The sequence below is a fragment of the Aneurinibacillus sp. REN35 genome (genome assembly GCF_041379945.2).
Taxonomy (GTDB): domain Bacteria; phylum Bacillota; class Bacilli; order Aneurinibacillales; family Aneurinibacillaceae; genus Aneurinibacillus.
Genome location: NZ_JBFTXJ020000016.1, coordinates 1 through 57671, shown reverse-complemented (window position 1 = coordinate 57671; position 57671 = coordinate 1). Strand labels below are relative to the sequence as shown.

General features: G+C 34.6%; 52 protein-coding genes (1 of these 52 running past the window's edge). 48 read left to right on the top strand and 4 right to left on the bottom strand.

From position 1 onward, the window contains the following. Both AB3351_RS20815 and AB3351_RS20810 read left to right on the top strand, forming a co-directional pair. A protein-coding gene (locus AB3351_RS20815) for a TatD family hydrolase (RefSeq protein ID WP_062686411.1) crosses the window boundary here: on the top strand, positions 1-276 show its 3' end. 480 nt of this gene lie to the left of the window's left edge; the window shows 276 of its 756 coding nt (coding positions 481-756); its start codon lies off the left edge, out of view; the stop codon is at positions 274-276. A gap of 25 nt (positions 277-301) precedes the next feature. Then, entirely contained in the window at positions 302-1111 is an 810-nt protein-coding gene (locus tag AB3351_RS20810) for a hypothetical protein (protein WP_062686410.1), read from the top strand. A gap of 64 nt (positions 1112-1175) precedes the next feature. Here the strand turns inward: AB3351_RS20810 and AB3351_RS20805 are convergent, their stop codons facing one another. After that, positions 1176-1379, bottom strand: coding sequence for a hypothetical protein (locus AB3351_RS20805; protein WP_139109148.1), 204 nt, complete (start codon positions 1377-1379; stop codon positions 1176-1178). An 896-nt stretch (positions 1380-2275) separates the two neighbouring features. Here AB3351_RS20805 and AB3351_RS20800 point away from each other — a divergent pair. The 31 genes from AB3351_RS20800 to merA all read left to right on the top strand — a co-directional run bounded on the left by AB3351_RS20800 (position 2276) and on the right by merA (position 26705). Further along, entirely contained in the window at positions 2276-3970 is a 1695-nt protein-coding gene (locus AB3351_RS20800) for a DEAD/DEAH box helicase family protein (RefSeq protein ID WP_062686408.1), read from the top strand. 1135 nt (positions 3971-5105) lie between these two features. Then, positions 5106-5399, top strand: coding sequence for a hypothetical protein (locus tag AB3351_RS20795; protein WP_062686407.1), 294 nt, complete (start codon positions 5106-5108; stop codon positions 5397-5399). 24 nt (positions 5400-5423) lie between these two features. Next, a complete protein-coding gene (locus AB3351_RS20790; RefSeq protein ID WP_062686406.1) occupies positions 5424-5825 on the top strand; it encodes a four helix bundle protein in 402 nt (133 codons plus the stop codon). Between the two features lie 472 nt (positions 5826-6297). Further along, complete coding sequence (locus AB3351_RS20785) at positions 6298-6606, top strand: hypothetical protein (protein ID WP_062686405.1); 309 nt, start codon at positions 6298-6300, stop codon at positions 6604-6606. Further along, a complete protein-coding gene (locus tag AB3351_RS20780; RefSeq protein ID WP_062686404.1) occupies positions 6597-6857 on the top strand; it encodes a hypothetical protein in 261 nt (86 codons plus the stop codon). The genes AB3351_RS20785 and AB3351_RS20780 overlap by 10 nt, the downstream gene beginning before the upstream one ends. A 36-nt stretch (positions 6858-6893) precedes the next feature. Beyond that, entirely contained in the window at positions 6894-7196 is a 303-nt protein-coding gene (locus AB3351_RS20775; protein WP_371149057.1) for a hypothetical protein, read from the top strand. A 78-nt stretch (positions 7197-7274) separates the two neighbouring features. Further along, a complete protein-coding gene (locus tag AB3351_RS20770; RefSeq protein WP_062686402.1) occupies positions 7275-8021 on the top strand; it encodes a hypothetical protein in 747 nt (248 codons plus the stop codon). 91 nt (positions 8022-8112) lie between these two features. Continuing rightward, positions 8113-9018 (top strand): hypothetical protein, encoded by a 906-nt coding sequence (locus AB3351_RS20765; protein ID WP_062686401.1) that lies wholly within the window; start codon positions 8113-8115, stop codon positions 9016-9018. Between the two features lie 100 nt (positions 9019-9118). Further along, the gene (locus AB3351_RS20760) at positions 9119-9574 is read left to right on the top strand and encodes a hypothetical protein (protein WP_169187616.1); all 456 of its coding nucleotides are present in this window, start codon (positions 9119-9121) and stop codon (positions 9572-9574) included. Between the two features lie 280 nt (positions 9575-9854). After that, positions 9855-10028 (top strand): hypothetical protein, encoded by a 174-nt coding sequence (locus AB3351_RS20755; RefSeq protein ID WP_156413436.1) that lies wholly within the window; start codon positions 9855-9857, stop codon positions 10026-10028. Beyond that, positions 10025-10315 (top strand): DUF2442 domain-containing protein, encoded by a 291-nt coding sequence (locus AB3351_RS20750; RefSeq protein ID WP_062686399.1) that lies wholly within the window; start codon positions 10025-10027, stop codon positions 10313-10315. Before AB3351_RS20755 ends, AB3351_RS20750 begins: the two co-directional genes overlap by 4 nt. Continuing rightward, the gene (locus AB3351_RS20745; protein WP_062686398.1) at positions 10302-10736 is read left to right on the top strand and encodes a hypothetical protein; all 435 of its coding nucleotides are present in this window, start codon (positions 10302-10304) and stop codon (positions 10734-10736) included. Before AB3351_RS20750 ends, AB3351_RS20745 begins: the two co-directional genes overlap by 14 nt. 27 nt (positions 10737-10763) lie before the next feature. Continuing rightward, positions 10764-11306 carry a hypothetical protein gene (locus AB3351_RS20740; protein ID WP_062686397.1) on the top strand — a complete coding sequence of 181 codons (543 nt, stop codon included), beginning with the start codon at positions 10764-10766 and terminating at the stop codon, positions 11304-11306. A gap of 39 nt (positions 11307-11345) precedes the next feature. Beyond that, the gene (locus AB3351_RS20735) at positions 11346-11528 is read left to right on the top strand and encodes a hypothetical protein (RefSeq protein WP_062686396.1); all 183 of its coding nucleotides are present in this window, start codon (positions 11346-11348) and stop codon (positions 11526-11528) included. A gap of 101 nt (positions 11529-11629) precedes the next feature. After that, a complete protein-coding gene (locus AB3351_RS20730; RefSeq protein WP_062686395.1) occupies positions 11630-11902 on the top strand; it encodes a hypothetical protein in 273 nt (90 codons plus the stop codon). 817 nt (positions 11903-12719) lie between these two features. Continuing rightward, positions 12720-13529: a recombinase family protein gene (locus AB3351_RS20725; RefSeq protein ID WP_052126233.1), complete on the top strand. Its 810-nt coding sequence runs from the start codon at positions 12720-12722 to the stop codon at positions 13527-13529. Then, a complete protein-coding gene (locus tag AB3351_RS20720) occupies positions 13519-14364 on the top strand; it encodes a heteromeric transposase endonuclease subunit TnsA (protein ID WP_036178215.1) in 846 nt (281 codons plus the stop codon). The genes AB3351_RS20725 and AB3351_RS20720 overlap by 11 nt, the downstream gene beginning before the upstream one ends. Then, the gene (locus AB3351_RS20715) at positions 14348-16534 is read left to right on the top strand and encodes a Mu transposase C-terminal domain-containing protein (protein ID WP_044394554.1); all 2187 of its coding nucleotides are present in this window, start codon (positions 14348-14350) and stop codon (positions 16532-16534) included. The genes AB3351_RS20720 and AB3351_RS20715 overlap by 17 nt, the downstream gene beginning before the upstream one ends. Continuing rightward, positions 16518-18182, top strand: coding sequence for an ATP-binding protein (locus tag AB3351_RS20710; protein ID WP_044394555.1), 1665 nt, complete (start codon positions 16518-16520; stop codon positions 18180-18182). The genes AB3351_RS20715 and AB3351_RS20710 overlap by 17 nt, the downstream gene beginning before the upstream one ends. A gap of 5 nt (positions 18183-18187) precedes the next feature. Next, positions 18188-20062 (top strand): TnsD family Tn7-like transposition protein, encoded by a 1875-nt coding sequence (locus AB3351_RS20705; RefSeq protein WP_044394556.1) that lies wholly within the window; start codon positions 18188-18190, stop codon positions 20060-20062. 210 nt (positions 20063-20272) lie between these two features. Then, positions 20273-20395, top strand: a complete 123-nt coding sequence (locus AB3351_RS20700) for a hypothetical protein (protein WP_255475359.1) — start codon at positions 20273-20275, stop codon at positions 20393-20395. Positions 20396-20526: 131 nt separating this feature from the next. Next, positions 20527-20739: a hypothetical protein gene (locus tag AB3351_RS20695; protein ID WP_044394557.1), complete on the top strand. Its 213-nt coding sequence runs from the start codon at positions 20527-20529 to the stop codon at positions 20737-20739. A gap of 36 nt (positions 20740-20775) precedes the next feature. Then, positions 20776-21018 (top strand): hypothetical protein, encoded by a 243-nt coding sequence (locus AB3351_RS20690; protein WP_044394558.1) that lies wholly within the window; start codon positions 20776-20778, stop codon positions 21016-21018. Between the two features lie 201 nt (positions 21019-21219). Further along, positions 21220-21411 carry a hypothetical protein gene (locus AB3351_RS20685; protein ID WP_044394561.1) on the top strand — a complete coding sequence of 64 codons (192 nt, stop codon included), beginning with the start codon at positions 21220-21222 and terminating at the stop codon, positions 21409-21411. 188 nt (positions 21412-21599) lie between these two features. Next, positions 21600-21836 (top strand): hypothetical protein, encoded by a 237-nt coding sequence (locus AB3351_RS20680; protein ID WP_044394562.1) that lies wholly within the window; start codon positions 21600-21602, stop codon positions 21834-21836. Between the two features lie 322 nt (positions 21837-22158). Beyond that, entirely contained in the window at positions 22159-23295 is a 1137-nt protein-coding gene (locus tag AB3351_RS20675) for a hypothetical protein (RefSeq protein ID WP_371149056.1), read from the top strand. Positions 23296-23434: 139 nt separating this feature from the next. Then, complete coding sequence (locus AB3351_RS20670) at positions 23435-23761, top strand: YnfA family protein (RefSeq protein WP_044394563.1); 327 nt, start codon at positions 23435-23437, stop codon at positions 23759-23761. 112 nt (positions 23762-23873) lie between these two features. Next, on the top strand, positions 23874-24272 hold the full coding sequence (gene merR / locus AB3351_RS20665; protein ID WP_044394564.1) for an Hg(II)-responsive transcriptional regulator: 399 nt from the start codon (positions 23874-23876) through the stop codon (positions 24270-24272). 16 nt (positions 24273-24288) lie between these two features. Further along, positions 24289-24519, top strand: coding sequence for a mercury resistance system transport protein MerF (gene merF, locus AB3351_RS20660; protein ID WP_044394565.1), 231 nt, complete (start codon positions 24289-24291; stop codon positions 24517-24519). 19 nt (positions 24520-24538) lie between these two features. Next, positions 24539-24841, top strand: a complete 303-nt coding sequence (gene merT / locus AB3351_RS20655) for a mercuric transport protein MerT (RefSeq protein WP_044394566.1) — start codon at positions 24539-24541, stop codon at positions 24839-24841. A gap of 223 nt (positions 24842-25064) precedes the next feature. Next, positions 25065-26705 carry a mercury(II) reductase gene (gene merA, locus AB3351_RS20650; protein ID WP_044394567.1) on the top strand — a complete coding sequence of 547 codons (1641 nt, stop codon included), beginning with the start codon at positions 25065-25067 and terminating at the stop codon, positions 26703-26705. A gap of 85 nt (positions 26706-26790) precedes the next feature. Here merA and AB3351_RS20645 read toward each other — a convergent pair whose 3' ends face one another. Then, positions 26791-27432, bottom strand: coding sequence for a class I SAM-dependent methyltransferase (locus AB3351_RS20645; RefSeq protein ID WP_044394568.1), 642 nt, complete (start codon positions 27430-27432; stop codon positions 26791-26793). Between the two features lie 193 nt (positions 27433-27625). Here AB3351_RS20645 and AB3351_RS20640 point away from each other — a divergent pair, with 193 nt between their 5' ends. Both AB3351_RS20640 and AB3351_RS20635 read left to right on the top strand, forming a co-directional pair. After that, positions 27626-27994: an ArsR/SmtB family transcription factor gene (locus tag AB3351_RS20640; RefSeq protein ID WP_044394569.1), complete on the top strand. Its 369-nt coding sequence runs from the start codon at positions 27626-27628 to the stop codon at positions 27992-27994. Beyond that, entirely contained in the window at positions 27987-30101 is a 2115-nt protein-coding gene (locus AB3351_RS20635; RefSeq protein ID WP_044394570.1) for a heavy metal translocating P-type ATPase, read from the top strand. The genes AB3351_RS20640 and AB3351_RS20635 overlap by 8 nt, the downstream gene beginning before the upstream one ends. 954 nt (positions 30102-31055) lie before the next feature. Here AB3351_RS20635 and istB read toward each other — a convergent pair. Further along, a complete protein-coding gene (gene istB, locus AB3351_RS20630; protein ID WP_371149055.1) occupies positions 31056-31784 on the bottom strand; it encodes an IS21-like element helper ATPase IstB in 729 nt (242 codons plus the stop codon). Then, entirely contained in the window at positions 31781-33202 is a 1422-nt protein-coding gene (gene istA, locus AB3351_RS20625) for an IS21 family transposase (protein ID WP_371149054.1), read from the bottom strand. Before istA ends, istB begins: the two co-directional genes overlap by 4 nt. 124 nt (positions 33203-33326) lie before the next feature. Between istA and AB3351_RS20620 the strand changes: the two genes are divergently transcribed. The 13 genes from AB3351_RS20620 to AB3351_RS20560 all read left to right on the top strand — a co-directional run bounded on the left by AB3351_RS20620 (position 33327) and on the right by AB3351_RS20560 (position 57334). Beyond that, on the top strand, positions 33327-34139 hold the full coding sequence (locus AB3351_RS20620; RefSeq protein ID WP_371149053.1) for a TnsA endonuclease N-terminal domain-containing protein: 813 nt from the start codon (positions 33327-33329) through the stop codon (positions 34137-34139). Next, positions 34136-35902, top strand: coding sequence for a Mu transposase C-terminal domain-containing protein (locus AB3351_RS20615; RefSeq protein ID WP_371149052.1), 1767 nt, complete (start codon positions 34136-34138; stop codon positions 35900-35902). Before AB3351_RS20620 ends, AB3351_RS20615 begins: the two co-directional genes overlap by 4 nt. Before the next feature lie 102 nt (positions 35903-36004). Further along, on the top strand, positions 36005-36295 hold the full coding sequence (locus AB3351_RS20610) for a hypothetical protein (RefSeq protein WP_371149051.1): 291 nt from the start codon (positions 36005-36007) through the stop codon (positions 36293-36295). Next, complete coding sequence (locus AB3351_RS20605; RefSeq protein ID WP_371149050.1) at positions 36273-37964, top strand: ATP-binding protein; 1692 nt, start codon at positions 36273-36275, stop codon at positions 37962-37964. Before AB3351_RS20610 ends, AB3351_RS20605 begins: the two co-directional genes overlap by 23 nt. Before the next feature lie 12 nt (positions 37965-37976). Then, on the top strand, positions 37977-39830 hold the full coding sequence (locus tag AB3351_RS20600) for a TnsD family transposase (protein ID WP_371149049.1): 1854 nt from the start codon (positions 37977-37979) through the stop codon (positions 39828-39830). Between the two features lie 75 nt (positions 39831-39905). After that, a complete protein-coding gene (locus AB3351_RS20595; RefSeq protein ID WP_371149048.1) occupies positions 39906-41453 on the top strand; it encodes a TnsD family Tn7-like transposition protein in 1548 nt (515 codons plus the stop codon). 149 nt (positions 41454-41602) lie between these two features. Beyond that, positions 41603-42817, top strand: a complete 1215-nt coding sequence (gene avs1a / locus AB3351_RS20590; RefSeq protein ID WP_371149047.1) for an AVAST type 1 anti-phage system MBL fold metallo-hydrolase Avs1a — start codon at positions 41603-41605, stop codon at positions 42815-42817. An 18-nt stretch (positions 42818-42835) separates the two neighbouring features. After that, on the top strand, positions 42836-48658 hold the full coding sequence (locus AB3351_RS20585; protein ID WP_371149046.1) for a S1 family peptidase: 5823 nt from the start codon (positions 42836-42838) through the stop codon (positions 48656-48658). Positions 48659-48671: 13 nt separating this feature from the next. After that, positions 48672-48938, top strand: a complete 267-nt coding sequence (avs1c, locus tag AB3351_RS20580; RefSeq protein WP_371149045.1) for an AVAST type 1 anti-phage system protein Avs1c — start codon at positions 48672-48674, stop codon at positions 48936-48938. Positions 48939-49167: 229 nt separating this feature from the next. After that, positions 49168-50328: a Wadjet anti-phage system protein JetD domain-containing protein gene (locus AB3351_RS20575; RefSeq protein ID WP_371149044.1), complete on the top strand. Its 1161-nt coding sequence runs from the start codon at positions 49168-49170 to the stop codon at positions 50326-50328. Then, entirely contained in the window at positions 50328-51848 is a 1521-nt protein-coding gene (locus tag AB3351_RS20570) for a hypothetical protein (RefSeq protein WP_371149043.1), read from the top strand. The genes AB3351_RS20575 and AB3351_RS20570 overlap by 1 nt, the downstream gene beginning before the upstream one ends. Then, positions 51829-52590, top strand: a complete 762-nt coding sequence (locus AB3351_RS20565) for a DUF6063 family protein (RefSeq protein ID WP_371149042.1) — start codon at positions 51829-51831, stop codon at positions 52588-52590. The genes AB3351_RS20570 and AB3351_RS20565 overlap by 20 nt, the downstream gene beginning before the upstream one ends. Before the next feature lie 181 nt (positions 52591-52771). Further along, on the top strand, positions 52772-57334 hold the full coding sequence (locus AB3351_RS20560; protein ID WP_371149041.1) for a coiled-coil domain-containing protein: 4563 nt from the start codon (positions 52772-52774) through the stop codon (positions 57332-57334). Positions 57335-57671 lie beyond the last annotated feature (337 nt).

Genomic DNA, 57671 nt, shown 5'->3' with positions numbered 1-57671 from the left:
AGAAATGGGTATTACTTATCCGTAAACTATTCAATGCTTACCTCAATAAAGGGTCTAAACATCATAAAAGCTGTACCTTTGGATAAGTTGCTTATTGAAACTGATGCTCCTTTTGGAAAATCTGATATAAAAGGAAAATCATATAACTTACCTGTAATCTACGAGGAGTTTGAAGAAAAGCTCCAGATAAAAAACTTTAGCTCTATTGTATTAAGTAATTTAAAAAGACTGTTAATTGAGCAAAAACAGTATGGATTAAGAAATGATTTCAAATAAGGATATTTGAAAGTGGTGAACAGTAATGGATGATTCATTTAAGCATTTACGAAAATGGCAAAAGATGATGAATCAAATAAATAGGAATCAAGAAATGATAAATCGTATGACCAGAGCCAGTGAGTTAGCCAATAAAATGGCGAATAGTAGTGTTGTTGCAAGTTATATGGAACATGCAAGTGCGTTTGAAAAAGCAAATACAATGTCAAGTGCACTAATGAATAGTGATGCATTTGCTATTTATAAGCAGTCCAATATCTTAGAATTGATGAACAGTGGTGTGGTTGCTCATTTAATAAATTATCCTATGCACACAATGGCTAATATTCCACGTCATGACTTTTCTCAAATGGCAAGTGCTGTAGCAGGTTTGAGCAACCAAGGTTTAGCTTTCTCAAGTGCTTCCCAATTTGCTCCCTTTTTTAATCAAATATCTTCTGCAATCAACAGTTCCTTTGTGGAAAATCTAAGTGAATATATTCATGATACAGAGGATGATGTAGAAGAAATAGAGGAACTACATGAAGAAGATATTCAAGTGAAAATTAAGCGGCCACACTTTTTCGATATGGCTCTTAAAATCAATATTATTGTAAATGTTACAGATGCCGAAGCTCAAAGTGGAAATTTAAATGAAGAAGAAGTAAGCACTTGGAAAAAGGTTCTATTACCAGTTCTGACGGTTCTTGGTCAACTATTTCTTGCTTGGGCAATGAGTGATACCCCTTTGCGTGAAACAAATATTTACAAAAGCGTTGAGACTATCGTTCATTATGTAGAAACACTTGATATAAATTTTGATGACGTTGAACAGCCTAATTCGGAAGTTCAATAATCAACAGTGATAGGATTGGGGCTTTAGTTGTCTATTTCAATTTTGAAAAGAGACAGATGAAGCCCTAAGCCCCTCCCTGAACCAGTTTATTCTCCTTCAATGGATTGAGCATAATGACCCCACCCTTTTTCGTTTCCCATTCAATAAAATCAACTATTATCTCTTTATCTCCCTCTGAATAAAAAACGTCTTCTTCGATTTCCACCACTTTAGTCACCTTATTCTTCCTGGCATGATAGGAAGCCATCATTTCCAATTCAATTTTCATTCCAGCTTTCAATCCCTTGCTTTTACGAGCATTAGCTACCTCTCCTTCCTTGAATTTTATCTAACCCTTTCACCACATTTATTATAGCAAGTTTTTTTCCTTGATACTGCCTTTTCCTGGTTTGATAGCGTCTAACTCAGAGTGAGAGCTAATCAAAAGTGGTTTGAAATGAAACTTTATTTGCGGAAATGAGGGGAGAAAAGCAAGAAATGAAAGTGAGGTTGTTTTTCGACTTTTAAACATATCAATCCCTTGTAGCTGTAAGGAAAAACAGACTTCATAACTTTCGGAATACATAAACCTATATAGTCCAAAAAAATATCTGCAATTTTTTATTGAACATTGCACAAATGGGTCAATTAGAAATGTCAAAGGACTATTCTAAAAACCCCGATTTATTTTGAAGAATCTAAGGTGTAATTGTAAAAAAAGATAACTTTTATCAACAGCCAAGCTGTAAAGGAAAGAACTAAATCTATCATTCTTATGAAAACAGAGATGGAAAAAATCATCATCTAACGAAACCTCAAATCCTTTTTGGGGGAACACATCATCTATTAAAATTGTCGTCACTACAATGTAAAGGATAACTTTTACATTTGAATCGCCAGTATGCGATTAAGTTATTATATCTAAGTTCTATAGAAACTAAAAACAGTTTAGAAGAACATCTATCTACCTTTAAACAAAATATATTATTACGTGAAGACCAGTTGTAACCGAAAATCCCCAAATACCAAAAATTTCAATTTGAGGTTAAACATCTCTTTTTAAAGTAATGAAATAGCTGTCGTTTTGTGAAATATTAGGTAAAACAGGGTAGAGCAGATAATCTATATAATGCCTCTTGTTTATTTGATTTAATAAAATCAAATTTAATCAAGGAGGCAAAGTGAATGAATAAATCAACTTATGATTTTGAACAACTAAGACAACAAATTACCAATAAGGAATTATGGAGAAGGGACCAATTCATAGTTTATCCGTTTGAAGCTGGTAGTGGAAAGTCAAGAGAGTCGCAAAGGTTTTTAGGTGAAATGACCAAGCAAAATGATTACCGAGCTTTATATGTACAACGATTTGTAAAAGACAATCAACTTGAGGCAACAGTTGCTCGTATCAACGAATTTGCTGGAAAGGAAGTTGCTGTTGGGATTACTGGCGAAGATAACAAGTCTAAAAGGAAATTAAAAAAGGTTATGGAAGCACAAATACTTGTCTGCAGTCATTCAATGTATAAACAATTTTGTCGGGGATTGCACCCAGAATTAATTGACAATCGGCAAATTTTAGTTATTGATGAACGAATGGATTTAGTAGAGAGAATAAGCATTTCCATTGAAGATATCGGCAACCTTTGGGGAAGTTTTGACCTGTATAAACAAGGCAAATTGATGGAAGAATTAGCGGGAATTTTAAAAGAAAAGTTTTATCATTATTCACCATTAATTGGCTCTGTGAGTAAGCAGGAAATGTTTTCGATTGGTTTTAAGGTTGATTGCTTCTTAAAATATCAAACCGCACTCAATGAACTGATTGGCGTGGTTACAGACAAGAATCATAAGATGTTACTGTTAAAGGTGAAGAATCTTATAAAAAATGGTGGACTGTTTTTTGAAAATCAGTTTCACACGTTCGAGGCAATAAGCTACCTAATGCTGGAAAATAACGTTGTGTTAGATGCGAACGGAAACTTCGATGAAACTTATTCAATATTTAAAGAGCTATTCTCCATCCAAAACCAGCCCTCAATATTTGATTATTCCCAAACAAACTTCCATCATTTTGAAGTCAAAACAGGGAAAGGGAACTTAGACAAATACATAAGTTTTTTCCAGGAATCCCTTGAAAGAGTTGAATTTAGCAATGGCAGTCAGATTTTATTCGTAACCGAAAAAGATAGTGTGGACAGAGTTAAGGATGCCTTGTTGCTGAAATTCGCTCAAATGGGTGATAGTTTGGAAGAAATAGAGGAGTTTCTTAATGTAAAAATAGAGGTGGAGTATTTTGGCAATATTATAGGCCGCAATGATTTCAGGGGTTTTGATAAGGTAGTAATACTTAAAACCCCGAATTATTCATATATTGACTATTCAATGCAGTTTGTATATTTGCAAAAGTTAAGTGGAAAAGCAGTCGGGGATATTCGAGTATTTGAACATGAAGAAGTGGAAGCGATTAGAAAATCGGTAGTAGCTGGGGAGATTTATCAAGCGATTAAAAGGATTAATAGAGATTTATCAAAACGTGCCGACATTTATCTTTTTTGCAGTAATAAAGAAGCGGTAGATATTGTATTAAATCAATTGCAAAATGTGCAATACGTAAGCCAAAAATTGACCGTAGAAAGCAAACAGAAGAAATCTGATAGAAAGCCGAAGGAACAATCCACATTTGATAAGAAGGTATTGTTAGTTCAGGAAGCTCTTGTGGCTAATGCAAAGATAGCATGTAGCATCAGGAAGAAGGAGCTTAGAGAACAAGTAGGTATTCTGGATAAACACTTATTTGCAAAAATATTAAAAACGCTGGATTCCTTTTTACAAGCAAATCATATCGAAAACCAAGGTCAAAAGCTCATTTTTAAATAATAACCAATTACTGGATGTCTTTACAGGCATCCTTTTTCTGTTAACTCATAAATAGTTATATTGCACATTCGTTTGCTGAAGAGCCAGGGGGAATATCATTAGCATCCATTAAACTATAGGTATCTTTATGCAATGAACAGATGGTAGGGAAAATTGTTTATAGATATTCCAGTCACATCTGTGATTATAGTACACCTTATTAATGCAAACACTGGATGGTATAAAATAAAACCCCAACTTTTACATAAAGCCAAATGGATAAAGAAAAACAACAACTTTAAAAAGTCAGAAGTGCTATTATCCATTTGCTTTGTATCATACAGTTCCTTTGCATAAGCATATGGTATTGATGTTATACCAAAATCTATTGAATGTTTTGGCTATAGTTGTTTGTTATTGGTTGTTTTATTTGTACTATGGCATTTTGAATAGATGGCTTCGGTTCTTTTGGTAACAAAAGAGCTATTTTAGCTAACCTATTATTCATTGACAAGATGAAAATGCTAATGTTGGATATCCGTCTATTGTGCAAATGAAATAATACATTATATTGATTGTTTTGTTTAGTTCTAAGATATTCTGGATTGTTAATGTATCAGCTTTGATGTAGTACCTTTTTGAAAATAGTCTTTTGACATTTTAATAGATAAGCGAAGGCTTTTATGTAAAAGTTCATTGTTTTTATTAAAGACCTTAGATTTTTTGAAAGAATAGGATTATTTTTGTGCTATTGGCACATTGTATTGTAATGGCAATGAATATTTCATCTTCACCTTTATGTAGGAATATCAATTATGTGGAATATCTCAAAAGTTGTTTTTTAGTTAATCTCCTTTATACAAGAAGACAGCATACACAACTTTTTTCGTTAGAGCATTTGGACATAATTCAATCCAAGTTCTTCATCATACGAATGTGCAAAACAACATTCCACTACTTTAATCAAATAAAGGACTTGAGATACAATTTATTCCAGTAAAATAGCGTTTGAACCATATTTTTATAGGAACGGTGTTTTTGAAAATGGAGAACAATAGTAGAACCTCATAGAACCATTTTTGCCCCTAAAAAAACTTGTAAATTGATAAACTGGTATTACATAAGAGGTAATTGATAGAAAGGAGAAGACGATATAGTGACCACCGAACAAATTAAAATAGCCATCGACCAACTGGAAAGAACGCTGTTTCTCCATTCATTACAACCACTGGCGATTGAAGAGCTGGAGCAAATGCAGGAAAAAGTAAACGAGTTAAAAGAATCCTTATTAGAAACGTGCTTTTTAGATATTAGCGTTGCTGAACTGGAAGAAATGCGATTTAAGTTAGCGGAAATTAGATACAGCATAATTATCGCAACAAAGGAGTATTTGCATTTAAACACAGTAGACGATATTAGAAGCCTCGAAAACTTATATAGAACTGCTTAATAGAAAAGAAGGAGGAGAGAAAAAGTGAAAAAGGATATGAACGGACAGGACATTTTCGCAAGGGACTTCAAACAATTAGATGTTTGGAACAAGGCAGTGTCATTAACGGAAAAAATCTACTCGCTGACAAAGAGTTTTCCGCAACACGAACAATACGGTCTAAGGTCGCAAATCGAGAGGTCATCGGTGTCGATTTCAAGTAATCTCGCTGAGGGACAAGGTTATGCAGGTCTCTTTCCTAATCAGATGTTGCACTTCTACGCAATTGCGAACGGTTCTGCATACGAGGTAAGAGCACAAATTGAGCTAATTTATCGGGTCGGTTATGTGAGTTTAGAAATCTACCATCAGTTGGAAAAGGAAATTTGCGAGATTATAAAGATGCTTATTGCTTTAATTAAAAAGGTCAAGAGAGAAATTGCTTAATATAAAGTTGTTAAAATTTTGTCCTCATACGTTAATTCAATGAGCCTTCCTCTAAAGAGTTCCACCAGCATATAAATTGGTAAGACAATAGTCGATAAGAAAGTTATTGACATATAATAAATATGAGTGTAAATTAGGAACATAGGCAACGCCAAATGTTTTGTTGCCTAAAGAAGATTTTTTGAAACTAACTTATACATTTTTATTAATGTATTATTATCTGATGACGGTAAGAGGCCGTATTTATTTCTTGTAATTTCATATAGGTTTTTTGACTATATCCAAAAGGATTTTTTCCCTATGGTTGTGTCTACCTATGTGTTCTTGCAAAAAATAAATACGGTCTTTTTGTCGTTCCTTGAAAATTTGATAGCGAAAACACGTTTGTATTGTCACTTACCGAGTGATACGGAGTTGGTGATGCACTTTTATTACCACATATCAAATTATAGAAAAATTGGAGGGAATTGTGATGTGTAACTTAGATGAAGGAAAAGGTATATCTGTTTATTTGGAAAAACCATTGATTGAACAAATTAAAGACCTTAAATGTTTTAATCAACAAACCTATTTGGATTTCAATAAGGAATCCAACCTGAAGTTTGGTGTAGAAGAAAAACTATATACTATCTTGCGTTACGCCAATGATTTTACAGAAATGGCTAAAAGAGAAGTTGAGGGATTATTTACTGCAGAAGAAGCATTGCTACTTTTCGTTTGTTTAGTAAATGAAGAATATGCCTGGATTGGGGAAAGCCAGGGAGGGAACTCATGCTTTTGATTTACCAAAAGAGTGATTTTCTTAGGGGATTTTATAAAACCTTTCCGATGGAAACAATTGAGCAAATATCGAAAAAGGCTGAGTCTCTTACATCCGCTCAACTAATGGGACTAAAGGCAATGGCGGTGGAATTATGTCATAAAAGCAATGGTAGGTCTTTACGTTTTAGTAGTACGGATATTGATAGATATTTCAGAACTGCTGTCGGTTCGGACCTAAATGAAAAGTGGTATGAAATCGTAGTTTACTAAAAAATATTGGAAAACCTTAAAGAAGAACTTCAAGATTTGTTGTTAGGAAAGGGAGAAAAAGCAACGGTAAAAGAAGCTATCCATGATATTTATTCACAAATGGAAATTCCAGATATAAGAGTGAAATTAGGAGCTGATAGACTTTTTGATGTCGTGGAAGTTTTAAATTCAAAATACAAATTAAATGGTTTCTTTAGTCTGGGAAAGGAAGAAACTAAATTCATTCTTTTTGTCTATGGAGACGAATATGGACTTACAGAAGTTAGATATTCAGTAGAGGAGGCATTTGTGTTAGATGTCGTGGATGAAGCTCACATGTTGGCTTTCCTAAACAAGTGAAGCGATAAAAATGAATAGATTCAATTAAAAGTAAAATAAGGCTTATGTAAATAAATATGTTCAAGGAGGAAAACTTTAATGAATCAAACATGTGTTAAATCGAATCAGATTGGTGAAGGGATTATTAAAGGTAACTTGCTTCCTGTTAGCGGTCATTCTTGGGTCAGTAGCAATACATCCGATATAGGAAGATATAAGAATCGGGATGGCTATGGGTTGTCAGGATTCTATTTCAGAGACTTTAAGAATATGAGACATGCTATTTCTTTAGACAATGGACATTTTCAAACAAAATACAGATTTCCAATTGTTGATATACCATTTTCCAGCCCTATGCATCGATGGGACAATTTATATTTTTGTGGTGGGTATGGTGCTACTTTACCAGATGGACAACAGTTTGATACTAACGAAAGGCTAATTGAGTACGTCTTAAAGAAGCAAAAACCAATGGGATTTATTGTTGTAGAAAAATCTAAGATAGACAGATTTATTCAAATGGTAGAAGGAAATCTGGATTATAAGATTATGCCTCATTTCAGAGAGGATTATGTGGAGTTGGGATTTGCAAATATAGGTAAGATTGGAGATTTGTTTGATATAGAACAGCTTATTTGTTCTTATCAAATTCTAAATGAAAAAATGGGGTTTGAATTAAATGAATCCAATGCAACTAAGTTAAGAAAAATAACTGATTGCGAATTCAAGGATTTCTTTGATTATGATTATGCCAATCCCAACTACATGATTGATTGTATGATAGTAGGTTTAATCTTAGGTTTTCCAGTAGAATCTACTTTTGCATTTTTAAATAATTATAGATAACTAAAACACATCTTAGTGATTTAACAAAAAATATGCTTGGGAAATTTCAAGATAAATAACTTTAAATATAATGAAATTAGGAGGAAACAAAATGGGATACAACATTTACTATGAAGGAAGAATTGAATTAGATAAGCCACTGGATGATGAAACTTACAACATTATTAAGGGGCTTGGAAAAACAAGAAGAATGCGTTGGGATGCGGATAAGTTGGAACAGGATGGAATTGCCTTAAAGTCGGAAATAGGGTATTGGGGTGAATTTTTCTTCGGAGTTCAAGATATGAAACCCAAAAGTCAAAGAGAGTTTGAATCTAAATATGTTATTGACCATAATTGTCCACCACCAGGTCAGCCAGAATTATGGGGTGTTTGGACAGTAACAGATGACCGATTAGGATTAGCTTGGAACAGAAATGAAAAATCTTACGGTGGTCATGAATGGTTAAAGTACCTTGTCAAAAGTATTTTTATTCCAAGAGGATATTATCCGAGGGGGATTATCAACTGGTTTACTGAAGGGCATTGGTATGAAAACAAATGGCATACAGTTGTTGAAGGTAAGTCAGTTCGGAAATATCGGGGATATAATCGGAAGCAAAAAGAGCCAGATATTGATGGTTGGTATGAAGAAGAACTTCAATCCTATGACGAATACCATCAAAAATGGCTAAAGAATCTTATGGACAATAAGGTAGAGTTTCTCCATGAACATCGCCCTTGGAAAAACGAGAAAACGGATGCCGAATTTGTTCTATCATTTAACCTGTATCTTGAGAATAACATTGTTCAAGCAACGTATGATAGAAAAGAAATTTGCTATGCCAAATATCTATATGAGAATTTAAGAATAGTAGATGGCAAGATTATTCATAATGAGGATTCATCTGATATTGATAAGGTTATAAATGACCATGAAACCTTAATGAAGGTGAAGGATTTGATTGAAGAGTATATTTTACTAACCCCTGATTTTCTTGAAGAAGCAGTGGTGTAAAACGTAAACCGAACAGATTTGAATGATTATATCCCAAGCCTAAAAATCTATAATATAAAGTATTTTTAATAAAATAATATGAAAAATGGGAGGAAAAGAAATGAGTAATGTATCGAATCAATCAACTTATAAAATAAAGAAGGGATTTGAAATGAGTCCATTTCAAAAAAACTTAGTGGACAGGGTAAAGGAGCATTTACAAGAATGTGCTACGGATAAAACCAGAATCATGTTTGCAAAAAAGGAAGAATTGCATGAATATGACGGAAGAGAATTTTCTTCAAGAGATTATGGAAACGAATATGAAGATAATTATATCTGGGTTTGTTTTAATGGTTATATGGATGGGAAAGACATGCAAGAAATGTCTTGGTCGGATGAAGAAATTTGCTTTAAAGATTTTTTGAATGAACAATATACCATTCCAGAAAAATTCTATAATTTCGATGCAATTGCAGTTAAACATTTGGAGTGTCATATAAACGGAAATGATATTTTCTTTACATCTCAAGAAGAGCCAGGTGGGATTGATGCTGATATGTATTATTTTGTTTAAAGTTTTGTTGCAATTCCTTCAATCCAGCTATATTCTATAAATAATAGAGGTTCATTTATTAGTAAAGCTAATTTTTAGAGGCATTTTGTAATAGGCAGTTTTCTTTTAAAAAAAAGAAAATTTCGCCTATATGCAAGATGTCTTTTGTTTTGCCTAAAAACAATGAGAAGAAAAGCCTTAAGAGTTTGCTCAATGCTATGTATTTGTATTATGGAGGTAAAGCAATTTCTAAAAAGTACTAAAAACCAAAAAGAATCTATTAAAAGAAGGAGAGAAGTTAATGGCATTCGAGAGAAATAAAAAGAGCGTTAATCCGAATTTTGGGAAAAAGATGGCTGTTGCTGATATTAGCCATCCGATTCTAAAGGAACATAAAAAAGCTCTGGTTTTATTAGACGAAATGGATAAAAGGAAGTTTAGATTCTTTAGACGGAAAGGGGAGAAGAAAATATGAGATTAACATCGGTTTATGCAACCACCTCATTTCATTTAATTATGGAATTTAATAACAAGGAATATCGACTCTTAAATGTTAAACAATTTTTGAAAGATGATAAAGGATTATTAGAAGAAGTACGTGATGATATTGATATGTTCCGAACAGCAATGGTTGACAACGTAGCGGGTACGGTTGCTTGGGAAAATGGGGTAGATTTTCAGCCTGAACATTTATATTCGGAAAGTGTAAATATAGACCATATATTTGGGAATGAAGGTGGAGAAGAGCATGAGGGATACTGAACCATATAAAATTGGTTATAATGAAGGTTTTGAAGCTGGATTTGTTGAGGCTTTAAAAATTATTTCAGCAAAAGTATCTGATGAAAGCAGGATGCAATTAGCAGTAAATTGTTTGGGTTATTTGCCATTGCCAAAAATTATAGAGCACTGTCGAATTTGTTATCATCGAGCTGTGGAGGTAGTGGAACAGTCGGAATTCGTAGAATATGTGAAAGATAAATTTGATAGTTATGTAGAAAATGACGAATTTTTTGACCAAGAATCAATGGGAAGGATTTATCAATATCGTTTGGAATCTGCAAAGAGAGATATCGAAGACACACCTCCCCAAGAAATAATAAGCAGTTCTAAGATTTTATCGATGGACCTGAAAAAGTTGTTGATTGAATATATAAAGGAACAGGGAGAAGGCAGGAAGTAAGGATAGAGGTAAAGGAGAGGGAGAATAATGGGGCAATATCTGCAAATGGGAATTTGTTATAGATTGGAAGTTGATAAAAAAAGATTGGATAAGTTAGAGGTTACATTAGAAGGATTGATAAATGAGTTAAATAAACACTTAGATATTACCTTGTACGAAATAAATGAAACTCATGAAGAAGTCATTTTTGAGATTAAAGAAACGGTAGCCTTAGAACAAATGCAGGAATTTATGCAATATCAATATTCGATGTGTCCTCAAGAGCAATGGGACACAGATTGTTTTGAATCGGCTTCGGAAATGATGGGTGAATTATCATCATTAAAAGAGTTAGTTGAACTGGCAGAAGAGGGGAGATTTCCTTGTTTTCAATCCAATATTATTACTGACGAAGTAAAGGTGTCAGCATGGGATTTGTTAAGAGTGGAATTCTCGATGTTGGTGTTCTTTATTGAGGGCAAAATATATATGGAGGGATATGGTGCATTCTTGAAATATATTGAAAATAACATAAGAGAGTCAAGTAAGAAATGGAAAATTGCAGGAACTTTTAAATGTTTTATTGATTGAGGTATTGAGAATATATCTGGGTAAATGGAGGTGTTTATAATGTTTGATGATGATTTTGATATTAATGATGGTGTCTATGCTGTTCCATCACATTATAAAGTCAAAGTTCGGGCATTGCTGGAGTATTGTAAATCGAAAAATGTCGATGTAGAAGACTTAACGGAAGAGGAGATAAAGCAATTTGTAGTTTATAAGAAAAATCCCCTATTAGAAGATGATTAATCAGGGCTTAGTAATTCTCCTTCAGTTTCCATTATTTTAGATTATAGATATCTTCGCTAAATCTATAATAAAATACAACGACAAAAAAGGAGGCAGAGAAAGTGCTAAATATGTTAGGGTCAGTCCATCGAATAAATAGTAATCTTGAAGATGATAAAAAGAGCATGAGAATATTGAAAAGCCATCGGAGAACAATATTTGCCCTTATCATTCTTATTATGGTAATAAATATTAGCGATTATATTACAAAAGAAATGACATTTTTGATGGGTTTGTTTACTGGTGTGATTGGTGTGATGTGTATAGGAGGTCTGATTATCAATATAAAACTAAGTAAAAGGATTGGAATAAGAATTAAGAAGAACTTGGGTTAGGACAGCCTTAGAAGAACTGCGAGTTAATTATTGCAGTTTTTTTCTTTTTGCCTGTAATTTGAATAGATTTTCTTCATATTTATTGAGGTATGATAACTTAGGAAGGTGAGGGTCAGTTTAAAGAACAAGGGTCTTGTATAAATGAATCCAGATTTATAAAATATAAGATATATAATAGAAGAAACTCGGAATAAAGGGATGAAATTAAAAATGGAAAAGAATTGGGCTGTCGAGTGTTGGGGGAATATGGGGAACACAGAAATATTCTATACAAGGAGAGAGGCAGAAACCTATTTCAGAAGCATTAGGAAAACACTGGATAGTAGCAAATACATTTTTACTAAGGACTCTATTGTAGACAAGAACGATAGCAGTAATGCTGTTTATCTTACTAATCTGAGTGAACTTTGAACGTTATAGCAATATCAGTTTGGTTTCTTTTGGATGTGTATGTTGGAATTTTTCAATCAATTTATGCTTGAGTTTTGTTACCCCTTGAGATAAGATGATGACAAAAGAAAAACATCTAAGGGCGGGGGATAAGATTCAGCCCTTTCGACTTTTATAAAAAAATTAGAATAGCCAGTAGTCTTTCCAAAAAAAACCATTTGGATTGACTACTGGCTATTTTTTATACCCAATGACTATATTCAAGGGGGTGATACCGAAAAGGGCTATGCAACTAACTAATAAATTGACCAATTCATTAACATACGACTTAAAGAGCAACTGGACATTGATAGTCCTATATTTTTTCAGCTTTTAAGTCAGATGTTATGAATAATAATTGACTACATATAAGTGGGGGAAGAACAAGTTGGATGTTTTTGGATATATAAGGGTTAGTACAAAAACTCAAATGGATGGGTATGGGTTAAAAACGCAGGAATCAGCAATTATAGACTTTTGCCAAAAGAATGGATACGACCTAATTGAAGTATTTCGAGATGAGGGAATCTCTGGAACGATTGCAAACAGAGACGGATTAAATGATTTAATTAGTTCTTTTGGTGAAGTAAAGAAAGTTGTAGTATTAAACACCTCCCGACTTTGGAGAAGTGATACAGTCAAAGTTTTAGTTCACAGAGAATTTCAGAAGCATTCGGCTGACGTTATCAGCATTGAACAGCCTAATTACAGCGGAATTTACACGAAAAATCCAAATGACTTTTTGGTTAATGGGATGATGGAATTGCTCGACCAATATGAGAGAATGAGTATCGCTATGAAGCTCAACAAAGGCCGTAGAACAAAAATTAAAATGGGCGATAAAGCATGTGGGAATGCTCCTCTTGGCTATAAGTGGAATGATAAAGCAAAGATTATTGTTGATGAAGAAACAGCGGCCATTATCGAATTGATTTTCAAAAAGTATTTGGAGTTACGCAGTCTTGGGAAACTTAAAAAGTATTTAGACAACTCTGGGGTAAGAAGCAGTAGGGGGAACAGATTTAGCAAACAGGCCTTGGTTGGGATACTAAAGAATGATTTTTATAAAGGTGTTTTAAGACACAGTGATTTGATAATCGAGGGGAATCATAAACCGTTGATAAATAAGGTCGTATTTGGGAAAGTACAAGCTCTAATTAATAGAAACAGAAAAGCTGGTGTAAGAAATGAGAAGTGAGTGGAACGAGGAAAAATTACAAAGGTATATAAAGGAAGGTAGAGGACAGGGAGAATTTGAATCCTATAAAGGATTTATTCGAGTGCAGGACTTCGGCTCGGTTGGCAGAAGCAGTCGTTTAAGAACTTGGCGATGTAATCGGATTGTCCACCTACTGTCGGATATAGAAACACGATTCTTCTACCTAACTGAGTTTGACGATTCAATTTTACAAGTGAAAGAGCATGTGCCTTTATACGATTTTGAAGAAGTAGTTGGGGAGCAAGAAGATATAGATATAAGGAAATTTAAGGATAAACAATCGGGATTTCCCTACATTTTAACCACGACCTTTCTAATTACAGTTAGGGGAAATGACGGAAATACCTATGATGTTGCAAGGAGTGTTAAAGCAAGTCATGAATTGGAAAGAAAGGCAGTGATTGAACGCTTCGAGTTAATAAGACGTTATTTTTGGAAAAAAGGTATTGATTGGGCGTTATTAACCCAAAAGGAGCTTCCAATAGTTAAGGCGAAAAACATCGAGTGGATACATCCAGCGAGGTTTTTAGAGGAAACAACGGATTTTACTAAAGGTGATATTTCGTATATTTCAGGAATTCTTTTGGAATCACTCTATAAAAATAAAAGACCAGTTCGGGAGATAACAAGTTCAGTTGATTCTCAACTAAATCTTGAAGCTGGTTCAGGGTTGTTGCTATTTAAACATTTATTAACAACAAAACAGATAAAAATAGATATGAATAAGAAGATTGAATTAAACCAATCGGCAGAAGTTTTAGAGATTGTTCCGCAAGAAAGGCAGGGTGAAATAAAAATTGCTATTGACCGTTAATACGTTAATCGGTTATACGGGAGATTCGTTAAAGGATACCGTTGAAAGAATATTGTGGATTAGCAGTGATTATACAGTTGCAGTTTTGATTGATATTTATGCTAACAAGAGCACTCCAATATATAAAAATGTAGAAGACATTGTTAATGATATTGAGATTAAAGGTGCAACCGTTATTAAAGATGACCCTTTCCAAATTTTTAGAAATGATAATGAGATTAGTGAAAAAGAGAAGGAGATTCGGAATAAAGCATGGGAGATAATAAAAGCCATTGCGGAGAAAGAAAATGAACCAGAAGTTTTTAATGCAAAGAAACGTGCAGAACTTGTTAAAAAGGCAAGTGGAAAATTTGGAGTAAGTAATAAAACAGTCTACAAGTATTTAAGGCGATATTGGCAAAGGGGAAAACACATGAATGCCCTTTTGCCAGATTACAAGAATATAGGGAGGTCTCAGGAAAAACAAGCAACAGGTAAAAAAAGGGGGAGACCAAAAAAATATAAAGATATTGTGGGTGAAGGTGTAAATGTCAATGAAGAAACGAAACGGATATTTAGGATAGCACTTAATAAATTTTACTATACAAAGTCTGGTAACTCCTTAAACACTGCATACCAGTTAATGAGGAAGGAATTTTATGCAGATGGTTACAGGATAGATGGAGGCATTAGGAAGCCAATATTAAAACCATCCAGTGAAGTTCCAACCTTTGGACAGTTTAAATACTTCTTTTATAAGGAGCGAAACTTGAAGAAGGAAATATACTCAAGGCAGGGGTCGAAAGAGTATTTGCAAAATCATAGAGCATTATTTGGTAACTCTACAGTAGAGGCTTATGGACCAGGTTATTACGAAATTGATGCCACCATTGCTGATGTTTACTTAGTCTCCAGATATAACAGAAATTGGATAATCGGAAGGCCCGTCATCTACCTCTGTGTGGACAAGTTTTCCATGATGATTACAGGACTATATGTGGGCTTAGAAGGACCTTCTTGGAATGGGGCTATGAGTGCTCTTGCTAATTCGGCAAGTAATAAAGTGGATTTTTGCAAAGAGTACGATATTGAGATTATAGAGGAGCAATGGCCATCCCGCCATCTTTGCGATACTTTGATAGCTGACCGAGAGTTGCAGGGTAAGATGGTTGAGACACTTGTTAGTTCCTTACATGTTAAAGTACAGAACACAAGTCCCTATAGAGCCGATATGAAACCTTTTGTAGAAAGAAAATTTCAAATTATTAATGAGAAATCCGTACAACCATTTTTACCTGGAACTGTGAAAACTGATTTCCGTAAGAGAGGAAGCCGAGATTATCGTCTTGATAGCGTTCTCGATTTGTTCCAATTTACCCAAGTTATGATTTATTCGATTCTCGAATATAACCAAAGTTGGCTTTCTAATTATAATCGTGAAGAAATGATGATTAGCGATGATATAGAGCCTATTCCAATAAAGTTATGGAATTGGGGAATGAAAAATCGTGCTGGTTTATTGCGTTCTGTTTCAGAAGATACTGTGAAATTGTGTCTGATGCCAACTGCAAATGCTTATATAACTGGTAAAGGAATTAAATTCAAAGGGTTATTTTACACTTCTTCAAATCTTATTAGAGAAGGTAGTTTTGAACGTGTTCGTATAAGTGGTAGTGGAGAAAAGATTCATATATCCTATGACCCAAGAAATTTAAACTTCATATATATAAAGAAGGAAGACGGAAAAGAATTTGAGAAATGCCACCTTCTGGAATACCAAGAAGTTCACATAAACAAGAGTATTGAAGAGTTTGAATACTTACAGGAATATGAAAAGTTACTGAAAAAGCAAAAAGAGGATGAACAGTTACAATCCAAAATTGATTTAATTTCAGAGATAGAAAATATCGTTCAAGAAGCAGAGAAAATGACGAGGGAACAGCAGGATGAAACTGAGAGCAAGACACAAAAACTAAAGGGAATTCGTAAAAATAGGCAAATAGAAAAGATGATTAACAAAGAAAATGAGGCATTTGAACTTGATAAGAAAGTGACGAACGAAAAGGGACAAGTTCTTTCATTTAATAGAATGAATAATCAAGAACCTGAAGAGGGACCAGAAGAGTTTGAAAATGAAATGGCCCTATTAAGAAAGAAGCAGAAGGAGAGAACGTATGGAAAAACAGAATAAAGTAATAATTCCAAACGGTGGAGAAGCTGTAATGGCAAAATATAGAGACCAGGAAGTGATGGAATACAGAAACAATCCTTTTATCGAAGCTCTTCCTCCCATTCTTTCAAAGGAGGAGGTAGTTGATAAATTAGCCTATTATCCACCTTTTAATGAAAATGAACGTAACTTGGATAGTCATATAAGACTGCACCTTGTCCAGCGATTATTCCAATATTACCAGCCAATTTTTCAAACGCTTGATTTGGAGTCAAGGGTCTCCAGGATGATTCGTATGGGTTATGTTCATAAAAATCCTTTTAAACCAGAATTCGCTCAAGGATTGCACGAAAACTACAAGTCGATTCTAAACGCAAACATAGATATGTACAATGGCAATTTAAAAAGCACGTCTTCTGCAATGACGATTTTGGGACCATCAGGAATCGGTAAAAGCCGAATGATAAATGTGGTACTATCAGCTCTGCCACAACTTATTGTTCATTCTCGCTATAAGAATAATGATTTTAATATGTATCAGTTGGTCTGGCTTAAATTAGATTGTTCATTCGATGGAAATATTAAAGGCGTTTGTATTGATGCATATAGGAGCTTGGATAGTTTATTGGGTACAAGCTATTATAAGCGGTTTGGTTCAGCAAGAATGCCCATAGCCTCCATGCAACCTGCTTTATCTCAAATGCTTAGGGTTCATGGGGTTGGACTACTGGTAATAGACGAGGTGCAGTCGCTGAGCGTTGCCAAATCTGGTGGAGCAGAAAAAATGATGAACTTCTTTCATTACTTATCTAATATGGGAACTCCTATTCTTTTGATAGGAACACCAAAGGCACTTCCTTATTTAAGAGGCGACCTCCGCCAAGCACGAAGAGGCAGTGGTCAGGGTGATATGGTGATAGAACGCATGAAAAAGGATTTTAATTGGGATTTAATTCTCGAAGGAATGTGGGATTATCAGTGGGTGAGAAAGCCAACTGCTCTTACACAAGAGTTTAAAGATATTTTATATGATGAATCTGGCGGAATAACAGATATTGCGATTAAACTTTTTGTCATGGCTCAAGTAAAGGCAATTTCCAGTGGTAAGGAACAAATAACTCCTGCATTAATAAGAAAAGTGGCAAGAGAGAATTTGCAACTAATTCAGCCGATGATTAATGCTATAAGAAGTGGCGACATTAAAGCTATTTCGAGATACGAAGATATCGCACCTATAGATGTAGAAGGGTTTATTAATCAGGAATTTTCTACTGTTTCTATGAACAATAAAATAAAAGAAATTCAAAAAGCGAAGAAAAAGCAGGAGAAAAATTGGAAGGAAAACGTGAGGGAACAGTCTATCTTAAAGTTAATTGAGTTGGATGTTGAACCAGGCAAGGCAAAAAAGTGTATTGATACTGTGATTGAAAAGCAAGGACAAGAATTTGATATAAAGGGGATTGTAAAAGAGGCGTTTAAGCTGTCTATAAATATAGAAGAAAGTAGCCCTAAACCGACTAAATTACCAAAGAAAATGGAGTTGCAAAACAAGCAAGATTTAAGATTGATTGTTTCGGAAGGAAAAGCAAATGGTCTATCTGCCCATGAAGCACTTAAAGAAAAAGGAATTATTAAAGTGATAGAAAATGATTTCTTCAGTGTGGGGTGAGAATAATGGTTGGTTTTTTTCCAACACCGTATCCGAATGAGTTGTTATATAGTACATTAGCACGTTTCCATATAAGAAGTGGGAACATCAGCCCCAAGGCAACCATTGAAGAGTTATTTGGCTCTCGTTCTGTCACTACTGTTGTCGATTTACCAGCCAACATAGATAGCTTGATAAGCAATTTACCGATTGGAAGTGCATATACTGCGGAAAATTTGATAATGGAGAACACTTTATATCCATTTTATAGTGCCTTTCTTCCGCCAGAACGTGCCAAAAGCATCTTGCAATCTATGCAGGGTAACAGCGGTGGAAGCATCCATAATCGAATAGGTGTTATGGCAAGTACAATTGCAGAGAATAGATATATTAGGATGTGCAAAGAGTGTGCGACAGAGTCATTAAAGAAATATGGAGAAGTGTATTGGGTGAGAAGTCACCAAATTCCTGGGATTATTATTTGTTCAAAGCATAAGACCTTACTGTACAACAGCAAAGTATTAGTACATCACTTTAACAAAAATGAGTTTGTTCCAGCAACTGTAGACAATTGCAATTTAACCGAAGAACATACAACCTCAAAGAATATAGAAGATGCTATAGAATCTGAATTTATCCCCAATTATATTCAAGTTGTAGATAATGTGGATAAACTATTAAACAATCGTTATTCCAATAAGCCACCTGAATGGTTTTTCTCTCAATATATAGAGAGGTTAAAGTTGATGGGATTAGCAAATATAAATGGAAGTGTAAAGCAAAAAGAACTTCGAGAGCAGTTTCTTGAGTTTTATGGGGAGAATTTATTAACGATAGTCCAATCATCCGTTACTAATAATGAAAGTTGCTGGTTAAGTATGATGGTTAGAAAACCACGTAAAACTGTTCATCCAATTAGACATCTGCTGATGATTCAATTTTTAGGAATTACGTTGGAAGACTTATGGAATGAGGAAAATGAGTATTTACCTTTTGGCAAAAGTCCTTTTCCATGTTTAAATGCGGGAGCAGACCATTATTTACAGCCAGTAATTACTGAAGTGTCTATACGGTATGACAGTAAAATCAAGCGGCCAGTTGGGACATTTAGCTGTTCCTGTGGGTTTGTTTACGCACGAAAGGGACCCGATAGTAGTGAAGATGATAGGTACAAGGTTGGAAGAGTAAAAGAGTTTGGAGAAGTATGGGAATCAAAGCTAAAAGAACTTTTTCAAATGAATTTAAGTATGAGAGAAATCGCAAGAAGATTAAAGGTAGATGTAAATACGGTAAAGAAATATGGTCAGAATTTAGGAGAAACCGAAGCGGAACTCGGTTATAAAAGAAAAGACAATCTTATTAACAAGGATAGTTTTCGTAATGAATGGCTGGATTTGCAGAAGCGATATCCCGAAAAGAGTAAAACGGAACTGCGGAAGGTTAATAGTGGTCTTTATACTTGGCTATATCGCAATGATAGGGAGTGGTTAAATTCAAACTCTCCAAAAAAGAAGCAAATTACTATGGTAAATAATCGGGTGGATTGGGATAAAAGAGATGTGGAAACTCTTGAGTCCGTAAAGGAAATTGTAGAAGAAATACTTAATTCCCCTAATAAGCCTGAAAGAGTAACGATAAGCAGAGTTGGGAAGAAAGTAGGCAAATTATCCTTGCTGGAAAAGCATCTATTCAAGTTGCCTCAAACCAATGAATACTTGCTACAACATATTGAATCGGTAAGAGATTTTCAAATTCGCAGAATCAAATGGGCGATTAAAGAATGCCAACGAGAAGGATATGATGTGCAATGGTGGAGAGTAGCGAGGGTAGCTGGTATTCGGGGTGAATGGATAGAGGAATTAGAAGTGGAGTTTGAAAGGATAAGTAGCATTATTTCATAAGATTAGTTTAGCAAGGTTTGGCTTGATATTGGGAAGAGCTGTAGGTATCATAAATTTATAGAAAATAATAATTATTTGAAATGAGGAAACAAAATGGCGACTTTTTATATTAATCGCAAAAGTCCATATTGCATAAATTAACGCTCAGTCATAGGACTGGGCGTTTTTAATTGTGTTTGTTTCCAAACTGTATCGAAAGGAGGAGAGAGAATGTTGTTGGAAAAGTTGAAAGGGTCTTTACAAAATCTTTCTATTGAATTAATTGGAGACGCACTTACTATTGCTGTTTCTTTAGTCATTGGCTACTATGTGAAAGTTTTCTTTCTTATGTAGTTAGCTTTATTAAAGACTGTAATCAAAAGGAGATGACTAATTTGTGAATGAGATGAGTTTCGTGGATGTTATAAACAGGTCAGATTACAACTTAAAGAACGATGATGAATAGGAACAAGGAGGATATAAGAATGAATAAGGGATTTAAGTTGGAAAAGGAAATTGATATTACCGAATTGATGGAGGTGTTATCATTTAATGCTGAATTAGAATTGGATAATGATATTCGAGAATGGTTACAGACACCGCCTGTTAAATTGCAGAATTATGGATATGCGGTGGAAAGGGAAGAGGAGTATTTTGCAACACTAAACGAGATTTCAGAATATCTATTGGAGAGATGATGAAATAAGAATCGCAAATAAAGGAGGGAAGTCTTAATGGAACAAGATTGGAAGGAAAAGTTTAGAGCAGAACTTCTGGAGGATATGAAAAAGGAAGCAAGGCAAGAGATAGCGGAAGAAATGGCAAGAATTTATCTGGAGACCACTGATTATGATGATGAACCAATATCTGAAAGGTTTGGAGTGCCTATTTACAAAATAGAGCAATTTAGAGAAGACCATAAAAAGTGGCAGTTCGCAAAACAATTAGAGATAAATAGAAGAACCAGCTTTTCTTGAGGACAATGTGATTTCATTGTGCTTACCAAAAGACATGTTTCTAAAGAAGGGAAAACTGGATGGGGCTGAAAATATGCTTTTGCTCGGTTTACATGCCACAGGATTAAAGCGATTTTTAGAACTCATCTCCGATGATACAAGGAAGACATTGCGAAAGATGCTAACTGAACAAGATTTAGACGTTAAAGAGGAGGGGGAAGAGTGAATTACTATCAAATGTTAGAGAATTTGCATGTTGTTTCTAATAATAAAGATAGAGATGATGAGAACTTCTGGTCACAAGAGGTATATAGCCAATCTGATTTTTCCAGTGCGTGTTTAGATGCCCATCTACTGGCAAGGAAAAATATTTGTAAACAAGTTGAGTGGGGAAAAGAACAAAATGAAGAATGAGCAAGAAATACCAAAAGAATATTGTCCGTATTGTGGCAAGAATTTGATAAGAATTCTTTCGGAACAAGAGCAAAAGAAATACAAACTTCGATACGTAAGTGAGAAAATTGGCGTTTCCAATTGGGATTCTATCTTTGCATGGAAATGTCCTTATTGTACTAAAACCTGGAGGAGGTAGTTATGACCTTATGTTAATCCCAAAGATAGAAGCTCAGCTTATTAATTATAAGATTTACGAAGAATATACTCCTGCATTAAACAAGTTAGAATTCTTTCAAGGAGTTTTCCTCCCTTTTAACAATGAAAGACAAAAAATGTTGATGTTGTGCTTATTCAATATGGGCATCAGAGAATTTATCAGTATTCTTCCACAGGAATCAAAAGAAGAATTATTGTGTTTGCTTCAACAAGATTTGAAAGAATGATTTAATTTACACAACTTTCCTGCATTTACTTTCTGTTTGTTTAGAGTTTTGGTAAAATATGATAGCGGAGCTTTGGGTTTTCGTGCATCGAAAGGACATTTTTATGAGAACGAGCACCCTTTTTGCTTTACGAAACAACCACCTTTTTTGCGGAGCTTAAAGGTGGTTGTTTTCATTACTGTGTGTATTAATGCAGGAAGTCAAAAATTCCCTTTTTGACATAAAAATAGGGAGAAGTATTTATTTTACCAAATTGAGTAAAGTTGCTAAGGTAACTCTTTTCTTCGATAGTCTTAATTGAAATATGTAAGGAGTACGGTAAATGTCATTGACGAGATTACTAAACCATAATAAGCAGATAAAAGAACTTTTCAAGTCAATTCCAAATATGAAACAGTTTTTTCAGACACTTAATGAAGGTCCTGCCTTTCCTGTGAAAGCACCAATTATTGTGAAATCAGATGGTAGAGCAAACCCCATTGTAGGACACGCATATGATTATTGGTTAAGAGCGTTTATACAACGAATAAATAACCGATTACAAGAAAATGATAATTTAGTTGCTTATCAGGGTCTATCCTTGCTTTTTACAGAGAAAAAATTTTTCGATAAAGATGCTTACAAATATCACCTTCCATTCATAAAAGAAGAAGAAAAAGAGTTCGGTAATTATTATTATGAGACCTATTTGAAAATGAAAGAAGAGAATAAAACATCTGATGAATGGTTTGAAGCAGTCCTTGATTACATACATGAAAAATACACAGATGAAATCCTTGAAAATATGGAGCTAAAGTTTTTTGGGGACTTTACAATAACTACCCATTATTCTGAAGGGGAAATTATTTATGATAATATTATTGAAAGAAGAAATTCTTACATTTTAGGGGAATCAGTTGATGATACTCAACTGATGGAAGATTGTATGATTCTGGGGAATTTGGATGCTTTCTATCGTTCTAATTATATACATGAACAAGGTGTTTTTTATGTGTCAGAAAAGGATATCACAGACTTGTTAAATTTAACAAGAGAGACTCAAAAGTTTTCTTCTCTTTTCATAATGAACCATACTCTTATATGTAATCCTTCATTTGAAAAAGCATCTATTTTAGTAGGAGGAGCAGATGCTGATATTTTAATAGATAGCACGTTGATTGAGATAAAAACTGAGTCCCAGTTTGGATATAAAGCAGACCATATGAGGCAACTTATCGGATATTATATTTTATCTCTCTTTACACCTTCCTTTCCTAAAATAGATAAGTTGGCTATTTATAATTCAAGATTTTGTCGATATGTTTACATCAATATTGATGATATATTTGATTACTTTGATTTGATTGGTTTTGCTAAAGAATTTATTGAGATTCTCCTTGAAAGAAATTCGCTGTTAAACAAAGATAAAGACGTAATTCAGCAGTCTTTTGTAACCAAAACGAAAGATTTCCAGAAGTGAAAATAATATTATTTCATTTAAATATTTTTCAACAGGGATTTCAAAACTTCCTTAAAATAGGAAGTTTCTATAAATATTCAAGTAACTGGGAATGTTAAAAGGTTATTATTCATTAAATTGTTCAAGGGAGTGTTTATATTTGTTTTATAAAATCGCATTATTTCTGTTTGCAGGAATTGCTGAGATTGGAGGAGGTTATCTTATTTGGCTGTGGCTAAGGGAAGGTAAGCCGTTTTATTGGGGTATATTTGGAGGTGTTGCATTAGCTTTATACGGTGTTATTGCTACATTTCAAACCTTTCCATCGTTTGGAAGAGTCTATGCGGCCTATGGAGGAGTATTTATAATACTTTCCGTATTATGGGGATGGGGTATTGATAAAAAGACACCAGATTTATATGACTGGGTGGGTGCAGGTATATGTTTAGTTGGTGTTTCAGTGATGTTGTTTGCACCACGCCAATAACAATTCCTTTAATAGAAGGGTATTGATTTTTTAGTCTTAAGAAAAATGTATAACACTATCCTTGACCGTGTACTATAGTACACGGTTTATACTTTTATATGGGGTGAATAATTTGAGTTATCGTATTAGTGAATTTGCGGATAAGTGTAGGGTTAATAAAGAAACCATTAGATACTACGAACGCCAGAATTTATTACAAGAACCTTCTCGAACAAATTCAGGTTATCGGATATATTCAGAGGATGATGTTAAGCGTGTAGGGTTTATTAAACGAATGCAAGAGCTGGGTTTTTCTTTGAATGAAATTTATAAATTACTTGGGGTTGTTGATAAAGATGAAATTCGATGCCAAGACATGTTTGAATTTGTATCAAAAAAAGAAGAAGAAGTTAAAAAACAAATAGAAGATTTAAAGCGGATTGAACGTATGTTGAAAGATTTAAAGAAAAGATGTCCAGATGAAAAGGAATTACATGAATGTCCTATTATTGAAGCGTTGATTGAGGACTAATAAGAAGGAGATTTTTATGAAACATAAAAAGAGCTTTATTACAGGAATGGTAGGTATATTTGTTGTTCTACTATGTTGTGCTACACCGATATTAGTTATTTTATTAAGTGCTATTGGATTAGGGGCGATAACTGGCTATTTAGATAACATTCTAATTCCAGTTTTAGCAATTTTTCTTGCCTTAACATTCTACTCTTATGACAAGTTAAATAAATCCAGCTCTAAGAATGATTCTTGTTGCTCTTAATATATAGGTGGTGATAGTGGTGAAAGAGAAAGTTTCACAAGTAGCAACGTTATTCTCTGGATTTGTGATGGCAGGTTGTTGTTTAGGACCCTTCATTTTGATTCCTTTTGGTTTAACAGGCTTTGCTGGAGGATTGGCTATTTATGCAACGAAATATCAAACGATGTTAATAACAGTTACATTGGTTTTATTGGCATACTCATTTTATTTGATTTATGGGCGAAAGTGTAAAAAGAGAAGCTCTATTATTGGATTATGGATTACAACGGTTTTGGTTTTAGGGATGCTTGTTTATACACTAATGGCTGAAGGATACCTATAAGAACTGGGTATTTGGTTATACGTTAAAATAGCAACAGCAAGATTTTATATCGTTTCTGCTTGTTTTTGTGTAGAAATGAGAAAGATGTAAAAACTGTTAGTGATATTTTTAGTTCATTTATGGTAACAGCTTTTGTAGGGTTTCGAGGCTGAGATTAAAAAAGAGTAGATGGTTAAAAGGCTATTAAAAAATTAAAATAAAAGGATTAAGGAGGATAAAACACATGAAAAAATATCGGATACAAATTGAGGGAATGACTTGTACAGGATGTGAGGAGCATGTGGCTGTTGCACTTGAAAATATAGGAGCTAAAAACATTAAAGCTAATTTTAGTCGTGGTGAAGCTCTATTTGAATTACCTGATGATAAAGAGGTTGAAATTGCCAAAAGAGCTATCAATGAAGCAAAATATCAACCTGGTGAAATAGAAGATGTGTTATCAAAGGAAGATGTGGATTTAGGTAATGAAGGTGATTATGACCTGCTTATTATCGGTTCTGGTGGAGCGGCCTTTTCGGCCGCCATTAAAGCAATAGAATATGGGGCAAAAGTTGGGATGATTGAGCGTGGAACGGTTGGGGGAACATGCGTAAATATTGGTTGTGTTCCTTCAAAAACCCTTTTACGAGCTGGGGAAATCAATCATTTAGCAAAATCAAATCCATTTATTGGGTTACAAACATCTGCTGGAGAAGTAGAATTAGCACCGTTAGTAAAGCAAAAGAATGAATTGGTTAGTGAACTCCGCAATCAAAAATATGTTAATTTAATTGATAAATATGGATTTGATTTAATTGAGGGTGAAGCTAAATTTGTTGATGAAAGTATAGTTGAGGTAAATGGAAGAAAACTTTCAGCAAAACGCTTTTTAATCGCAACAGGTGCTTCTCCATCTTTACCACCGATTGCAGGACTTGAAGAAGTAGATTATTTAACAAGTACAACGCTACTTGAATTAAAAAAAGTTCCAAAACGCTTAACGGTAATTGGTTCAGGGTATATTGGAATGGAACTTGGGCAACTTTTTCATCATTTAGGTTCGGAAGTTACACTTATGCAAAGAAGTGAGCGTCTATTAAAAGAATATGACCCTGAGATTTCTGAAGCAGTGGAAAGAGCTTTAACAGAACAGGGTATAAACCTAATAAAAGGGGCAACTTTTGAGCGTGTGGAACAAGAAGGAGAAATAAAAAAGGTTTATGTAACGGTTGAAGGAAAACGAAAAATAATTGAATCAGAGCAACTCCTTGTTGCAACAGGTAGAAAACCAAATACAGATTCTCTAAATTTAAGTGTAGCAGGTGTTGAAGTGGGAAACCGCAAAGAAATAAAAATAAATGAATATGCTCAAACAAGTAATGAAAAGATTTATTCTGCTGGGGATGTAACACTTGGACCACAATTTGTGTATGTAGCGGCCTATGAAGGTGGAATTGTCGCTGATAATGCAATTGGTGGGTTAAATAAAAAATTAGATTTATCGGTTGTACCAGGTGTTACATTTACAAATCCTTCGATTGCAACCGTTGGTTTAACAGAAGAACAAGCAAAAGAAAAAGGATATGATGTCAAAACATCTGTATTACCTTTAGAAGCTGTTCCAAGAGCAATTGTGAATCGTGAAACCACAGGTGTATTCAAAATAGTGGCAGATGCGAAAACATTAAAGATATTAGGAGTCCATGTTGTATCTGAAAATGCTGGTGATGTAATTTATGCAGGAACATTAGCTGTGAAATTTGGTCTAACTGTTGAAGACTTAAAGGAAAGCCTTGCACCATACTTAACAATGGCAGAAGGGTTAAAGTTGGCTTCTCTTACGTTTGATAAAGACGTTTCAAAATTATCTTGTTGTGCAGGATAGAAGGTCTGTACATGTTCTTCTTAAACAAATGGTGCTTTACTTCAATAAGGAGTAAAGCATTTTTTATTCAATTAACCTTGAGTATTTAATTCCTTACTTTTTTATCATTTTGGATTTTAATTCCAATAATTTTTCTGTACATACCATTTAGCATAATTGGTGAATCCATTTGTATGGATAATTGCTTAGAAAATGGATTAGCCACTTGTTCAAATCTCAATCCAATATCTGTACCCAACAAGGAGATAAGCGGTCTTATTCCCCTTTTGAAAAGGGATAGTTCTTGGTTCTCAGGAACGAATTTATCAAATATCAATATTCTCCCTTTAGGTTTCGTTACTCTAATCATCTCTTCCATACACTTATGAGGATTTGGGACAACAGAAAGAAGTAAACTTGCTATTACAATGTCAAAAGATTCATCAGGAAATGTTAAATCCTGTGCATCCATTTGCAGGAATGTAATATCTGTATGATGAAACTTTTCTCTTGCTTTATCCAGCATGTCACTGGAAAAATCAATGGCTGTTATGTCGATATCATTATGAGGGACATACTCTAAATCTGCACCTGTACCACAACCTACGAAGAGTACCCTTTCCTCCTGAACCCATTCTATATCCTTAAATACCTCTCTTCTTGCTTTTAAAAAAATTCCTTTATTGAAAAATTGGTCATAAAATGGCGACCATACTTTATAGATAATTTGATTCCATGTGCTATTCATTTTAGAACTCCTCGTTTAAAAACTTTATTGTGTATCTGTATTCTTTGGAATATTAATAAAATCCTTTAATTTGTGGGATTTTCATAAAGATAAGAATAATTTTTCGTTTCATTCAAATATATATTTGAATAACAAAGGGGTTAGAGTTATAATATATTCAAATAAACATTTGAATGAGAAAGGAGAAGTGAATGTGAGTAAAAAAGATACATGTGAAATTTATTGCTACGATGAAGAGAAAGTAAATCGAGTTCAAGAGGAAATCGAGAAGGCAGATATCAGTAATATTTCCAAAGTATTTAAAGTAATAGGTGATGAAAATCGTACTAAGATTGCGTATGCTCTTTGTCAAGAAGATGAACTATGTGTTTGTGATGTTGCCAATATCTTAGGTACATCTGTAGCGACAGCCTCCCATCATCTTCGTACTCTTCATAAACTTTCTATATTAAGGCATCGAAAAGAAGGGAAATTGGCTTTTTATTCATTAGACGATGACCATATTAAACAGTTAATCCTTATTGCATTGGAACATAATCAGGAGGTGAAAGCACATGTCTGAACAACAACAAACGAAAACTTATAGAGTACAAGGTTTTACTTGTGCAAATTGTGCATCAATATTTGAAAACAACGTCAAAGCACTTGAAGGAGTTCAAGATGCGAAAGTAAATTTTGGTGCATCGAAAGTTGATGTTATTGGAAATGCAACTATTGAAGAGTTAGAAAAAGCAGGGGCATTTGAAAATTTAAAGATAAGAAATGAAAGAGAGCAAGTTGTTAAGCAAGAATCTTTTTGGAAACAAAAAGAAAATATAAAAGTATATATATCAGCAGTCTTACTATTGATAAGTTGGATGATGACCAAACAATATGGTGAGGAAAGTCTAATTCCGACTATAGGCTATGCACTTTCTATTTTGATTGGTGGCTATTCCCTATTTATCAAAGGACTTAAAAATTTAGTTCATTTAAAGTTTGATATGAATACCTTGATGACGGTAGCCATATTAGGAGCATCTGCTATTGGAGAATGGGGCGAAGGAGCAACTGTTGTTATCCTGTTTGCAGTTAGCGAAGCATTAGAAAGATACTCAATGGATAAAGCTCGTAATTCTATCCAATCCCTAATGGATATAGCACCAAAAGAAGCTCTTATTCGTAGAGGAAATAAAGAGATTACGGTTCAAGTTGATGACATTCAAATAGACGACATTATGATAGTAAAACCAGGTCAGAAACTTGCAATGGATGGGATTGTTGTAAAAGGAACATCTACTATCAATCAAGCGGCCATTACGGGTGAATCTGTACCAGTAGTAAAAAAAGTCAATGAAGAGGTATATGCTGGTACGTTGAATGAAGAAGGATTATTAGAGGTAAAAGTTACGAAACGTGTTGAGGATACCACTCTTTCCAAAATCATTCATATGGTGGAGGAAGCACAAGCGGAAAAAGCACCATCCCAGGCGTTTGTAGACAAATTTGCAAAGTATTATACACCAGGAATTATTATTATTGCCCTATTACTGGCAGTAGTTCCTCCCCTATTCTTAAACGGAGATTGGCAGGAGTGGATTTATAGAGGTTTGGCAGTTCTTGTTGTAGGTTGTCCTTGTGCGTTGGTCATTTCAACACCAGTATCCATTGTAACTGCCATAGGAAATGGAGCGAAAAATGGTGTTTTGATAAAAGGTGGAATTCACTTAGAAGAAACAGGGGCATTAAAAGTTATTGCATTTGATAAAACTGGAACACTTACAAAAGGTCTTCCTTCTGTTACAGATATTGTCGCTTTTAATGAAGAAGAACAAAAAATAATGACGATTACATCTGCAATTGAAAAGGGGTCACAGCATCCGTTAGCTTCAGCCATTATAAGAAAAGCTGAAGCCGATAATTTACCTTATAAAGATGTGAATATAGAGAACTTCCAGTCGATTACAGGAAAAGGTGTAAAAGCAGATATCGATGGAACGACTTATTATGTAGGTAGTCCAAATTTATTCGAGGAATTATATAGCATAGAAAAGAATATTAAACAACAGATAACTAATATGCAAGAGCAAGGAAAAACAGTGATGGTCTTAGGAACTTCTAAAGAGATTATGTCTCTTATTGCAGTGGCAGATGAAGTAAGGGAGAGTTCTAAAGAGGCAATTCGTAAACTTCATCAAATTGGCATTGAAAAGACGGTCATGCTTACAGGAGATAATGAAGGAACAGCTAAAGCAATCGGTAAAGAAGTTGGTGTCATGGAGATACAAGCTGAACTTTTACCAGAAGATAAGTTAGTCTATATTAAACAGCTTCGTAGTAAATATGATAAAGTAGCAATGGTCGGAGACGGAGTAAACGATGCACCTGCCCTTGCATCTGCAACAGTGGGTATAGCAATGGGCGGAGCTGGAACGGACACAGCATTAGAGACTGCGGATATTGCTTTGATGTCTGATGATTTAAGTAAACTTCCATATACAATCAAACTAAGTCGAAAAGCGTTGGCAATCATTAAGCAAAATATTACTTTTTCATTAGGCATTAAGTTACTTGCCTTGGTACTTATTGTTCCAGGCTGGTTGACATTGTGGTTAGCCATCTTTGCAGATATGGGAGCAACATTGATTGTTACCCTAAACAGTTTAAGATTATTGAAAGTAAAGGAATAATGGAAAAATGTTAGCACTCAATCCCTAATCCCTTTTTTCCTATCACCTGCTTCTATGTTATAGCAAAAAGAAGTTTTACCCAAGGCAAATTAACTGTTCCCTTGGTTAAATAAGTTGTTCCCTAAAACGAGTGAAAATCGGAGGATAGCCTCCAGTTTTCCTCGTTTTTTTGTGTCCAGAAGCGGAGAAAAAGCCAGTAAAAAGCATGAGAAAGGCATGAATAAAGGCAGGAGGAAACGTCTGATAAAGCCCGATAAATCAACGATTTCAAGATAAAAACCAGAGGAAAAGAGAGAAAAAGGGCAGGAGAAAAAGCAGGAAAAACCCTTAGCCCTGACCCATTTTTATCCCTGTTCCTACGGAACAACTTATTTTCCTAAAAAATCAGGATTCTGACAAAAAATAGGAGAAAAAAGGAGCGAACGGGGGAACAACTCATTTGCCTACAGAAAATGGGAAAATCGGAGAAAGGCAGGAATGACAAGGGTTTGAGAGAAGGGGGGAGGGAAGGTTTCTTTTTTACAACTACAAATGTTGTAGCTTTTGAAAAAAGTTTGATTGTTTATAAAAAAGTTTGATCATTTTAAATAAAGATCGATAATTTATAAAAAAGTTTGATGGAAACAGTCATTTAGGATATTATTTCCTAAATGACTGTTTTTTTGTTTTTTAGATAAATATGAATTGACATTTTGAAGTGACAGAACATTTATATACATGAGGTTTCTTCGATATTTAGGAACCGAAATTTATATTAAGGGAGAATTGGTGGTTTTAATATAACCATATAACAATAACTCAGCACAAAATGTTGGAGGTGAACCTTTTGGCTAAGCGTAGTAGACCAAATTCTATTGAGAAAAGGTATAAAGAAGGCAGAGGACTGTATTTTGCAATAGAAAAGTGCAGAGAAATGCAATGTTTTTTACATAGGTTTGCCAGCCCTTATTTTTCTTACAAACTCGTTTTTGATAAGGCGTTTTTTAGTCGATAACTCTCGCCGGTAAACGATAAAACGTGGGCATGGTGGACCAGACGGTCCACTAACGCTGCTGTTAAACGTGCATCATAGAAGATACGGTTCCACTGACTAAATTCTAAATTCGAAGTTACGATTATGCTTTTCCTTTCATAACACTCAGCGATAATGTGAAAAAGGAGTTCTGCTGCCTCCTTACTGAAAGGCAGATATCCGAGCTCATCAATAATTAGAAGATCGCACGTTTCTATCGACTTCCGAAAGGAGGCCAAAGATTTTTGTGCTAAAGCCAGCTCTAATTTTTCTATAAGCGTAACCGCACGGAAGAATCGTACTTCTTTTCCTTTTTGGCATCCAGCGATTCCAAGTGCGGTCGCTAAATGAGTCTTTCCTGTACCAGGAGATCCGATTAAAACTACGTTTTCTTTCTCATCAATAAAACGTAAGGACCGTAAAGCCTCCCGATTTGTCGAAGCGGGTAAATGAATGTTTTCATGCCATTGATAGCCCTCTAATGTCTTGCGCTCTCCAAATTTCGCTTTCTTAATCAATCGCTCACTTTTTGCTTTCTCACGAAGTTCAAGTTCACGTTCCAGAATATACTGCAGAAAAAGTTCCGGATGTTCAAAAGGTGCCTCTCCATAAACTTCAGCGACATAGGCAAGGCGGAGGGACTTACAGAGTTCACGAAGTTTTTCGCTCATCCTTTTGCCTCCGTTCCTCGCTGCGGAGTTAACGCGTCATATGCCTGCCAGTCCACATCAAAGTTTTGTTCTGTTTGTTCATGAGAAAGAAGAGTGATTTCATAAAATCGTTCTTCAATATCTGCCATGGAGTAGCGAGAGAGAAGCTGCAGAATTTCTTCTACTCGTTGCTTACGTTTTGCTATGTTCTCTACATTAAAATAAGCTTGCACACGCACCGGAAGGTGCTTATAGTGCCGGGAATAAAGAACAGAGCCCGGTTTTATTCTCCAGTCATGCAGAATATCTTTCCAGGGGATTGGTTTTCCTTTGTTCATATAAGCCCGGGGTGAATGGTAAAGTTCTTCTCCAAAAGGAGAATAGGCAGTAAACCGATCCCACTCTTTACGGACCTGGACAAGTTTGTGCTTCATTCCTTTCGGAATCCGAAACCACTCCTGATCCAATTTGATTTCCCGATATTTGTTCACCTGTGCAGTATCATAAGTGAAGATCGGATAATCTTCTTCCGGAAGTGCAAGAAGATGCGGTTTTTCTTCTCCCCATAACGCTTCAATGGTCGTTCCTTTTCGGTAATGTGGACGATCCCTGTCTTTTTGTAGCTGCTGTGTTAACCTCTCACTCATGGATTGATAGCTCGCCATCACGGGAGGAACAGAGAAAAAGTTATATCGAATATACCCGACTTTATTTTCTACATGGCCTTTTTCGTTTCCGCTGTATGGATTACACGTCTGTACTTCAAAGCCACAGGCTGCTTGAAAACGAAGGAAAGCATCGGTTAGTTCGGCTTTTTCTCCTCCTCGCTTTGGCTTAGTGACAGCAGCTGGTAGGTTATCAATCCGTAAGGTTGTAGGTACACCCTCAGCCTGTATAAATAACTGTGTAAGCCCATGTAAGAAGCACTCTGTGTTCTCAGCAGGCAAAGCCGTAGCGAAAGCTGCGTTGCTAAAAGGGAAAGATAGTACGAGTACTTTTACATCCACATATTGATGATCCTTTACCACTTCCATTAGTCCAAAATCTAATTGCGCTTCTCCTGGAGGATGTTCCAATCTTTCATAAGATTGATATTCTTCTTGAGAAAGCCGCCGGGACCTCCACTCCGCTATAAACATACATACCGTACGGTATGAACCGGGAAATCCGATCTCCTTGAGAGCCAGGAAAATAGCTTTGGAGGTACGTCGCTGTTTACGGCGAAGCTTGCTGTCCTCAAACAGCCAATCGGATACAATCTCTCCCCACTTCTCCTCATACATCATGCCACGGCGTATGATCATCTTCTCCTGTGGCCGTTGTTCTTCATCTGCATACTTTTTCGCCGTACGCCAATTGATTTTAAAAGTCTCTGCTATTTTTGAGATTGATAACTCTTTTGTATTACGTAAATGTTTGATAGACTGAATATCGGACATTGCTAGCATCCTTTCCGTTCCCTCCACCTGTTGTTTGATTCGACACCAAAAACAGTAAAGGGGAATAGCGGGGCTGGCAAGTCCTTTTTTATTGCACACCTCTGCACAATTACGCTGCAAAACTATGTACTTTTATTTTGCATTACACAGAGGACAAGGCATTGGGGTTGAATACCTACCTTGGATCAAAATCCAAGATGTTCCTTCTAAAGGCAGACCAACTCGACTCAAGGGAATTAAAATACCCAGACAGTTTGAATTCCTTTCAGACTTGGAACGTAATTACTTTTATTTATTGGAATATTCAGAACTTATTGTCGATATACGTGAACAGTATCCGCTTCTTCCTCTTGAAGAAACGCTATTGATTGCAGAAGAGTTAGGGATAAAGCATCCGCAAAACCCACAAACGAAAGAACCTATTGTCATGACTACAGATTTTCTAGTGACGGTTTCCGAAAACAGTAAGCGTAAAGAATATGCTCGCACAGTCAAGAGTAAAGAAGAACTAATGGACGAGCGTGTGTTAGAAAAATTCGAAATTGAAGGAGTGTTTTGGGAACGTAAGGGTGTTGATTGGGGTATTGTAACGGAAGAAGAAATTCACAAGACAATGGCTCTGAATATAGATAGTATCTGGGAATATAAAGAACTTCATGATTTAGAAGGATTTGACCTTATTACATCAGAGCAGTTTGATGATCTGATAATAAATTATATAAGTCGAATGCTCGCAGAAGATTTACCAGTACGTGCATTATCACATGAATTTGAGCGTGATTTTGATTTATCTCCGGGTACTGGTATTAGTATATTTAGGTATCTTGTTATTAATAGAATCATTGAAGTAAACCTTTTAGAAAAGTTGGATATGAACCAAATTATCCCCATTAAAGCTATTCGTAAGGACTTTTCAAAGAAGGTGAAGACAATATGATTTTTTATAATCAAGTGTACCAATATACAATTAAGGACAAAGAGAATCGGATCCGAATTATTGATACAAACGAACTGTTCATTTACTATGTTGATTTACATGGTGATACAGTTATGCCCAAGAGAATTAATTCTGCAACAATTGAAGCTGAGGTTCAAGGTGAAGTGTTAATACCTATTTCTGATCCATATTTAAAAAGTTATACAGACAAAGACTTATCGGTTAAACAAATTGAGAAGAGAGAAAGAGACTGGCAGATTGTTTCGGCCTACTGGGATGTTTACAAAGAAGATTTATTAGAGAAAAAGACTAGAGGAAATGTGTTCATGCGAATAGCAGCTGAAACAAGTTTAAGCGAGCTAAAAGTTAAACGCATCTTTACTCGTTTCTGGCAGCGAGGACTTAATAAAAATGCTTTGCTTCCTGACTACATGTATTCTGGTGGGAAAGGAAAAGAAAAGTCTCTTTCTAGTAAAAAAGCAGGAAGACCACGTGAACTTAATTTGACTAATGATATAGAGCAAGGTATTAACATCACTGAAGTAGTAAAGAAACAATTCGCATATGTTATCAACAAGTATTACCGACAGAAAAATCAGCCGACGTTAAGAGATGCGTACAATTATTTATTAAGGGAGTTTTACTCAGACCCATATAAAGAAAATGGCGTATTGAAGTTTAAGGTGTGGGGTTCCTCTAGAACTCCAACATATTATCAATTTTATTATTGGTTCAAGAAGTATGAAAATCCACAGCTCGATATTTTGCTTAGAGAAAGTTCAAAGGAATACGACTTAAAGCACCGTCCTCTTTTCAACAACTCAACGAATGAAACAGATGGACCAGGAACTCGCTTTCAAGTTGATGCTACTATTGCAGATGTTTACTTGGTAAGTTCATTTGACCGTAACTTGATTATTGGCCGACCGGTTATTTACGCAGTAATTGACGTATATTCACGTATGATTGCAGGTATTTACGTAGGACTAGAAGGGCCCTCTTGGGTTGGTGCCATGATGGCATTAGATAATATGGTCACTGATAAAGTAGAATTCTGTAAAAGGTACGACATTCATATTGATGCTTTTCAATGGCCAGTAAAGCATTTGCCTGCAACAATTATCGCGGATAGAGGGGAATTTGAGGGCTATTCAGTTGAGAATTTAATTAATAATTTAAATGTTAAAATTGAAAATACTCCTCCATATCGAGGAGATTTGAAAGGAATTGTTGAGCGCCAATTTCGTACAATAAATGGGACGATAAAGAGAAAAACGCCTGGTGCTATTCAAAAAGAGTACCGGGAACGTGGAGACCGTGATTATCGTCTGGATGCTACATTAAACTTAGAGGAAGTTACAAAAATAATTATTCATCTTATATTGCATCATAACCAAAAAATTATTGAAAAGTATCCTCTAGAAAAGGGTATGATTTCCAGTTCTTTAACAGCTACGCCAATTAACCTTTGGAACTGGGGAATTGCAAATAAAAAAGGGCGACTACGCATAATTTCAGACCGAAACATCCTGAGATTAAATTTACTACCAAAAGGTGATGCAAAAATTACGAGATCTGGAATTCGGTTTAAAAATTTATCTTATAGTTCAGATAAAGCACTTAATGAACAATGGTATATAAAGTATAAAAACACAAGCATTGAGATTCTTTATGATCCGCGAGATATGAACCATATTTACATTCCTCATACTGACGGAAGAGGTTATGATTCATGTTACCTGTTACCTACGAGTGAACAATAGCGCAATGATATATTAGAAGAAATCGAATTTTACCAAGCATTGATAAATGAGTTAAAGTCAGTCCAGATTACTGAACAACACGAGTTAGCAATCAATACAGAGGTGGTTATCGAAGAAATTGTTAAGCGAGCTAAGAAAGAAAAGAAAAAGGTTGAGCGGAAAGGAATGAATAAATCGGAGAAACTTAAAGATATTCGTATTAACAGGCAAGGTGAGAAAATAGTTAATCAACAAAAGGAAAAGTTTGATTTAACTCTTAATGGTGAGGAGAAAAAAGCAGAAGTTATTTCTATTGAAACAAGAGAAAAAGCTAATGAATTTAAATATTCAACTAATTCGCGTCTGATGGAAAAATTGAGAAAGAAAAGAGATGAGGGGTTTGAGAAAGAGTGAAGATATTGTTGTTTTAAAAGGCGAATTTGAGAGAGCACAATACAAACAACAGGCTTTACCGGAGTATGAGCAACATCCTTTTATTGAAGCTTTACCTCCAATTTTTACAGAAGATGATGTACTAGAACGCTTTATGGTAGCTCCACGCATAACAAGTAAAGATAGGGAACAGGAAAATAATATTCGTTATCACATTTTAAAAAGAATAAAAACTTTTATACAGCCTTTACCAATTCATTTTAGGGTGGAGCGTAAATTAGCTACTCTAATTCGTGGGGGATACCTAGCTAGAAATCCCTTGGACAAAACGTATTTTGAGCGAATTCGTATTCTCAATGAAATAATGATGGAAGAAGAGATATCCGTACAAGATATAGATGAGCGGTTAAGTTATATTCGTTCAACTGCTGATAGTTTATTAATAATGGGCATTTCAGGAATTGGGAAAACAACAGCTATTGAGCGATTATTAGTTATGTATCCGCAAGTGATTAAACATGTCGAATATAAGGGACATCCATTTAACCGTACCCAAATTGTATGGCTAAAAATTGATTGTCCATATGATGGGAGTCTATCGACATTATGTAAAAGTTTTTTTAAAGCAATTGATGACTTATTAGGTACTCGTTATCTTGAGAAGTTTGGTTATTTAAGCAAAGTTACATCAACAATGTTACTGCATATGACCTCATTAGCAAGTCTATATGGAATTGGCGTGCTAGTTATTGATGAAATACAACATTTGTTGCACGCAAAGGATGAACAAGAGGAAATGCTTAACTTTTTTGTTACATTATCAAATACAGTGGGCATTCCAACAGTCCTAATTGGTACAACGAAAGCAGAAAAATTATTTGTAAACTTTCGGCAATCAAGACGGGCTGCAAGTGAGGGAGCTATTTTTTGGGACCGTATGAGGGAAGAGAGTGAGGAGTGGCAGTTCTTTTTAGAAACATTGTGGGAAATCAATTGTTTAAAACGACGCTCTGAATTGACCGAAGACATTAAGAAAGTATTTTATGAAGAATGTCAGGGAATAACAGCCGTTGCGGTTAATTTATTTATTCTAGCGCAGGAACGAGCCTTATTTGATGAAAATAACCCAAATGAGGTTTTAACTCCTCAGACAATAAAACAAACGGCAAGAACTGATATGAAGATGGTTCAGCCAATGTTGAAAGCTATTCGAGCGAATGATTGGCGTAAGATGGCCCAGTACGAGGACCTTATGTTTAACCTTGATGAAATCATGTTAAGTCATAAGCGTAATACAGAACTAGCAGGCAAGATTCAGGAAGCATTTAAAGAACGGAAAAAGACAATTGAATTTAAAAGACAAGATACGATTGAAAGCTTGGTTGTCGAGTTGCTTTCTCTTGGCATTTTTGAAAATCTAAAACAAGCTGATATGAAAAAGCTCATTCAGAAGATAGTAGAGAATCAGCCGTTAGAAACTGATTACAATGTTTTAAAGACAGATGCTATACAAGAGGCACTTGCGTTAAATGAACAGAGAAAAGAACAGGAGCATAAACAAAAAACGAAAAATACAGATGTTTTACCATTATTGACTCTTAGAAAAAAAGCTTTAGATCAAAAGGAACACGTGTATGAACTGTTAAAAGCAAATGGGTATATTAAAAATCCTATAGAAGAATTTTATTAAGAGGCGATTTTAATGTTGCCTTTTTTCCCGGAACCATATCCTGATGAATTAATTTATTCAACCATAGCTCGTTACCATTTATACAGTGGAAATTTAGACTGTAAGGATACGTTAGAGGAGGTATTTGGAAGTCGTACCGTTATACCTAGCATGGAAATTGGTAGTCATTTAAGTACTCTTGTACAGCAAATGGGGCCACATTTTTCAGTAGAAACACTCCTATCAAAACATACAATTTACCCTTTCTATGCGCCGTTTTTATCATCTGAGAAACAGCAACATATCTTACGAGATGTTCAGGGGAATGGGAGAGGACTATATGCACGACTGGGGATGCTCGCAGGGAGCATCTGCAGAAAAGATGGTCTTTATTACTGCCCTCAGTGTGCCATTAATGATATGGAGCAATATGGTGAATCATACATTCACAGGGAGCATCAGTTACAAGGAATTGACGTCTGTCCACACCATCATCTGTTATTAAAAAAATATCCTGTTGATTTTTTTGATTATAGTAGAATGTCCTTTATCCGTTTTGAAGCCAAACAAATGGATTTATCTATGTCCCAGAGTAAAGATACCCCGTTTTATGCGCTTCAAATCAAATTGTCCCAAATGTCCTATAAGCTTTTACAAGTGAGTATGAACCAGTTTTCATACAAAAGAATTTCAAAAAAATATAAGTGGCTTTTGAGAGAGAAAGGTTTAGTCACGGTTTCAAATCGAGTAAGGCAACAAGATCTGTATCAAGCGATTATGAGCAAGTTTCCTGTTAGTTTTTTAGAGAAATATGAGTCTGTTATTGATTTGAATGATGAATACAACTGGCTAAAAGTATTAACAAGAAACAACAAACGTAGTGTACATCCGTTTCGTCACCTGCTATTTTTGTGTTTTTTAGAAAAGACTGTTGATGAATTTTTTAAAGATGTTAGTGAGGACAATAGACCTTTTGGGAGTGGACCGTGGCCGTGCCTTAATAAAGCTGCCGACCACTACAAAGAACATATTATTGAAAAAGTTACAGTAACGAGAGATTTTAAATCAAAGTCACCGATTGGCACATTCTCATGTTCATGTGGCTTTATCTACTCTAGAAAGGGACCAGATACCGCTTTTAATGATATATACCGTATTGGACGAACCAAAGTATTCGGGCAAGTCTGGCAGGCTAAGTTACAGCAATTACGAGCTGATAAAACACACAGCGTGAGAGAAATAGCAAGAATACTTGGCGTCGATTCAAAAACCGTTAAAAGGTTTTTGAAAATGGACATTACAGTATCAAATCCTTCTATAAGCATTAATCAGTCTTCACCACTAGAGATTTATCGTCGGCAATTATTACAAGGTTTAAAAGATCACCCTAACTATACAAGAACCCAAATTCGAGAGCGGTTTCCGAAAGAATATGCCTACCTCTATCGTAACGATAAAGAGTGGCTTTTTGGAAATTTGCCTGCAAAGCAAACAAAAGTAATACCGAAAGGCCACATAGATTGGGAATTGCGAGATAAAGAATATCTCTCAGAAATAAAACTACTCTACAGACGGTTAATTAATTTAGAATATCCAATTCGAATCACAATTTCCCTTATTGGAAAGCATCTGGGTATATTAGCCAACTTAGAAAAGCACATAGATAAGCTGCCAAAAACAAAAAAATATCTAGGGGAAATCACTGAATCCGTGCAGGAATTTCAGATTCGACGTTGCTCTAAAATTATTGACCAGCTTTTACAGGAAGAAGAGCAGGTGCAGCTTTGGAAAGTGCAGCGCATTGGCGCTGTAAGGTCGAATCACTTTCAAGAAATTAAGCCTATTTTAGAAAGGTACATACGTTTAAAACAGAAGATGGATAACTAGGAGCAAACTAAATTTGGTGATTCAGGTTGAGGAAATTTAACTTATTCCATTTTTTGTATATAAGAGGTGACTCAATTGATACCATTCTTCACAGAACCGTATCCTGATGAATTGATATATTCGGCAATTGCACGTTATCACTTTTATAGCGGAAACATCGATTCTAGAGACACATTAGAGGAATTATTTAAAAGTCGCTCTGTAATTCCAAGTATAGAGATAGGGAGTCACTTTTCTATATTAGCTCAGCAACTAGGCCAAAATTATTCAGTCGAAAATATATTGGCTAAGCATACAATATATCCTTATTATGCCCCTTTTCTTTCTAGGGAGCGTCAGCTAGATATTCTAGAAGATGTTCAAGGGAACGGGCAAAAGCTTTATGCGAGGCTTGGAATGGTTGCAGGAGGAATTTGTAGAAAGAATGGGCTTTATTACTGTCGAAAGTGTATGAATGAAGATATTAAAAGATATGGGGAACCTTATATTCACCGCGAGCATCAATTACAAGGAATTGATTATTGTGCTCATCACGAACTAAAGTTGAAGAAATATCCTATCGATTTTTCAATAAGAAGTCGGTCTGAATATATACGATTTGATAAAAAATTCATGGATTTATCTGAGTCACAAGAAGACGAATCAAATGAATTTATAGCAATTCAAGTTGAATTAGCAAAACTGGCTTATCAGTTTCTACAGCTCCCGATCAATCAGCTCACAAAGAAGAAAATTTGTCATAAATATCGAATCCTTCTTCAAGAATGTAACTTGATGATAAGCTTCAAAAAAGTGAAGCAAAATGAGCTTTACCAAGCTTTTTTACTCAACTTTCCTAAAGGCTTTTTAGAGAAGTATGACTCTGTTATTGACGTGACTAATCATGATGACTGGCTGAAAGTAATTACACGTAATTCAAACATTCTTGTACATCCATTTCGACATTTACTTATGATTTATTTCTTAAAACAAGATGTGAATGCTTTTATGCAAAATGAAGTTGCTAATGACCAGTTTGAAAATGGCTCAAAGGAATCAATAAAAGCAGACAATGAACCTAATACAGATCGTATTGAAAGGTATCGTTCGGAGCTCATAGAATGGACGAGACAATTTCCTAATCATAGTAGAACACAACTGCTAGAGAAGTTCGGGAAAAGATATAGATATTTAATGGAAAACGATAAAGATTGGTTTAACGCTAATATGCCAGCTAAACGTAGGAAAGTACAACCGAAACAAATAGTTGATTGGGATTCAAGAGACCGAGAGTATTACAAGAAAGTAAAACTTCTTTATGAGGAATTATTAAAACTTGAAAAGCCAGTAAGAATTACACGTTCATTAATCGGGAAACGATTAAATATTCTTACTACTATAGAAAAACGTATAACAAAGTTACCTCGTACTAATAATTTGCTAAATGAAATTATTGAATCTGTCCAGGAATTTCAAATTCGCCGTTGTTATAAGGCTATTGATCAAATGTTAGAAGGGGCTGAGCCAGTCCGTTTTTGGAAATTGAGGGAAAAATCTGCTATAAGGTTCCGTGATATTGATAAAATAAGGCCACAATTAGAGATATACTTACAGATGAAGCAGGAAATGAATAGAGGTTATTAACATTTTCACTGGAGTATAATTTTGTCCAGATTATGCTTTATTTTTGTTTTGGTAAACTTATGCTTCAAACTTTCAATGGTTTCTATAGTTTTTAATAATAAAAGTGATACTTTTATAAAGTTATTGAATTAATAGGGAGAGGGATCGATTTGAAACAAATAGCCGTTTCGATGATGCCAGCATCATATGGAGACTGTTTTTTAGTTAATTGTAATAATTCATCGCATACAAACATCTTAATAGACACAGGCTTCGTTGCAACATATGTAAATTATTTAAAGCCAAAGTTACTAAAAATGAAAGATGCTGGTGAGCTATTAGATTTAATGATTATTACTCACATTGATGCAGATCATATTTCAGGTGCATTAAAACTTTTAGAGGAAAATGGAGCTTCAATTGAAGCTCAAATTATAAAAATCAAAGAGATCTGGCATAATAGTTATCGACATTTGCAACAACAAGATTTAGGTAATAAAGAGATAGAAAATAGTATTGATAAAAATATTATTAAAGGAATTACAAAAGTCGGGTATCCCACAGAAACTATTATTGATAAAGATTTTAAGAGAGATATAGGAGCAAGACAAGGTTCATCTTTAGCAGCTTTAATAAATCATGGCGGATATGCATGGAACAGCAATTTTGATTACAAATCTATTAATGTTGAAAATAAAAGATTAATTGATGTTGGAGAAGAAGTAAAAATAAGACTTTTATCTCCTGATGAATTCAAACTGAACGATCTGAAAGAATATTGGAAAAAAGAATTAAAAAAAATGGGATTTAAAAGCAGTCTTGATGAGGTAAAAATATTTGACGATGCATTTGAGTTTTTAATGGCGCATGAAAAAACATTAATACCAAGAGATTTTCAAAGAAATATTTCTTCTTCAAAAAAAGAAATAGAAGATTTAATTGAAGAAGAATTTATTGAGGACAATAGTGTAACTAATGGAAGTTCAATATCATTTGTTTTGGAAGTGAAAAATAAAAAAATTTTATTTCTTGCAGATTCTCACCCAAGTATAATTACTCGAGAGTTAAAAAAGATATACGGTAATAATTTAACATGGTTTGATGCAATAAAAATTTCTCATCATGGGTCTAAAGGGAACACAAGTCCCGAGTTATTAGAAATTATTGATTCAAATAACTTCTTTATATCTACTAACGGTATGAAATTTAATCATCCAGATATTGTAACTTTAAGTAGGGTTATTAGTAGAAAAACAGAGTGTACAAGAAATATTATTTTTAATTATGAGAATCCTGTTTTGAATTATTTAAATCAAAACGCCCTTGAAGAAAAATATAACTATAAGGTAAAAATTATTAGAGAGGGAGAAGAATATCTAATTTAGTCTAAGGGAGGGAATAAAATGATAATTGAGAAAAATATAGCTAGAATTGAGTGTGGTAATGAAAGCGGTACGGGATTTTTGATACAGAATAACCTAGTATTGACGGCTCTACACACTGTTTCTGATTATACTAGTAATCCTGATAATATCTTAATTACGTTCCCTTATAGTGAATTTTCAAAAGGGGAAATGGGTGCGAGAGTAATTGATCAAGATGAAGACTTTGATATAGCATTATTAGAATTAAATATAGAATTTGAAAATGATAACTGTTTGAATATTAACATATCTAAAACCGCTGAAAATGAAAAGTGGGAGACATTTGGATTTCCCGTGAGTAAATGGACTTCCGGCGCCAAACTTACAGGTTACATACTGAGATCAAATATAGAGAACGATCAATTATTATGGGATACAGATTTAAATTATGAACAACAATTTGAGAGATTCGATGGATTTTCAGGTTCACCTCTTGTTGTAGGAGGATACGTTAAAGGGATTATTTTGCAAAAACTGGATGGTACTGTGGCAGCTATTAGTACATTTAAAATTAAGCGGTTTCTAGATAAAAATAATATTGTCTACGAAAATGTCCTTGAATCGGATTTACCTCATATAAATTCTAATATAGAAGATATAGAACTATTAGTTAATACAACGGTAGTTATAGAACTAGAGAAAAAGTTTGATGAGCAAGCAAAAGGCTATATCCTTTTAAAAGGAAGTCCGGGGTCTGGAAAAAGTACACTTATTGCGGAATATAAGACTGATAAATCGAATGTGAAAGTCCTTGGTAAATATTTGATTAGAAATAAACATGATGGTTTGCCTGTATCATTTAAATCATCAGAGATAGTGTTTGCTGAGTGGTTAGAAAGAATATTATGGAATGAATTATATGTGGACATGCCACCTAAACGAGATAGAAAACTTCATGAATGGATTATTGATATACAAAAGTTATTTATCTTGCTATCACAAAAGTTAATGAAAAATGGTAAAAAGGGAACAATTTTCATTGATGGGATTGAAGATGTATATTTTCTAAATAAGATTCAAGATTTTTTTAGTGTATTGCCAGAAGAATTGCCTAGTAATATTTTGATAGTTCTAGCTTGTCAAAATGAAGAGTTTTTACCTACTTTATTCAAATCTCGTATAAATGAAGAAAATATAGTAAAGGTTGTCCCTTTGGCTGCTAACCAAACTAGATTTATAGTTAACAATAGATTACGAGAAGAAAATTTTTCTTTGACTATTAAAGAAGCTATTGCAATGAAATCAGAGGGACATCCTCTATATTTAAGATATTTAATAGAAGAATCCATTCAATTAAAAGATGAAAAAATTATAAATCAATGGCTAAATCAGATTCCCTATATTGAAGGAGACATCAGAGTTTATTATGAAAGTATGTGGCAACGGGTACAAGAAAGTCCTAATGAATTATATATTTTAGCTACAATTTCTAGATTAAGGGAACCTGTGGATGAAATTATATTGAGAAAAGTACTACCATCTCACATTGGCAATATGCTAATAGCTTTCTTGCCAAAAATGAGGCATCTATTAGATATAGATGAATGTATAGCTATTTATCACTCCTCATTTGCTAATTTTATAGTGGATAAAACAAAAATAATGAGTCAAGATATTCATTACCAAATTACGTTATTTTGTAAGGAACAAGATAATCATTTATATTCAATAAAAAATATTTTATTTCATATGTTAAGACAAACAGAAGACCTTAGAATTGAAGCGATAATATATTGTAACCAAAAATGGGCAGATAAATGTACAACTTATCATATAGAACCAGATTTGATAGTATCTGATCTAAATGAAGCAATAGATTTTGCACTGAGTAATAAAATTGAAATTAAAGAAACTATCAGGTTATTACTGTTAGCTCAAAGAATTAAATTTAGATACAATAATCTTTTTGCAAAGTATGCTGTTGAATTTGCTAATTTGTTGATTCAGAAGAAACAGTTTAATGAGGCAATGAAATATATAGTGAGGCAAGGTTTTTTAATTATTGAAGATGATAATGCTATCGATTTCTTGATTAAGTTTCTTGAAAATCATGCTTTTGAGGAAGCGCAGGAAATCTTTCAAATTTTAAGGCATAGATTAATACTGGCAATGGATTTAGGTGAAATAAGTTATAAAGCTATAGATTCTTATTTCAAAGCTTTGTCCATTGTAACTTCATATCAAGCAGACGACCCAGAATATGAATTTTCTAAGGAATATAAATTTTTAATTTCACAATTAGAATATATATCTGATGAAAATAAAGCAAATTATATGGAATTTTGTTTATTAATAGCTTCATATCATAGGGCGTTCTTAATTTTTAATAGAGATATATATAAGTCTATTGAAGTTTATGAAAAGCAGGGTCTTCCTATCGATAGCAACATGATAAGAATTCTATCTTTTACTCTTATTGAATTATTAAACTTGGAAAAAGTTTATGGAAAGAAAGAGAATCTTCCTGGGAAAATCAAGTTGCTTGAAGATATTAAATATGTTTTTGGAAAATTTGATGTTAATAATGGTGACCATGAGATTGTTTTAACGGGGCTAATCGACAATAAATTTGAAGTTAATATCATTGAGAAGTTAATTCAAGATATGAATATTGGAAATACCAGGTTCCATATAAGGGAAAGTAACGGAGTAGATTTAAATTATAAATCGATATATATATTTAGCATGCTTTGGCAATATCGAGGATTTAATAATTATGGAGATAAATATCCTGAGATAGTAAAAAGCACATCAAGCACATGGGAGGAATTCCTTGAGAGTATAATTTCACTTGTAAGCTATATTAAAGGAAAAGCTTGGAGAGAGAGATGTCTAGATACAGAGAGTGAGTGCAATGAATTAGCGGATATATTGAAAAACATTCTATTTCCAGTCATGGGATTCGATTTAAAAGAAAGGTCCTCATGGAAAAGAAGTTATTTGCTAGTTGAAGACGCATTGGTTTACGTGTATCGAGAAATAGCTGAGTTTTATAAAGAATATTGTCCGACAAGAGTCCTTGATTTTCTAGATTTTCTAATGGATAAATTAGAAATTCAGTTAGGGATGTACACTGAGGGATTTAGAGAATCAATATTCTCAATCATAGATGTTTTAAAGGGGACTAAGGGTACTAAAAGAAAAATTTATGATCTTAGTAAAGGATTAGAAAAACATATTTTGTTAGGAGTTCAAAATAGATGGGAACGGACTGAAGACTTAATTAAACTAGTAAATATATATGCTTACTTAGAAAATGATGGTAGTGTTCAAAGGGTGTTTCAAGAATTATTAAATACTTCGATGGGACCATCATGGTATAAAGAAGATCAATTGTCATTAATAAAAAGTTCCTTAGTAAATTTACAACAGTCAAATGAAATTGAAAGTTATTTACCTACTATAGCTAGTATTTTAGAATATGCTTCTGGAGAAATGACCTTTCAGCGATATGTACGTGTAGAAAAGGAAGAATTTATAGGGGGGTTATGTAAAGTAGGGAATTTAAGCAATGCGATTGAATTTCTGAAAGAACAAATTTCACCTCTACCTAAGGTGCTTCAAGAAAAAGTAGAGTCTCCACAGATAGATTATGTAGATAGGGGGAAAGGGTATAAATTTGGCGTAGGAAATCTAGAAGAACAGAATGCTATATTAGAAATATTGGATAGTACTCAAGATATGAATCCTTTGTTAAAATGGGGATTTTGTGAGTTATTCTTGATTGGTGATATGAGATATTTAAATCGTTTTGCATATATGATGGCAGATATAATTTGTAAAAGCGATGCAGTTAATGAAAGAGGGATATTTTTTAATAGATTATTGAAAATCTTTATTTCTGATATGACACAAAATGAAAGAGATACTTTTTTAAAATCTATTAAATGTGTTTTGCCACAAGAAATTTATAATGATTTATTGGAATTAATAAAAATAAATAATATAGCAATAGAAGTAGAGGAAATAAAAGACACTATAGAAGATATCACAATTCAACAAATGACATCAGAACATCAAGAAGGTAAAAATGCTCAAGAAGAATTATTTTTCCCTGGTACTTTCGGAAAAAAATCTTCACTTGAAGAATCTAATCAAGCTTTTTTGGAAGCAACTGAAGAGATGTATATGGATAATAATACAGCTGCTAAAGAAAAATTTATTGAAGGCCTAAAAATATTACAAGAAGGTGGATGGCAAATTTGGTCTGGAACCGTTAGTACAGAAGCAAATCAAGCCTTTAGGAACTTAGCAAAGATATGTGATGAACAAGATCTTGTAATTGCGATGAGAACACTAATTCTAGATGAGGAATATGCACAGGATTGGCAAATTGTACAGAAAATCTTAGATTTAATAGGAAGTAGATTTGGGGAATCTGATGCAACAGAAATATTAAAAGTAATAATTGAACATTTAAATTTAATGGTGCGACCACCTGAAGAGCTTAATGAATACTATCATTGGTTAAATAACAAAAAATCTTCAAAGCATTTTAATGTTGAATTGGCTCAACTTTTTGTATGGTATTTAAACAGCCCCTTAACTCATATTAAATATAGAGGACCAGAGATTTTAAAAGCTTTAACTAGGATAAATCCTAACTTCTTTATTCCAGTTATTTTAGACTATAGTTTAAACATATACAGTGGTGATGCATCGGAAATATGTGCAGGTATTATTTATAGTCTAGCTCTTGAAGATATAAATCTAGTTTGGATGTATGTTAATCACGAATATACAATTACTCGTATAAAAGAATGTGAACATTTTACTATAAAATATACCTTTATGAAAATTTTAGGGCTAGGGGGAGTAAATCTCTCTGTATCAGATAATTCTTCAGTGCGTGAAATGGGGATTTATGGGCTTGAGGTAGATGAGGAATTCTGGAGAAGTAAGAATTCAATGTTCACTATATTAGAGAAACTTAATTGTTGGAATAAAGATGATTATAAAGAGATGGAAAAACATATTTTGGAAAATAATAAAGAATTAGATATTACTGATTTAATTAGGATTGATGACTACCTATCATTGGCATATGAAAAACAAGGACAATCAGGAATACTAGAGTCGGAGACTTACAAAGCTATTAATAAAGTATTAGTGAAAAAAGTATATGATGCTGATGCTTTAAAAATATTTAGAGCTTTAAATAGGGTTAATCCTACATTCCCAGCAGAACAAATTAGGTTAAGTAGTAAACCTAGTAAAGGAAAAGAAATAGAAGAGTTCATTTTGGGAAAATCAGGACCAGAAAAATTCTTATATGAAGGGAAATACGAACATATTCACTATACAGAAATCTTATATTCTGAAGAAGAAAGGTGTTTTAAATCTGTTGAAATTATAGCATTTCTTAGAAAAAATGAGGATGTTATAAATGATGAGTTTGATTTCAATGCAATGGCTTTAAAATTTAAAGTAAATGATTTTCCAGATTTCAGACGAGATCAGGTGAATACAACATCATCTTATAGACCTTTAATTTATAAGGGGGAGCTTGAAACTACTTATTATGGGGGGACGTTTACACCTGCATATTTAAATAAAGATCTAGATATTCTATCTAATGTAAATGAAAGAGATATAACTAGTGAAAGTTGGATTGAAGGAAGAAGTTGGGATACTGGGAAAGTCGGTATGCCATTAAGAGAAGGTTCAAGACTATTGATATCTAAAGAAATAATAAACTCAATCAAAGAAACAGGATGGAAATTAGTTTGGTATGTAAATTATAATGATGAGAATGCATTCATTATAGATCGTGAAAAAAGAGAAATTGTCAGCTTATGGTGAGGAGGGATGTTAAATGAAAATGACGGCCATGAATACTCCTTTTACCCGAAGAGAGTTTGAAAGAAACTTTTATATAACAGCCGAATTAATGAAAAAAGGCAAAATGCATTTCTCAGACAGAGTTGATGGGACGATTGATGGTTTATTAAGAGTGAGGTATCTTCCAAATGGGAGAATCGATTTTCTGAGTGTTAATGAGATGGCTAGATTGCATGTTAATATGATGGGGAATTTTTCAGGTGAGGGGCTCTTTAAAGAATTTGAAGAGATTAATGAGTAAAGATTAATCACGTTTGATCAATCTTTCGTCAGAATGGGCTCTTTATATTTGTTATTAAATAAAGCTGCTTCAATAAATATGCATAAACTTTGAGTAAGTAAGACTCATTCCAATTTTGGGAGTGGGTCTTTTTTTTATGTTCCTGTTTTTTTCAAAAGTGATTCAGTTATTATCCTTTTTGTTTAGAAAAAGAATAGTAACTAATTTTTTGGTTTAAGAGACTATTATTTTGACGAAGCTATTAGAAAAAAGAAAGATGGTTACTATGGGATATATTGAAGAAATCATTAATAGTCTTATCACATCCTTGCGTGAAAAACAGAGAACTTCGAGGAAACTTCTTCGAATTGAAAAATTTGAAAATGAAGTGATTGTAGCGATTGGTTCCGCTAGAAAATATCACGAGTTAGGAGGATACAAAAAATTCTACGAGATTATAACCCAGTTAAAGAAAGAAGGGGTCCTTCAAGATATTGCAAACCCTCGCTTCAATGGAAAAAGACCTCGCTTATATGAAACTTATTGGCTTTCTCCTAAATATATTGAAAACACCTGGAATAAAGCGGATATGGCAAAAGTCATGAACTATTTGGAGTTAGGTTTTTACTTACGACATAAAAAGCATCAGACGGAAGATGAGTGGAGAAAGATATTGATACTCTATGAATTTGTAAAAAGCAAAGACTCATATATAAAAATAACAAGGGAGGAGCGTTCGCTTATGTTATTTAAAAATGAACAACTTCCTGATGATATTGAAGCGGAAAAATATTTAGCTTCTTCGGCAGGAGCCCGTTTAATGAATCGACTTCAATTAAAGCCCCAAGATCTTTTATATATAGTTGTGCATGAGCCATTTCATTATTGGAAGAACGAAGCGGTGCCAGAAAATAATTTACATGAGGTTCTCGTCATAGAAGGGTTATCTACTTATCAAACTCTTAAAGAAGTATTAATTCGACAATTGTCTTGGAATTTTGGACCGATTCCACATTACTTAATTTGGGGAGAAGGATACAGAATATGCAAGACATTGGACTACTTAAGGGATATTACGGATGATCCTACTCAGCTAACGATACGCTACTCAGGGGATATTGATTATGAAGGTTTCAATATCTACTTTGATGCTAAGAATAAATATAGACAATTCAATATTACATTGGCTCACTCCTTTTACGCATTTCTAATTTCTTTTTCAAATGAAGCCGCAACTAATGTGTTAACAGATCAGAATGTAATCGAAAGAAACCTATTTTTGCTACAAGAGGAGTTTAAGAACCACAAGGAAGTATTTGAAGGGGTTAAGGCATTATGGAATGAACGTAAGCGTATTGCTCAAGAGTGCATTAATTTTGAGACGCTGTTCATTAAGGGGGGATTTGAATAATGGAAAAGGCCCTGCAATTATCTTTCGAGGACTTAGGGTCACGCTTTAGGGTATTAATCCCTGTTTGGATTCTTGGCACGGGAGCTAATTTTGGTCGCTTAGCCCCTTTTGCTCGTCAATTGTCATTTACCCTTATCGCAGTAATTTTCTATCAGGAATTATTGGATGATGTCAGGAGAACAAGATATGACCTAGTACGGATGGTTTACAAAATAGCGGAATCAATGAAAATAGAATGTGATTGGCATGAAGCAGAGAAAATAGTTGATGCTCTTATGGTCAATGAGGGGAGTATGAAGCATACCTTTGCTTTCCAGGAACAATTCTTTAATGAACAAACATTGGAATGGGAAACCTTTCGTTTTCAGTATCTTGAGATTGATAGGGATGCAACAAATTTTGAAGAAGGGCTGCCGGTTTATAAATTATCTGAAGAGGCACAGGCTCTTTTTTTAAATACAAATGAAATTCAAAAACATCTTCCTGTTTCGATACAGCAGATTCTGGTCGAGTTGCTGATTGAAAAAGGGGAATTGAAGTCTGCCTTACGGATGTTGGATTCGTTGAACCATAGAGTCATGACCCTATTGAAAGAGGAAAAAATTCATAAAGATGAGCTTGTAAGAAATCCAAAGTCAACTATCTACGATAATAAAAGTCGATGGGGGAAACAATTGAAGGATGCGGAGGCTCAATTCGAGGAAGAGAGTCAAAAATACCGGAAGTTAGATGGAATTCTGCGCAGAATTGCTGTGTCTCCAGAGCATCAAAACACTCACATACAATTAACAAAAAGAGTCACAAAAACTAAAAATAATCACGATAAGCTGGCAAAATTGGTTATTGAAAACATCCGATTGGAATTGCAGATAAGGAACTCTCATTTCAGGAACATATGGCTAACCAATACTACCTCATTCAGGAAAACGATTTGGGAAGAAAAAGTCAAGGCAGTTGGTTTTGCCCATCCTAATGAAATGCTAACACTGGTGGAATCATTGTTTTCGCCTCATAAGCCTTCCATCTTGCCGTTGGAATGGGGAATTGAGGATCATATGAATTTAACGCGATCTACTTTTGGAGGAACTGGAACCAAGAAAAAAGTTCAATTAAAGCCCATTTCCCTTGATTGGGAATCCATCTTATTATTATGGAAGCCAATATTTGAGGAATTATTAGAAACAGGGAGGGTTTCCTTAAAGTATTTGCAGCAAATAGATGAGTTTACGATGGCTAGGTGGGTAGAAAATCGGGAGGCTTTCGATTTTTGGTTAGCCTTTGCTTCGATGGACGAACCTTTCATTGTAAATAAGGAAAACCTTCAACAAATAGACAGTGACGATAAAGCCTTATTGCTCTCTAAGTTGATGGAGGAATATCCGCAATTATCAGTATTATGGAACAAACAGATCTTTAGCATTTCAAGCAATGATTCAGTGGTTTTACAAAATAAAATCGATGTATCTACTTATATCTTAACCTTGGGGGAGGCGGAAGAAAATGAACATCGCACAGATTGAGAAGTCAGCTTTTGAATTGGTGGCTTGTTTATGGCAAAGAAAGTATCTGCCGAATGATCATGAATTGGTCCATCCGTATATTGAATCTCAGGAGGTTCGGAATTGTGTAAGAAGACTAGCGGAAAGCTTTGGGCTAAAGGTCATAAGGCAAGATAATCACATGCACATCCTTGTGCAGCCTCACAGCTCCTTCCACACCAATCCAATATCCGAGTTAAAACGGAGCGTCAAAACCTATGACAATCGAGTTGATTTATACATCATGGGAGTAGTGTGGATGGTTATTTGTTCAGAAGCGGATAACGATATTGATTCCAAAATCAAGTGGGAGAACGAAGGGCTTTCGTATGGTGAGATTGAAGAGTTAGTGACTAAAACATTAAATCACTGGTACGAACTTGATGTAGAATCGGAAGGGACATTTTCTAAGGACTGGTCCCTTGCAGTGAAAGAAATGCATAAAAAATGGAGGTTGCTTCGGTATCACAAACTAGAAAATGGACGTGTAAGTTATATCAAGGAATCTAAATTTGGTTTGATAGATGGAGCGGTAAGAGAGTTGGAAAAGGATAGAATGGTGTTTATTGAACGGACGGCACAAACCAGCCGAATGACCCCAACGCCTGTCTTCTTTGAGCGGTTGCGTGCACGATTTGGAAACATGGATAGATACCAAGACCGCTATGATATGTTTCAAGTATTGTTGGAAGATGTAAAAGAAACTGAAGAAAAGGGTGCATAAGAGCTATGAGGTTTCCGGACAATTGTATCGCTAGTATAAATACCGAGGCATTGAAACCATTCAAGTTTAGTAATAAATCGTCTGAACAGGTTTTTTTTGTTATCCGAAATGTGGAAGGTGAAGGAATGACTTGTCTAGATATTTTTCGAAATTTAAAGAGTAGTGGAGAGGGGAGAGCATAATGGAGGCGAGACTCGCAAAGATGAGGGTCGTTGGATTGAAATATGATTCAGGAAACATACATACGGATGACTTAATGTTGGACTTTACCATTCCTGAATCAATGCCTGGTCATGCTGCCTATATTCTTCGAAATGGAGGAGGAAAAGGTGTCTTTTTTCAAATGTTGTTTCAGACATTGGATCCTCTGACTTCGTGGAAGAATGACCTAAACCATGTACATCACTTCTTTTTTAATGACGAAGAAAGACCTGTTGAATACACCTTTCACATTGTTCAGGAATGGCAAGTGTCGTTATCCAAACGTGTGATACTTGGGATTGCGGTGACTCCGCGTCTTGCCTCAAATGATAAAAAGGCGCTAACGCATTCTCCCATTGAACTAGATTATTTTCTTTATACGAAAGAGCCATTAGTAGTTGAGATGTCTGGTATTTTTGACCTTCAGCTGTGGGATGAAAAAGAAAAAGAGGCGGTTCCTTTCAATATATGGAAGGAAACAATCAAAGCCGATAAAACATTCCAATTTTATTCGAAACAAGACAAGGAAAGCTATCTTGAAAAAATCGAGGAATATGGATATGATGCCAACACAGTTAATATTCTAAAAAGAATCAACGTGGGTGAAGGCGGGTTCGGAGAGTTTTTCAAAGGCTCTACCGATAATACAGGTTTATTCTATAATCTCCTTGTTCCAACCGTAAACGATAAAATTGAAGGAATCGATTCACGAAATAAAAAAGAGGTTTCTGTTGTAACCACTTGGTTTTTAGAAGCCTTGAAGATTTCAAAAGAATTGCCCGACTTGTTAGCAATGGTAGATAGCATAGAACAAATTAATGATTATATTTTGCCACTTCAAGACCGCTTTAAGGAAGGAGAAGAAATTAAACAGTCCGTAGAGTTATGGGAAAATAAAGGAGGAGAACTTCTTCAACTTCTCACAACATTAATGGATTACAAAGAAAACCAGGTGAAGAAACTGGAAAAGGAGCAAAGAGACTGGAAAGAGCAACGTGACTTGGCAAGATGGAAATATGCAAACGTCGATTACATCGCTTTGCATCAGGAGAGAGATGAGGTCGAGGGTCAGTCCTATGAGTTGGAACATGAACAATTGAAAGCATACCTTGCCTTGAAAGAATATCAAGAGCAACTAGTAAATCATAAAGTTAATCTGGAACTCAAAAGAAGAATGGACAAACTGGATGAAATCGATGCAAACAATCAGAGCATTTCTGTCCTAATGAATTCCGAAGATATGAAAGAAGTAACAGCAGGTCTTGAAGGAATTAGGGAGTATTTTAAAAAGCGGTGGGATGATATTTCTGAATATTGGAAAAATGAAATGGACAGGAATACACGTTCTATCCTCGCGCATGAAAACAAAATTCAGGAAATAAAAGTGGACATGGACTCAGAAAATAAACAGAAAAAAGATTTGGAGTTTAAGGTACATGATCTTTCGAATGCCATAAACCAATTTGAGAAAAAACTAAAGGAAGCTTGTATGCAGTATGGGGCAGAGTTGCCTTACCAGATTTCCGGCATCATAGATGAGACTAGAAAGGAATTAATCCAAGTTAAAAATGCTTTTGAAAGCGTATTGAAGGCGCAATCTAATTTGGAAAATGAAATCGTGGATACAAGGATAGATATTGCCAGACAGGAAGACCGTGTGAAAGCAATTGGAAATGAAATTAAGCAAGTGAAGAATGAAAGTATAGATGTCACTGAAAAAGAAAATGAACTGGTAGCCAATGTCTCAAAGATTCTAAAAATGCATTTTCCTACTGAAATGGAAAGGGAGAGTTACTACCAAATCAAACGAGACCTTGAGAATTACTTGGATAAGACCGAAGATGCCCATAAGGAACAATTAAGGAAAATGTGGACCCTCCAAGAAGATATTCATCTGATAGAGGAAGGTAATAAGATTGGTTCCTATATCCCGAACGCTGATTTATTAAAGGTAAAAAAACTATTAGAAGCGCATCGCATTGAGTCCATGTATGGAAGCGAATACCTTCATCATCTTTCTTGCGAAGAGAAGCAATATGAACTAGAACGGAACCCAGCCCTGCGATATAGCATCGTAATGTTGGAAGAATCATTTGAATCGTTAAATCTTTCATTTATTGAACAAGAATTAATTCGTAATTATGTTGTATTGATGGATAAAACGAAATCAAGTAAAAAAGACAAACAAAGCACAACGAATCCGTTCTTAGACAAACAAGATGAGATGAATTACTTATTCAAAGACTTAAGTCATAGTTTCCTTGAAGATGAATATGAGTTCAATAAATGGAAAGTTGTGGTGAAGAAGAATGCAGATGATGCAGACCACGAAGTTGGGTTGTTTGAGGGGAAAATCAGACAAATCGAGAGAGCTTTGAAGGAATTGGAAGTTCTTTTGAGCGGGAAGCTCAAAACTGAATTGGATCTTAAATTATTGAACCTCCAAATTGAAGAAAAAAATCAAATGGGCACCCTATCTGGTATAAAAGTGAAATTGGAAGAGAAAGAAGAGTCTCTTAAAAAAAAGCTGGAAGAGGTTGAATCACTGAATAAAAAGCTAGTAATAGTCGAAAAGAATGAGAAGGAGCTCTTGCTGCTAGAAAAGGAACTAGAACAAGACAAAGAGAATAGGAAAACAAAAACAAATTTCCTTAAGCTCATTGAGGAAATGGAAAACAACGTTAGGCAGTTAGAGGGAGAAAAAGAGAAAATCACCATTCAAAAAATGAACAACAATGGAAGCTTTGAGGCCTGGATGGGATATGTACGAAATAACTACAGTACATTAAGGAGGATGTTAGGAGACATCCAAATGCCAGTAGTATCCGTTCAACAGACGTTTGATGAAAAAAAGGATTTACGCTCACACTCTTACCGTCATTCATTGTCCAAAGAAGCACGAGAACATATCATTAAATACAATGAGCTTGACAAGAACATAAGCAATAAAAACATCCGTTTAGCAGAGTTGAATCAAACAGTTAAAACACTGCAAGACCAAGTGATAGACCATGAAAATATTCTTCAAGAATTGAATAGGGATTTATGGAATGGATTATCTGTCCCGGAGAGTGATGAAATGCATCTTACAACGCTTGTTACCCAGGCTGAAAAACAATTGGACCAAGAGCAAGCAAAGGTGGATGGAATCGCGAGTAGGATGGAGTACAATCGTGAGGAAATCAAAAAGCTAGAAAAGCGTTTGGAAGATAAAAGGGATGATATGGAAAAAGAATATCCTCGTTTCGGTGCTGAATATATAGAGATTCCAGATTGGAAAGCAGCGAAAGAGAAATATCGAAAAGAACGAAATCTCTTGGAAAGGCAATATAGTGAAACAAGAGACGAAATTATCAAGCTTCATACATCCATTGAAGCGATTGAACAAACAACTCGCCTCCTAAAAGACTTGAGGCTGCCAGTTCATCCTGCTCTGGTATTATCAGAGGAAGAAAGAGTAGCTATTCATGAAAATCCTGTGGAATATTTCACCAAGTGGAACTACAAATATAATATCGTAACCACGGATTATCGTCGCTATCAAGAAACGCTGGGTAAACGCATTACACAGATAAAGGAAAAAATAGAGTCCTTTACCAGTATTCCGGAAACTTATCAAAAGGAGCTGGTCTATTTCTTATCTACTATTCGGGATATGAGCTTTGAGGATGCTGTGGTTTCTTTGAACAATTATCTTGATTGGGCAAAAAATAACCTTCAAGATGAGCTCGAGCAAAAAGAAAAAGCGGACAAAGCTGTTGACTTGTGTGCAGAACGACAATCCAGAAGGGTACTTGATGTCATCAATATTCTTCAGGACCTAGTACGGAAATTAACCATTGTAAACTGGAAAAAGGAACGTTTTCCATTGATAAAGTACAATAGGAACTTTTCTTTTCCAATGAAGGTAGAGGATATTAAGCCCTTAATCAAAGAATTCTGTATGAACGAAATTGATTTCTATGTTAATAAATATAAGGACAAAATTGATAATTTCACGGTGCATGATATTGTTAAAACCGTAAATATATCAAAACTGGTTTTAAAGGCAATGGGAGATTTCCCTCGCTTGATGATTCACATTCCCGGTATTGAGGGTGGGTTACTCCGAGGTGAAGCCAAGCATGCCGTATACAAGGAATGGGAAACCATTAACCAGGGGAGTATCACCTCTTCGACAAAGAGTGGAGGACAAACACTGCTTGCACATTTCATTGTTATAGCAATGATAATGAGACAACGAGTAGAGGAAAATAGTCCATTGTTCCTTGTCACGGATAATCCGTTTGGAACTATGTCAGCACCAGAATTAGTTGAAGGGGTTTTCAGCTTACTGGACATTTTAAACATTCAGTGGTTGGTTGTTGCTCCACCAATCACAAATGTATCTATTACATCCAAGTTTCCTACCATTAACAATATGAACATAGAGATAGTAGAGGGACGCAAGGTTCTTGAAAAGAAGCTTGTTAAGAACTATCGCAAGTATTTGCAAAACTTTAGTGTGCTTGATAATCCAGAAGAGCAAGACTGTATATCTTAATGACATAAAAAATCCGGATATGCACTATCCGGATTTTTTATTTTATGGTGTGAAATAAGAGGTTGGATTTATCTGGTTATAATGCGGTTTAGTATTATCATTCTTTTTGAGGGTGATTGTTGAAAAGGATGTTATAAAATGATCAAACTTTTTTATAAAAATTGTATACTAAGATGTCAGAAACATATTCATTTTGATCAAACTTTTTTCAAAATAGATTATTATTATTTGTTGTCATAGTTGGATTTTTAGGATGGTTTTGATCACACTTTATTCCAAACCCAGGGGTGTTGATTATCCAGTTTCAGACAAACCCCTCCCGTACAACTGTTTGTAG

What these genes read in the sequence shown, in the direction of transcription:
- AB3351_RS20810 (WP_062686410.1), top strand. Translation starts at nt 302, where the DNA reads ATGGATGATTCATTTAAGCATTTACGAAAATGGCAAAAGATGATGAAT.
- AB3351_RS20805 (WP_139109148.1), bottom strand. Translation starts at nt 1,379, where the DNA reads ATGAAAATTGAATTGGAAATGATGGCTTCCTATCATGCCAGGAAGAAT.
- AB3351_RS20800 (WP_062686408.1), top strand. Translation starts at nt 2,276, where the DNA reads ATGAATAAATCAACTTATGATTTTGAACAACTAAGACAACAAATTACC.
- AB3351_RS20785 (WP_062686405.1), top strand. Translation starts at nt 6,298, where the DNA reads ATGTGTAACTTAGATGAAGGAAAAGGTATATCTGTTTATTTGGAAAAA.
- AB3351_RS20780 (WP_062686404.1), top strand. Translation starts at nt 6,597, where the DNA reads ATGCTTTTGATTTACCAAAAGAGTGATTTTCTTAGGGGATTTTATAAA.
- AB3351_RS20770 (WP_062686402.1), top strand. Translation starts at nt 7,275, where the DNA reads ATGAATCAAACATGTGTTAAATCGAATCAGATTGGTGAAGGGATTATT.
- AB3351_RS20765 (WP_062686401.1), top strand. Translation starts at nt 8,113, where the DNA reads ATGGGATACAACATTTACTATGAAGGAAGAATTGAATTAGATAAGCCA.
- AB3351_RS20760 (WP_169187616.1), top strand. Translation starts at nt 9,119, where the DNA reads ATGAGTAATGTATCGAATCAATCAACTTATAAAATAAAGAAGGGATTT.
- AB3351_RS20755 (WP_156413436.1), top strand. Translation starts at nt 9,855, where the DNA reads ATGGCATTCGAGAGAAATAAAAAGAGCGTTAATCCGAATTTTGGGAAA.
- AB3351_RS20750 (WP_062686399.1), top strand. Translation starts at nt 10,025, where the DNA reads ATGAGATTAACATCGGTTTATGCAACCACCTCATTTCATTTAATTATG.
- AB3351_RS20745 (WP_062686398.1), top strand. Translation starts at nt 10,302, where the DNA reads ATGAGGGATACTGAACCATATAAAATTGGTTATAATGAAGGTTTTGAA.
- AB3351_RS20740 (WP_062686397.1), top strand. Translation starts at nt 10,764, where the DNA reads ATGGGGCAATATCTGCAAATGGGAATTTGTTATAGATTGGAAGTTGAT.
- AB3351_RS20735 (WP_062686396.1), top strand. Translation starts at nt 11,346, where the DNA reads ATGTTTGATGATGATTTTGATATTAATGATGGTGTCTATGCTGTTCCA.
- AB3351_RS20720 (WP_036178215.1), top strand. Translation starts at nt 13,519, where the DNA reads ATGAGAAGTGAGTGGAACGAGGAAAAATTACAAAGGTATATAAAGGAA.
- AB3351_RS20710 (WP_044394555.1), top strand. Translation starts at nt 16,518, where the DNA reads ATGGAAAAACAGAATAAAGTAATAATTCCAAACGGTGGAGAAGCTGTA.
- AB3351_RS20705 (WP_044394556.1), top strand. Translation starts at nt 18,188, where the DNA reads ATGGTTGGTTTTTTTCCAACACCGTATCCGAATGAGTTGTTATATAGT.
- AB3351_RS20700 (WP_255475359.1), top strand. Translation starts at nt 20,273, where the DNA reads ATGTTGTTGGAAAAGTTGAAAGGGTCTTTACAAAATCTTTCTATTGAA.
- AB3351_RS20695 (WP_044394557.1), top strand. Translation starts at nt 20,527, where the DNA reads ATGAATAAGGGATTTAAGTTGGAAAAGGAAATTGATATTACCGAATTG.
- AB3351_RS20690 (WP_044394558.1), top strand. Translation starts at nt 20,776, where the DNA reads ATGGAACAAGATTGGAAGGAAAAGTTTAGAGCAGAACTTCTGGAGGAT.
- AB3351_RS20680 (WP_044394562.1), top strand. Translation starts at nt 21,600, where the DNA reads ATGTTAATCCCAAAGATAGAAGCTCAGCTTATTAATTATAAGATTTAC.
- AB3351_RS20675 (WP_371149056.1), top strand. Translation starts at nt 22,159, where the DNA reads ATGTCATTGACGAGATTACTAAACCATAATAAGCAGATAAAAGAACTT.
- merF (WP_044394565.1), top strand. Translation starts at nt 24,289, where the DNA reads ATGAAACATAAAAAGAGCTTTATTACAGGAATGGTAGGTATATTTGTT.
- merA (WP_044394567.1), top strand. Translation starts at nt 25,065, where the DNA reads ATGAAAAAATATCGGATACAAATTGAGGGAATGACTTGTACAGGATGT.
- AB3351_RS20645 (WP_044394568.1), bottom strand. Translation starts at nt 27,432, where the DNA reads ATGAATAGCACATGGAATCAAATTATCTATAAAGTATGGTCGCCATTT.
- AB3351_RS20635 (WP_044394570.1), top strand. Translation starts at nt 27,987, where the DNA reads ATGTCTGAACAACAACAAACGAAAACTTATAGAGTACAAGGTTTTACT.
- istB (WP_371149055.1), bottom strand. Translation starts at nt 31,784, where the DNA reads ATGAGCGAAAAACTTCGTGAACTCTGTAAGTCCCTCCGCCTTGCCTAT.
- istA (WP_371149054.1), bottom strand. Translation starts at nt 33,202, where the DNA reads ATGTCCGATATTCAGTCTATCAAACATTTACGTAATACAAAAGAGTTA.
- AB3351_RS20620 (WP_371149053.1), top strand. Translation starts at nt 33,327, where the DNA reads ATGTACTTTTATTTTGCATTACACAGAGGACAAGGCATTGGGGTTGAA.
- AB3351_RS20615 (WP_371149052.1), top strand. Translation starts at nt 34,136, where the DNA reads ATGATTTTTTATAATCAAGTGTACCAATATACAATTAAGGACAAAGAG.
- AB3351_RS20605 (WP_371149050.1), top strand. Translation starts at nt 36,273, where the DNA reads ATGAGGGGTTTGAGAAAGAGTGAAGATATTGTTGTTTTAAAAGGCGAA.
- AB3351_RS20600 (WP_371149049.1), top strand. Translation starts at nt 37,977, where the DNA reads ATGTTGCCTTTTTTCCCGGAACCATATCCTGATGAATTAATTTATTCA.
- AB3351_RS20585 (WP_371149046.1), top strand. Translation starts at nt 42,836, where the DNA reads ATGATAATTGAGAAAAATATAGCTAGAATTGAGTGTGGTAATGAAAGC.
- avs1c (WP_371149045.1), top strand. Translation starts at nt 48,672, where the DNA reads ATGAAAATGACGGCCATGAATACTCCTTTTACCCGAAGAGAGTTTGAA.
- AB3351_RS20570 (WP_371149043.1), top strand. Translation starts at nt 50,328, where the DNA reads ATGGAAAAGGCCCTGCAATTATCTTTCGAGGACTTAGGGTCACGCTTT.
- AB3351_RS20565 (WP_371149042.1), top strand. Translation starts at nt 51,829, where the DNA reads ATGAACATCGCACAGATTGAGAAGTCAGCTTTTGAATTGGTGGCTTGT.
- AB3351_RS20560 (WP_371149041.1), top strand. Translation starts at nt 52,772, where the DNA reads ATGGAGGCGAGACTCGCAAAGATGAGGGTCGTTGGATTGAAATATGAT.